Here is a 57,671-nt window from a genome sequence, read left to right on the forward strand (position 1 = left end):
CATCGCTGACCCGATTCCCTGACAAGACTCCCTAGGATGAGACCATGACTGACACTTGGCTGATAGTTGGCCTCGGCAACCCCGGCAGTGAGTACAGCAACAACCGGCACAACGTGGGCCAGATGGTGCTTGACGAGCTGGCATCGCGGATGGGCGGCAAGTTCAAGACCCACAAGGCCAGGGCCCAGGTAGTAGAGGGTCGGTTGGGGATAGGCGGACCCCGCGTAGTGCTGGCCAAGCCGATGACCTACATGAACGTTTCCGGTGGTCCTGTGGCGGGCTTGAGCAATTTCTTCGACATCGCGCCGGACCACGTTATTGCCGTCCATGATGAGATCGATATTCCCTTCAACACGGTCAAGCTCAAGATAGGTGGAGGTGAGGGTGGTCATAACGGCCTTCGCGATATCTCCAAGGCACTGGCAACAAAGGACTATTTGCGCGTGCGGGTAGGGGTGGGCAGGCCTCCGGGACGTATGGATACCGCTGATTTTGTGCTGCGGGATTTCGCAACGGCCGAGAAGAAGGAATTGCCGTTTCTGCTGGACGAGGCGGCTGACGCGGTGGAACTGCTGGTCAATGAGGGGCTGTTGGCGGCACAGCAGAAGCATCATGCCGCAAGAACTTGAGCAAATCTTGAGGAAAGCCTGAGGAAAGCCTGATGATTCGAGGCGCCCTTAGCCCTACCAAACTGTCGGCGCCCGGAGGTAGTGTGCATGGTACGCAGGTAAGCGGTGGGGGACTGTCGCGGATGTTGTAGCGAAGGATGCGAATGTCGGCGGAGTTGCTAAACAGAGGCGGTGGAGGCGCAGCGAGGGCTGCGGCTCCGGACCTTGTGGGCGGTCCATCCGATCGGCAAACATGGTCACTGCTGGCCAGGAGCCAGGATCTGTCCCGGGCCACCAAGCACCTTGAGTCCCCGGAATCGTACGGCGTAGTCCTCACGGGCGAACGGGGCATTGGCAAGTCGGGCTTGGCCCGGGCAGTAATTTCCTCCCTGGGTCCCAAGATCCACAGCCTGCAATTGCGCAACACGGTTGCCAATGGCCAGACTCCTTACGGGTGCCTCGGATTCCTCTTGGCGAGGCTGCCGTCCGAGGCCGTCAGTTCGCCCACGGGCATTCTCCACGCGATTACGTCCCTGATCCGTGCAGAAGCTGCGGGCCGCCAGACTGTCTTCATCGTGGACAATGCTGGCGGTATGGATCCCATGAGTACAGGCGTGCTGCTGAATCTGATGGCCACTGGAACGGCAAAGGTGATCGCCACTGTTCAACGCTCCAGCGATCTCCCCGCTGATTTCCATCGGCTGGTGCTTGAGGAGCAACTGGGCGAAGTCCACCTGAATACGCTCAGCGAAGAACAGACGAAGCAGGTTCTCGGTTCGGTACTGGGCCACTATGTCTCCTCCACGCTGGTGGGCTCACTCCACTCCGCCGTCGGTGGGAATCCGATGCTCCTGCACGCGCTGTTGGATGAGCAACGCCATTCCGGCAACCTCGTCCTGAACGATTCCGTGTGGACGCTCAGGGACCGTATCAAGCTTGAAGGCGCCACGGTTGTGGAGGACTTTGTCCGTTCCAGGTTGGCGCGCGAACCGCAGTCCAACCGGACCGTAGTCGAGGTCCTGGCCTGTGCGCAGCGCGCGACACTGGTGGATCTGGCTGCAATCTTTGGCACTGAAGTGCTTGTGGAGATGGAGGAATCCGGGCTGCTCACCGTTGATCGGAACGGCGAGCACTGGGTTTCCCTTCGCGATGCTTACGTCGGTGAGGTTGTTCGGGGCTGGCTGAGTACCCGGCGGCGTCGCGAGCTGAGGTTGATGCTTCTTGGACCCAAGGAGCCGGAGTTGGGTGGGTTGGCTCCACAGGATCTGCTGAGCCACGCCGCCTGGATGCATGCCTGTGAGGACGAACCGTCTCCGTCGCCAGCGCATGCTCTGGCAGCAGGACGGGCTGCCTTGGATGATTACGATCCCAACTTTGCCATCCAATGCACGCTGTCACTGGATCCGAAGGACCCCGAGTGGGTGGCGGGGCAGCGACTGAAGTCAGCTGCCTACCTCATGCTGGATCTGCCCCTGCACGCTGCCCAGGCCTTGGATGAGGTGTCAGAGGCGCACATTGCAGCTTTGGACCCCATGGAGTTTGCCGAAGTAACAGCTGCGAAATGCCAGGCCATGACATGGATTGACGGCCGCTCGGCAATGGTGCCCGGAGTGATCACGGCGGCAAGTGAAACCTTGGAGGCCATGGTTTCGAATCCGGAGGCCTACGCGCCGGAGCTGATCACGCGGGCCCGGAACAGGCTCCTTCTTTGCAACTACGAATACCAGGCGTATATGGGCGAGTACGCAGCTGTGGCCGAGGACCTGGAAAAGGAACTGGTCAAGGACCCGGCCGATGACCGGGAACACTGGCTGAAGTCCGCGTTCTGCCTCATGGAAACCCGATGCGTGATGGGCCGGGAACTGGAAGCGCAGCAACTGGCACGCACTGTGTCCCGGCAGCTGGGGAACAATGACAGGCCGGCGCAGTTGGAGGAGTCCTTCGCCCGGCATGCTTACGGAGTGCTGCTGCTGTCCGGACAATGGCGGAAATGCATCGAGCTCATGCGGCGGACTCCCTCCACACCTTCGCGCCTGCAGTATCGGGGTGCAATCACCGAACTGGGCGTGGGCCTTGCCTACGCTTACGCCGGGAAGCCCTCCAGCGCGATCGAACCGTTGCGCTCCGCCGCCGCCCAGCTTGAGCTTCGCCCGGCCATGAACATGGTCAAGGTTGCCTACGCTGCTACCGCCTTTGCCTATGCACAGCTGGGCAATTCACTCGAAGCCGGACGGTACCTTGACCTTTACCGCACTTGCCGGGGTGTCGGGACATATTTCTCCGAGTCCGTTGCCGAGTTCTGCGCTGAAATGGCAGGGCGATGGATGGGGGACCCGGACGTCAAGCCGCGTCTGCTGGCCAGGGTCCAGCAGGACATCGACAAGCGGCGCTTTACAACGGCCGGGATTTGCCTTTTTGGCGCCACAGTGGAGGGCACGGACGCCGAGTACAAATTGCTGGAGGAAATTGCCGAGAACCGTCAAGGCCCTTTGGCGCAGATCGCCCGCGACCTTGCCCGGGGATCCCTGAAACGGAGTTCGCGTTCTCTCCTGGCTGCCGCCGACGCCGCAGCTGCACTGGATTTGTTGGTGGTGGAAGCCAGGTGCGTGGCCATGGCCTTGGACTTTGCCCGCAATGCCGGTGAAACCACGGCTGCCCGGACCGCCCAGCTTAGGCTTGAGCGTCTGGAACAATCGGTCTCGGCGTTGCCCATCCAACCACGAAGCGACGCACCGGTGTTGACCGAGCGTGAACGGCAAATTGCCAAACTGGCCGGAAAGGGTGTCAGCAATCGTGAAATCGCTATGGATATTGGGGTGTCTGTGCGGACCGTTGAAGGACACCTGTACCAAGTATTTACCAAGCTCGGCGTCTCATCGCGAGGCGAGCTCAATGGTCTCCTGTGAGTTGAGGAGTGTAGTTTCCGTCAACCGGGTGCGTGCCCATGCAGGCTGAGTACCTTGTTGGCCGGGACGCGGAGTTGGACCTGGCGAGTGAAATATTGAGGCAGGAGGGGGCGGGCGCCGTCCTGCTCCTTGCCGATCCCGGCATCGGTAAAACGGCCATGGCCGAAGAGATCGCCGCCCGCTTGGCAGGCGAAATGGTGGTGATGCGGATCCATGGCAGCCCCGCCCTGTCCGCTGTTCCTTTCGGTGTCCTGGCGCCGTATCTCCTGGACCTGCCTGTGGAACAGGCCACGTCGCCAGTGGCTATCCTCCGCGAGTTTTGGTCCCAGTTCGAGAAAAGGCGCGGAAGCGAAGGTGCAAGGCTCCTTTTGGTAGTGGACGACGCCCATGACCTCGATGAGGCCAGCAGCCAGATTCTGGCCGAGTTGGTGACGGCTGGCTGGGCGCGGCTCGTGGCTACCAGCAGGCCACGGCCCGGACTGCCTCCTGCCCTGCTCCAGCTCTGGTACGACGGCTTGGCAGAGCGCTTCGAACTCCATCCCCTGGAAAAGGAAGAAGTGGCCGAGCTCGCCGGGAAAACCCTGGGTGGGTCGGTCATGGCAGGCACCACAGATGTTTTGCATTCTGTTTCGGAGGGCAACCCCCTGCTGCTCCGTTGCCTCCTGGAAGACTCAAAGGCTGACGGAAACCTGGTGCGCCGAAATGGCGTCTGGTTCCTCACGAGTGCCCTCTCCGGCGCCGGCGAGGGCCTCTCTGAAGTGGTTCGGAACAAAGTCCTGCGAACCAGCGAGGCTGAACGGGAGGCGATGTACATCATCGCCTTGTCCGAACCCGTGCCCGCCGCTGTACTCGACGCGCTTGTGGGCAGGGATACGCTGCGGTCGCTGATGGACAACAGGCTCGTGATTTCCAGTAATGGCGCTGGTAGTCCGGTGAAAATGTGGCACCCGATGTATGGTGAGGCGCTTCGCCACATCGTTTCGCCCGCCCGCAGCCTCCAGATCCGCCAGCGTATGGTCCAGCACCTGCCCGCGGAGCCCTCCACGGCGGAGGGTCTGCTTCGAATGGTGAGTTGGGCGCTGGACTGTGGTGCCGACGTCGAGGACGAACAGTTGCTGCGGGCGGCGTTCCTCGCCGCAAAACTCCTGCAGAATCCACTCGCGCTGCAGGCCGCTGCCAAGGTTCGCTCCGAAGCGCTGCGTCCCCGTGCCCGTGCCGTCATGGCAATGGTCAAATACAACGACGGCGACTACCGCAGTGCCGTGCAGCTGCTCGGGGAAGATGCAGGGTTCCTGGACGCCGATCCGTCCGGGCCCTTGGGTGCCGGACTGCTGTGGGGGGCCGCAAGGTCCGCAATGGGGGACAGCTCGGGTGACATCCTGGCGGACGCTCACTCGGCCGCTGACGCACTAGTGGCGGGCCGCAACGACCAGGACCCTGTGGTCCAGCAAATTCGACGGCATGCTGCAGCTTTGGAATTGGCGGCGCTGGCCCATGACGGCCGCTATGGGGAGCTGCGCGAGGGACTTGCCACGTTCCAGGCCGGTCTTGCCGTGGACGAGCCGGATTTCGTCATGAACAAGCTTTTCCTGCTGGCCATGCAGTGCGAGTTGCTGATGGTGGAGGGCCAGGCGGTGCAGGCATTGGAGATGGGCAGGGAAGCGCTGGTGTTGCTGGATGAACACCATGACGACCTCCTGTACTTCACCGACTTCATCCTTGTCCGCTACGCCTTGGCCGCGTTGGAATCCGGTGACTGGGCGGCAGCCGAAGCCGCGCTGAACCGCTATGCCGCCAGCTCCGCCATGGGGCTTATAACGTTCGGCGGCGACATCCAGGCGCTCAAAGGACTGTCCTTGCTCCGGCAGGGACGTTTGGAACAAGCCAGCGCTGTGCTGACGCCCGCGGTGGAGGCCCTCCGTGTGAAGGACCCGCAGAGGTTGCGCCGTCTGGGCAACGCGCTTGCGTTTTATGCTGCCGCCAGGTCAGGAAATAACGAACTGGCCCAACGCCTGTCCGTGGATAGGGTAGTGGACCAGGCAGCCGGTGGCGCCTATGTTGAAGCCCTGGCTGAGATCTTTACCCTGGCTGCCAAGGAGCATTTGAATAAAGGAACAGGGCTGGAGAAGCTGCGGAGCCTCCCTGATTCCACGCATCTGCATCAACTTCCGGGCCTCCTGCTCCAGAACCTGGTCCTCAGGGCAGAGCTGGGGGACCAGCACGTAATGGACCCGATCCGGGAGACTGCCTCGTCAATGGCTGGGGCATGGGCAGGCGGCTGGCACATGCTGGCGACCGCCCAGGTGGACGGCGCCGGCGATGCTTTCGTTAACGCGGGCAATCTGCTGGCCGCTGGAGGCATGCCAGGGCCAGCGGCCACAGCTTTCGACAAGGCCGCCATCGCCTTTGATGCCGAGGGCAAGCGCCCGGAGGCGCGGCAGGCGGCCGTGCTGCGCGACGTCAGCGAGGCCAGCCTTGGGGACACACAGCTCCACGACCCCCACACCGAGGTAGACCGGTCCGTGCCCCTGACCCGGCGGGAGCAGGATATTGTGGCGCTGGCCGTTTCCGGACTCACTGACCGTCAGATCGCAGAGAAACTCATGGTCTCCGTCCGCACGGTGGAGGGTCACTTGTACCGCAGCTATGCCAAGCTGGGCATCCGCCGGCGCGAGGACCTTGGGGCTGCTGTCCGCAATTGACGCACGGCAATTTGAGTAGCCTCCGACGCCCGCGAGCACCACGTGGACGCGGTATTGCACCTATTACCACCAATCAATGGAGTAACCTGGGCCCTATCCCCGACGGGACCAAGTAGTGCCCCTCCAAGGTACTGAGTACAACAGAGTATCGGGGCCTGGAAACCGCCCTACTAATCGAGTACCGATTACTGGTGTTCTGATTTCCAGCGCGCGGTTAACTGATCTTGGAAGGAAGGAAAGCCCCAAGCATCCCCCGAATTCCATATCGAAATACCGCATCGGTGGTCTCTTTTAGCCGGTGCTCCGGCCGTCGAGAGGCGGTCCGGCCCTGGACGAAGCCGGCGGCGACAGAGTCTTCTGAGACCGAGACTCTCCCCCCAGCCGTCGCCGGCTTCTAGGCCAGGGATCCCGCAAACTCGCGGAAGCCTAAATTCTCCCGGACCAAGGGACTGCTGCTATTGGAGTGCGCATGTTGCCGGACCCCTGGCTGGACCAAGACACTGTCACAGTCGGGCTGAGGCCGCCAACATTCCCGGACCGGAAGCAGATCCTGGATCTGATCCTTTCGGCAGTACCATCTCCGTCCAGCAACGGCATAGTTGTGACAGGCGACAGGGGATCTGGAAAGAGCCATTTGTTGCTCTCCATCAAAGCAGGACTCCCGGACTCCGTGGACGTTCGCACATTCGCCGGCAAACCGGAACTCCAGACAACCGTCTACGGTGCTTTGAGCGCACCAGTAGAGCCCTCCGGCGAACAAACGGCCCTCCCTGGCCTTCATGTCCTGCGGGCGCTCACCCAAAGCCTGGGTCCAGCGGAATACCTGTACACACCACCGTTTGCACGGCGTCGAGGCAAGCGTCACCCTGAGCCTAAACGGCCTCCACTGGTCCTCCTCGTGGACGACATCCACTTCGTTGATCCTGCATCCCTCGCGGTTTTGTTGCAGCTGATGCCGGGATTCGGAGCCACCTTGGTGGCGACGGCGGACAGCCGCCGCCCGCTTCCGCCAGATCTGTACCAGTTGTGGGAAGAAGGATTTCTCGAGCAGTACTTCCTGGCTCCCTTTACGTTCAGCGAGGCACAGGCACTGTCCGAGGACCTACTGGGCGGAAAGGTTCAAAGACGCGCCAGCAGTCTCCTGGCGGCGATGTGCGGATTCAACGTAGGACTCCTTTGCCTCGCCATCCAGGATGCACGCAGCGCCCACCTCCTGGTGGAGCGCGACGGTTACTGGACCATGGACGTACGGGCACATTGCCAATGGCCAGGGGTGGTTGAGCATGTCCGGGCCGACATCTCCCAGCATGCTGCGGAAGAACTGAAGGCGTTGGAGGTTATTGCGCTCGCCGAGCCCCTGGCCTTGGATGTTGTTGAGCACCACTTCGGCCAGAAAGCCGTGGAACACCTTCTTGACTCACACGACATCCGGGTGCTGCCTGGAAGGCCGCCGCTTGTCCGTACGAGTTCATGGCTGAGGGGCGAGGGCATCCGGCTGTCCGTTCCCCACTCGCGCAGCACGGCGCTCCGACTTGGCATCGAGGAGCCGGGACTCACGGCGGACTCCGCACCCGCAATGCTGAGGTGGATGACCTGGACGCTCGATTGCGGGCTGAGCCTCTCCGACGAACTCATCCTCGCCGCAGCGCCTGCGGCTGATAAACCGTCCACCGCTGAGTTGGCCATCCGGGCTTCCGTGGGCATCAACGGTTCAAGTCACCGGAATGAAGCCAGGATGCTCCGTGCCCGGGCACTCATTGCCGAAGGACAGCTCAAAGAAGCAGCACCGGAGTTGCGTGAGTTGGTGGGCGCAGGAGTGCAGGCGGAGGTGCAGGCCGAGGCTGCTTCCCGGTTGATGGGCCTCAGCCTTTTGGGAGCGGCCTCACCCATGCCGCCAAAGCCCGACGGCGGGGCGCAAGGGCTGGAGGAACCGTCGGATCCAGCCGCCCGGGTCATGTGGAATGTCCAGGAGGCCGAACAGCTCCTGCTGTCCGGTGACGCTCCACAGGCGTTGGAAAAGTCTTCCGCTGCCTTGGCCGCCATCAACGCCAATCCGGCGCTGGAAATGTTCCGGCCAGGGGTCCTCCTCCGCCACGTTTTGCACCTGCGGCACAACCTGTCATGGAGCCAGGTGGACGCCCTCCTGGATTGCCCGTGGGCCTACGCAGTACCAGCGCACTTGGCCTGGTGCCTGGAAGTAGCGCGGGGATATGCACAGCTCAGCCAGGGCCTTCCCCGGCCCGCCTTGCGAACGCTGGAACCCGTTGTGGCTGAACTGCACGACGCCGGCCTGCCGCCGGTTCTTCAGCTGGCATCGGCAATGCTGGCGTACTCCGCTGCGCTGTGCGGTGATTCGGAGCAGGCCATGGCAAGGGTGCAGCAGAGCTTGGTGGCGGGAAAGGACGCAGCCAGTGAAACCCCCGCCAGCCCAGCCCACAACAGTCCCGCCCACGCCGGCCCAACTCGTGAAGGCCTGTCTGATCAAGGTCCGTTGCCCCAGCTGAGCGCCCTGTTCGTGGCGGCTGCGCAGGACAAGGTTTCGCGCAAACCGAGCCACTTGTTTGCGGTGGCCGAGGCATTCCATGACCAGCAAAGTCCTTTGATGGAAGCCGAGGCGTTGACCTTCATGACGCTCAACGCAAGCAAGTCCGCCGTCGAGGACCTCGTGGTGCAGCGCCGCCTTGGTGAGCTTGCCGCCTCGTTGCGGGGGGCCCGCGCGGCGGCGATGGGAACCTTCGCATCGGCTTTGCTGGGCAATGATCCCAAGCTGCTTGAGTCCGCCGGCAAGAGTCTCTCTGCAGACCGGCAATTCGCAGAGGCGGCCCTCTGTTACGCGCGGGCGGCAAGCGGCTACGAAGCGAGGACCCGCAGTGCGGCTAGCCGCCGCGCCTGGACCTTGATGGAGCGGCTGCACGGGGCTTTCGACAGCGATGTTGCTCCGCCACTGGGATGGCTGCCCGGTACTGCAGGCCATTGACATACTGCAGGCCATTGAAGGACTGCTGGAGACTGAAATACTGCAGGATATTGACGTGCTGTACGGCACATCTCCGGGGACGTCGGGCCGTGGGATAATTGAGTGTCCCCGAAGGATTTCCAAGGAGTGCCCCTTGACAGTCGTATCAACTCCCGCCTCATTGCAGCAGTCCGTGGTTCCCGCCATGGACAATGCGGAGGTGTTGCGGATCCGGAACGACTTCCCCGTCCTGGACCAACTGGTCAACGGCAAGCCGTTGATCTATCTCGATTCCGGGGCTACGTCCCAGAACCCCTTGAGCGTGATCGAGGCCGAGCAGGAGTTCTACGAGCAACGCAACGCCGCAGTACACCGTGGTGCACACCAACTTGCGGTGAGCGCGACTGAGGCCTTTGAGGATGCCCGCCAGACGGTGGCGGACTTTATCGGCGCCCAATACGAGGAAACCGTGTGGACGTCCAATGCGACGGAGGGCCTGAACCTCATTAGCTACGCTCTGTCCAACGCCGCTTTGTGGGCTGCGCAGGGCCGTGGCAGCTCAGCGTTGAAGGAGCTGGGGATCGGCCCCGGCGACGAAATCGTGGTCACGGAGATGGAGCACCACGCCAACCTGATCCCCTGGCAGGAACTCGCCTTCCGGACCGGAGCCACACTCAAATACATTCCCATCACCGACGATGGCACCCTTCGCCTGGACGCCGCAGCAGAGATCGTGGGGGAGCGCACCCGCCTGCTGGCTTTCACCCACGCCTCCAACGTCCTGGGCACCATCAACCCCGTTGCCGAACTCGTGGCTCTCGCCCGACGCGCGGGGGCGTTGGTGGTCCTGGATGCTTGCCAGTCAGTGCCTCACATGCCCATTGACGTCAAGGACCTGGACGTTGACTTCGCGGTTTTCTCGGGCCATAAGATGTTGGCCCCCACGGGCGTCGGCGTCCTGTACGGCAAGCAGGAACTCCTGGATGTCCTTCCGCCGTTCCTCACAGGTGGTTCCATGATCACTACTGTCACCATGGAGCGCGCCGAATATTTGCCTGCCCCCCAGCGCTTCGAAGCCGGAACCCAGCGCATCTCCCAGGCGGTTGCCCTTGCCACTGCCATGAACTACTTGTCCGAAACCGGGATCGACCGCATCCATGCTTGGGAAGCCACGTTGGGTCAGCGCCTGGTCAAGGGACTTGAGGGCATCGACGGCATCCGCGTGGTGGGCCCTGCTTCTGGTGCGGAACGCATCGGACTGGCTGCTTTCGACGTCGCCGGTGTCCATGCGCACGACGTCGGCCAGTTCCTTGACGATCGCGGCATCGCCGTTCGCGTCGGCCACCATTGCGCCCAGCCACTGCACCGCCGCTTGGGGCTGACTGCTACTACCCGGGCAAGTACGTACCTTTACAACACCACGGACGACGTCGATGCCTTCCTTGACGCCGTGTCTGGCGTTCGGGCCTATTTCCAGGCCTGACCCACGCGGCCGAACTGCAGCCGCTTCCCACACACTTCCACGAACGGGTAACCAGCACCATGAGTCTTGACCAGCTGTACCAGCAGATCATCCTGGACCACTCCAAGCAGCGGCACGGCAGCGGGCTGGCGGGCACGGAAGTCCCAACGGGCACGTCAACCGGGCAATCCCACCAACTCAACCCGGTCTGCGGGGACGAGGTAACGCTCCGACTGGCTGTCGCCGATGGAACGGTCAAGCAGATCAGCTGGGACGGTGAAGGCTGTTCCATCTCCATGGCGTCGGCTTCAGTGTTGACCGACCTCGGCGAGGGAATGTCGGTAGAGGAATTGCACGCCGTGATCGATAACTTCCGTGAGGTGCTCCGCTCGCGTGGAAAGGTGCAGGCGGATCCAGAGATTCTGGGAGACGCTGCCGCGTTCGAAGGTGTGGCCCGCTACGCCGCCCGGGTTAAATGCGCCATGATTTCATGGGTTGCTGCGGAGGACGCGCTGAACCAGGCGACGGCCTAGCAGCCTATCGAGCAGCGGCGGAGCAGCCCCGCGCTAGGCGCGGCTGAAGACGTCAGGTACGCCGTCGCCGTCGTCGTCCCGTTGTTCTTCTGCCTGAACCTGGCGGTACCGCCGGTTCCGGGCCCTGAGCACGACGGCGGCCAGCAGCGCCGCGATCAGGGAACCTGCCAGGATGGCCACCTTGGCGTGGTCATTGTGTGCAGACCCCGCGCCGAAGCTCAGCTCGCCGATCAACAGGGAGACGGTGAACCCGATCCCGGCCAGCAGTGCCAACCCAAAGAGGTCGATCCACGCAATGCTGGAATCCAGGCTCGCACGGGTGGTTTTGGTCACCAGGAACGTGGTACCGAAGACGCCTACGGCCTTGCCTATTACCAACGCCGCAACAATTCCCACGGCCACCGGATCACTGAGCGCGGCCCGCATGCCATCGAACCCGCCCAGCGCCACCCCAGCGGAGAAAAACGCGAAGACAGGCACGGCGAATCCCGCGGAGAATGGGCGCAGCCGGTGCTCGAAGTGCTCAGCGAGCCCTTCCTCCGGCTCACCCTTTTTCCCGCTGTTGAAGACCGGAACCGCAAAGCCCAGCAGCACCCCGGCCACGGTGGCATGGATGCCGGAGGCATGGACGAAACCCCAGGTGGCCAGGGCCAAGGGGAGCAGGATGTACCAACTGCGGATCCGCTTCTGGACCAGGAACGTGAAAAGGGCCAGCGGCACCAGCGCGGCCAGGAGCATAAGGGGCTGGGTCCCGGTGGAGTAGAAGAAGGCGATGATGCCGATGGCGATGAGGTCGTCCACCACCGCGAGTGTCAGCAGGAAGGTCCGGAGCGCGGCGGGCAGGTGTGTGTTGATCACGGCTAGGACGGCCAGGGCAAAGGCGATGTCCGTAGCCGTGGGAATGGCCCAGCCTTTGAGTGTCTCCGAGGCGGAGCCGAGGTTGAAGAGGACGTAGATCAGGGCAGGAATAACAACTCCACCAACGGCGGCGGCCACCGGTACAACGGCGCGGGCCGGTTTCCGGAGTTCCCCCGCAACGAACTCCCGTTTGAGTTCAAGGCCTGCGAGGAAGAAGAACACAGCCAGCAGGCCGTCGGAGGCCCAATGCCCGACGCTGAGCTGCAGGTGCCAGGGTTCGTAGCCTATTTTGAGGTCGCGTAATGCAAAGTAACCGTCAGCGGCGGGGGAGTTTGCCCAAATCAGCGCAATGACGGTGGCGGCCAGAAGGAGGGCGCCGCCCACGGTCTCTGTTCGAAGGATCGAGAGGATCCGGCGGTACTCGGGGTAGCTGGAGCGGCTGAAAACAATGGTGGTCAGGGGTTGTTTGGCCACGGTGGCTCCTGTGGGTCGAGTAGTCCAGGGCAGGCATCGCAAAGACACCGCCGACCAGACTTCCCGGCACACCAAAGTCCATTCTACCCAAGTGAGTCGCAGCAGTGCGCGTTATGAGCTCTCAAAACGCGCACTGCTGCGACTTACTTGGGCGAAACTTAGGCGAGAAGCCCCGTGATCCCGATGACCGCCGTCGCTAGTCCCAGCACCATGGAAATGGACACCAGGATCACGTGGACGGTCAGGAACCTTGTGGCCTTCCCGGCAGCGTCGCGGGCCCGGGGGTCCTTCATGACGCGCTTCAGGAACTGCGGCCATACAACCAGGGACCATACGCCGGCAACGATCAGGACCCAGCCCAGAATGGCGGGGAGCTGCATGCTAGTGGCTTTCGAGCCAGGCCTGCGCCTGCTGGGACTGGATGTTCAGGGCCTTGCCAACCATCGGTTCAGCAGCATCGGCAATCTTGCCGCCGAGGAATGGAACCGACGAGGAAACGTTGCCCTCGAGCTCGATCCGGGTGTTCGCGCCTTCAGCCACGAGGCGCTGGACGGCCGTGACGTCAAGCGGAGCGCCGGAGACCTTCAAGGCAATCTTGCTGGCGCGGGAGCCGTCTGCTGCGGGCGCCTCCCACTGCTCGGTCTGCGTAACGGTCAGGCGCTCGCCCACGAACTTGCGGGCAATATCCGGCAGACGGGTAGTGGGCAGAGTACGAACCGTGGTGGTGCTGAAAGCGCCAGCAGGGTCGCCGTCGATCGTGAACGATTCCAGGGAGCCGCCCACCAGTTCGCTCGTGTGACGCAGAAAGTCTTCGTCGACAAAGACGGCCGCTACTCGGTCAACGCTGTGCGGCAGGGTGGTGGATGCACTCAGGGCCATGGGTCCTCCGTGGATATGTTGGTGGTGAAGCTCTTTTAGCTCCCAACATCCTACGGGGTGTCCGTGGCCACAGCGGAAATGTCCCAGCCATCAACGGGCCCTGAGGGAGGGGTAGGCTGGAATGACCCGGCATTCGTTCGAATTTCCGGGCATTTGTGTTGCCTGCCCTTGGACCCACCCTAGGAGTTTCAGCCATGAGCCTCAACGGTCTGCGCCGCGCACTGGCGGAGGACAAGACTTTTGCGCGCGTCCGAACTGAGGCTCAGCGGGCCTTTTCGGCCCGGAGCACCGACTACCAGATCAGCGCCCCTACCGGTATGCGGGCAGTTCTCCTTGCAGAAATGGCCGATGGCCTTGCTGCCCAAGGAGCCGACGCCGCGAACGCCCCTGTTGTGCTGGCAGTCACCGCCACCGGGCGTGAGGCCGAGGACCTGACAGCGGCACTCGCCTCCTATCTCCCCGCGGACTCGGTGGCTACTTTCCCCAGTTGGGAAACCCTCCCGCACGAGCGGCTCTCGCCGCGTTCGGACACCGTAGGTCGCAGGCTCTCCGTCCTGCGCCGCCTGACCCACCCTGAAACCTCGACGGCGGCACCCTTGCGTGTGGTGGTTACTCCGGTTCGCGCCGTGGTCCAGCCGATTGTTGCCGGTTTGGGCGACCTCGTTCCCGTAACGCTGCAGGTAGGGCAGGAACGCTCGTTCACCGATGTTGTCCGGGCCCTCTCCGACGCCGCCTATGCCCGGGTTGACATGGTGACGCACCGAGGTGAATTCGCGGTTCGCGGCGGCATCCTGGATGTTTTCCCTCCCACGGAGGACCATCCCATCCGTGTGGAGTTCTTCGGCGATGAAGTTGACCAAATGCGCTGGTTCGCTGTGGCCGACCAGCGTTCGCTGTCCGCTCCCGGGATCCACCACCCCACGGAACTGCACGCCCCGCCGTGCCGTGAAATCCTGATCACGCCCTCCGTCATGTCCCGCGCTGCCAAGCTCAAAGCCGATATGCCGGCGGCGGCTGACATGCTGGAGAAGATCGCCGGTGGGATCGCCGTTGAAGGTATGGAGTCCTTGGCTCCGGTCCTGGTGGATGCCATGGTCCCGTTCGTGGACCAGCTTCCGGCCGGGTCCTTGAGCGTGGTCATCGAACCGGAAAAGGTTCGCACCCGCGCGCACGACCTCGCTGCTACCAACGAAGAGTTCCTGGAAGCTGCTTGGTCAACGGCGTCCGACGGCGGTTCCGCGCCACTGGATCTGTCCTCCCAGGCATCCACTGACTTGCACGCCGCGAGCTTCCGTTCTCTGACAGACACCCGATCCGCCGCCTTGGAACACGGAGTGTCCTGGTGGTCCATCACTTCGCTCGCAACGGACGAGGACCTGGTGTTGGACATCGACGTCCTCAACCTGCATGCCCGGGAGCCGCGCGGTTACCAGGGCGAGGTCGCGGAAATGCTGGACTTCATCGGCTCACGTGTCCGCGAGCAGTGGCGCCTTGTGGTTGTTACGGACGGCCCGGGGCCGGCACAGCGCCTGGTTGAGCTGTTCCACGATGCCGACATCCCCTGTGCACGAGTGGACTCGCTGGATAAGGATCCGCAGCCGGGCATCATCGAGGTGACCACTGCCGCCGTCGGGCGTGGTTTTGTCCTGGACGGCCTCAAACTGGGCCTGTTGACCGAAGCTGACCTGCTGGGCCGCGCCACCGCCAGTTCCACCAAGGACATGCGGCGCATGCCGTCCAAGCGGCGGAATGCAGTGGACCCCTTGCAATTGCACGCAGGTGACTTTGTGGTTCATGAGCAGCACGGAATCGGGCGGTTCGTGGAGCTCATTCAGCGCAAGGTGACCGGAACGTCGTCCTCTGATGCGGGGCTGCGTGAATACTTGGTGCTGGAGTACGCAGCATCCAAGCGCGGTGCTCCGGGGGACCGTTTGTTTGTCCCCACGGACCAGCTGGATCAGGTCACGCGCTACGTCGGCGGGGACGCCCCTGCCTTGAGCAAGATGGGCGGCGCTGACTGGGCCAGCACCAAGTCCAAGGCCCGCAAGGCCGTCAAGGAGATCGCCGGAGAGCTCATCCGGCTGTACTCGGCCCGGATGGCCTCCCGCGGACACGCCTTCGCCCCGGACACTCCGTGGCAGCGCGAGCTCGAGGAAGCTTTCCCGTATGTGGAGACCCCCGACCAGCTGACCACCATCAACGAGGTCAAGGCGGACATGGAGCGGGAAATCCCCATGGACCGGCTCGTTTCCGGCGACGTTGGCTACGGCAAAACCGAGATCGCAGTCCGCGCCGCTTTCAAAGCTGTCCAGGACGGCAAGCAGGTGGCAGTCCTGGTGCCCACCACGCTGTTGGCCCAGCAGCACTACGAAACTTTCACCGAGCGTTTCTCCGGATTCCCGCTGCGGGTGAAACCCCTTTCGCGGTTCCAAAGCGGCAAGGAAGCAAAAGAAACCGCCGACGGCGTCAAGAGCGGCGCCGTCGATGTTGTGATCGGTACGCACCGGCTGCTGTCCAAGGACTTTGAGTTCAAGGACCTGGGGTTGGTGATCGTGGATGAAGAGCAGCGCTTCGGTGTGGAACACAAGGAAGCACTGAAGAAGATGCGCACCAACGTGGACGTGCTGGCCATGAGTGCCACGCCGATTCCGCGAACCTTGGAAATGTCCCTGACGGGTATCCGCGAGACGTCCACGCTGGCAACCCCGCCGGAGGAACGCCACCCGGTACTCACCTATGTGGGTCCGTTCACCAACAAGCAGACGTCAGCGGCCATTCGTCGTGAGCTGATGCGCGAAGGGCAGGTGTTCTTCGTGCATAACCGCGTGTCCTCGATTGAACGAATTGCCGCACAGATCCGCGAGCTGGTCCCCGAGGCCAGGGTGGAAGTGGCGCACGGCCAGATGTCCGAGAGCCGCCTTGAGAAGATCATTGTGGACTTCTGGGAGAAACGGTTCGACGTCCTGGTCTGCACCACCATCATTGAAACCGGGCTGGACATCTCCAACGCCAACACCCTGATTGTGGACGGCGCCGACAAGTACGGACTTTCGCAACTCCACCAGCTCCGTGGCCGTGTTGGTCGTGGCCGTGAACGTGCCTACGCCTACTTCCTCTATCCGTCGGAAAAGCCGCTGGGCGAGGTCGCCCTGGAGCGGCTCAAGGCTGTGGCGGCACACAACGAGCTCGGCGCCGGCATGCAGTTGGCCATGAAGGACCTCGAAATCCGTGGTGCGGGCAACCTGCTGGGCGGGGAGCAATCCGGCCATATCCAGGGAGTGGGCTTCGACCTTTATATCCGGCTCGTGGGCGAGGCTGTTGCCGAGTACCGCGGCGAGGCCGAGGAAAAGGCAGCCGAGATGAAGATCGAGCTGCCCGTCAACGCCCACTTGCCGCATGATTATGTGCCGGGTGAGAGGTTGCGCCTGGAGGCCTACCGGAAGCTGGCCGCGGCGGTGACCACCGAGGCCATTGATGAGGTCCTCGCCGAACTCGTGGACCGCTACGGTGAGCCGCCGCTGCCCGCGCAGAACCTCATCGCCGTTGCGCGCTTCCGGGTGGGGGCCCGCGAGGCCGGCCTGTCCGACGTCGCGCTCCAAGGCAACTTCATCCGCTTCTCGCCGGCGCAATTGCCCGAGTCCAAAACCATGCGGCTGAACCGCATGTACCCGGGTTCCCAGGTCAAGCCTGCGTTGGATGCTGTGCTGATCCCCAAGCCCAAAACAGCCAGGATCGGTGGCCGTGATCTGCAGGACGCCGAGATCCTCCAGTGGGCCAACAACGTGATCGAAGCGATCTTCTCAGATGTACCCGTAAAGGCAGGCTAAGCGAATGATGGGAGGACACCACGCCGCGTCGGGAGCCGCGGCGTGGATTGCCATTGCCTCGACCGGCCCCTACGCCTTGGGCTGGTATCCGCTGGACTCCACCGGCATCCTGATCGGAGCCATGGCGACGGCGGGCACCGCCTTGGTGTGCGACTGGGACCACCGGCACAGCACCATTGCGAATTCGCTGCCGCCGCTTTCGAATGTCATTGCAGTGGGAATCGAGAAAGCCAGCGGAGGGCACCGGCAAGGCACACACTCGCTGTTGGGAGCCTCGGCCTTTGTAGTGCTGGCAGCCATGGCAGCTCAATTTCAGATGATCACACCGGCAGGGAAGCTCTCTGTTGGCGCTGGTTTGCTGTGTATGTTCATGATCAACCTGGCAGCTAAGGCTTTGAACCTGTTTCCGAAGTCCGGCTGGATCACCAACTGGCTGTTCGCTGTGCTGATGGCTGGCCTGGTGACCTGGTTTGCACCGGATCAATGGGGTTGGTTGCCGCTGTCAATGCTGACGGGCGTCGTGGTCCACATTGTGGGGGACATGATTACGGTCGGCGGTGTGCCTTTGCTGTGGCCCATCGTGATCAAGCCCCCTAAATTCCTGCGGAAATCGCTGATCAGTGGCATCTGGCGGGCCAACGGTGCTTTCTCCATTCCCTTGCTGGGCAAGGCAGGCTCCCGGCGGGAGTGGCTGGTCCTGATACCCGTCAGTGGATACGCCATGGTGGGAATGGGGGCAGCGGGTTGGGCTCTGGCCCAGCAACATTGGCCCGGAGTGCTTGCGGCATTCGGCGGTGTGATCCAGGCCCCTTGATCGGGATGCCAAGTTGGCGTCATGTCTCGCGGCCTGTGCCCACTCCCTTTACGAGAAAACGAACTTTTGCGTTTTCACGTATACGGAGGTTCAGATGGCTGTGCTCCACTCACGCAGTATGCACATCGGCAGCAGGGGAGGCCTTCGGGCACTGCGACATGTGGATTCTCTGCGTCGCTCCCTGGTTGATCTTGAAGTCATAATTCCGGCCTACAATGAGGCCGGACGGATTCCCAATACCCTGCTGCAAGCCGTCGATTTCCTGGCAAGTCAGCCCTGGTCGTCTCGAATCGTGGTGGTGGATAACGGCAGCGTTGACGAGACCGGGGCTGTAGTCCGCCGTATTTCGCGCGAGACAGGAAGCCGTGAGACCGGGAGCACCGTCCCGATTTCCGTGATCGGGTGTTCCCGTCGCGGCAAGGGGGCAGCTGTCCGCCGGGGCCTCCTCAGCGGTACGTCACGTTTCACCGGATTCTTTGATGCCGATCTGGCCACACCCTTGGATACGCTGACTGCTGCCATGTCCCACCTCGAAGAGGGTGCTGCAGCAGTTATTGCCTCGCGCCACGCGCCGGGTTCCACCCTGGTCCGTCCGCAACAACTGGGACGCCGCGTCGGCGGTACTGCTTTCCGCGCACTAACTAAGTCCAAAGTGAAGGGCATCTTCGATACCCAGTGCGGCTTCAAATTTTTTGAGCGGTCCTCGCTGACGGCTGCCATGGTCCAATGCCGCGCGACGGGATTCGCCTTTGACGTGGAGCTGCTTCTGAGGCTGCAACACCAAGGGGCCCGAATCATCGAACTGCCTGTCGCCTGGACTGACGGAGAATCGTCAACCTTCCGGCCATTCCACGACGGAATCGCCAGTTTTGCCTCCGTGCTTCAACTAGAGAAATCGATCCTATGACCAGTGCTTTCCCAATGTCGCCGACACATCTTGCTGGAAAGCAGCTACTTATCCTGAACTGGCGCGACGTCGGCCATTCCCAGGCCGGGGGCGCCGAGCAATATATGCACGAGATTTCCCGCAGGTGGATAGAGGCCGGGGCTGAAGTCACGTGGTTTACCGGACGTGAAGCGAACCAGGCTGCGGAGGACGTCATCGACGGCATCCGGATACTTCGCGCTGGCGGTCCCTTGGCAATCTATGCCCACGCCGCGCTCAAGCTCGTGCGAACGGGCAGTCTTTACGATGCTGTGGTGGATTGCCAGAACGGAATCCCCTTCTTCTCGCCGCTCTTCATGCCGGGCAGGACGCCGATCATTCAACTGATCCATCACGTTCACCAAGAGCAATTCAGCAGCAGGTTCTCTCCGCCCTTGGCTGCCCTCGGTCGTTTCCTGGAAAGCCGCGGCGCAAAAGCTGTCTATGGCCAGCGTGCCATTGTTGCCGTATCACCCTCCACACGGTTGGAACTTCGCAGGCTCGGGTTTTCCGGTCCTATACACGTAGTACCCAATGGCACCATCGACGTCCCGGCCGAGGTTGGGCCCAGGGCGCCTGAGCCCACCATTACGGTGGTCAGCCGCTTGGTGCCGCACAAACGACTGGACTTGCTGCTGGGCCAGATTGCCGTTGCAGCCTCCCGTATCCCTAATCTGCGCCTGGAAATCGTGGGCGATGGGCCCGAAAGGGGCCGCCTTCAGCAACTCGCGATGGACCTGGGGCTGAGCCACGTTGTGACTTTCCACGGCTATCAGCCCAACGAGGTCCGCAACAGGCTGCTGAACCGGGCATGGCTTACTACTTCCACGTCGGCGTCCGAGGGCTGGGGATGTTCAGTCATCGAGGCAGCGGCTTGGGGCGTTCCCTGCCTTGCATTGCGTGTTCCAGGCATCCGCGATTCCGTAGTGGACGGCAGCACAGGATGGTTGGTGGATACAGCCAAGGAATTCGGGAGCGCCATGGTTGCCGCCTTGGAGGCGTTGGCTGCCCATGAGGCATCGCAGGAGTTCTCTGCACAATGCCAGGAGTGGGCACGTTGCTTTACGTGGGAGCGGAGTTCGGCGCTTCTGGCTGGTGTTGTCCTTGAAGAGACGCAAAGCCTGGAAGCCACCGGTGGACGCAGTTCCCGCTCCGATATGTCCACACTGGTTCGTTTCGAACTACCGCCAGGCACCGATCTCCGGGCCATACTGCGTCCCACCGATGAAGTGTGGGAGGGCGACGGCCAAGCCTCGGTACTGATGAAAGGCCGCGATGAGTTCGAAGCCTTCGCGGTTTTGAAGCAGATCGGAGTTGACTCGGCAGAGTTGCAACCGGCCGGACGAAGCGTCCTGCTGGCCGGACCCGCAAGCGCTGCTTCGCCTGCCCACGCCGTTGATGGCCTGTAGGGCGCATACGGCCGGAATCGGCCAGGAGTGTGGACATGGCTGACACTCTGCTTCAAACGGATCAGGAAGCCAAGCCCGGTGATGTGGAAAGGCTGTCGGGACGGAGAAACAAAAGAGGTGAAAACAGCAAAGTAGGGGAGAATAGCGTCTTCCTGGCCATGTCGGCCGGTGTAGTGGGTGCAGTCAGTTACGCCTGCAGTTTACTCATGGCCAACATGCTGCCGACCATCGACTACACGCATTTTGCGTCGGCCGCGATGCTGATGGGAATCGTGGGGATTGTCGCATCAGCGTTGGTACCTCTTCCCTTGTCCCATGTAGTCGCTGTCAATCCTGAAGGCTCCAAGGAACGCAAGGATGGCCTGGCCTTCTCGGTTTTTGTGTCATGCCTGGCGGGAGCAGCGGCAGCCGTAGTGACAGGAATGGTGACTCTGGCCTTTGCCACTCCAGCGCTGGCAGGAGCTGTAGCGCTGGGTTCGCTGGCTATCTTCATCGTGACGGCACCCTCGGGCTGGTTGCAGGGTGAATTGCGTTTCACTTGGGTTGCCCTGATTAACATCGGCGAAGTTGTCCTCAGGCTCGGGTTCAGTGTGTTGGTGATCTTCCTGGCATGGGGTGCCGGGGGAGCGGTCCTCGGATTTGCTGTGGGTTCAGTAGCTCCACTTGCCGTGCCACTTTCCTTCTATCGGGACCTGCATTGGCGTCCGCGTGTGCTTCTGGACAAATGGCGGTGGGCGGAGACCATCGAGATCGCGTCGGTGCTGTGCGTAGTTTCGGTACTGGTTGGCCTGGATGTTGTGCTGGTTGGATTTCTGGACGAAGGATCCTCCGCTGCAGCCGGATTCCAAGCTTTGGCGTCAATTGCCAAGGGGCCGGTGTATGTGGCGGCCGGTACTGCCTTGGTGGTTTTCCCTTTGCTACGCACCCCAGGCGCGGACGTGCGCAAGGTCCTTGGAGCCGCCTTCACCTCCTTTGGGCAATTGGCGGTAGTGGCCTTCGTCATTATCGCGACGGCACCGCACGCGCTGGCCGGGTTGATTGTGCCCCAGAAGTATCACGGCTCCCTGGAGCTGCTGCCATGGTTGGCAGTAGCTGGCCTTGGCTACGCGATGCTGATGGTACTGTCCACCATCCTTCTCGCGGTGAGGGCGTACCGGCGATGCCAGGTAGGCCTTGCCATCGCTTGCCTTCTGGTGGTGGGTGGGTTGTGGGCTGGCTGGTGTCTGAATGCTGTTGCCGGCATGGCAGTGGGCTCAGCGGCGGGTTCCGTGCTGGCATCCGTGGTTCTGGCCCTTATAGCTCGTCCCGTTCTTGCCGCCGCCAAGCGTCCCGGAGGCGTGGCCTGGCGGTGGTTTGCCTACCCAGCCGGACTGGCTGTCGTGCTGGGCGTGGCCAGCCAGTTTCAACCATTGCTGTGGCTGCTCCTGGCGTCCGGCGCAGGCTCTGCCATACTGGCACATCAGCGCGGTCTGTTGCCCGGCTGGAGCAAAGTTGCGCGGCGTGTTCAGAGACTCACGGGCATCTGGATGCCGTTCTTCGCCGTTGTTGCCGGAGCCTTCTGCGTTCGTGCCCTTGGTCTTGAACGGGGCTTCGAGCTCTGGGTGGATGAGTTGCTGTACGTGCGTTTAGGCGAGTCTGTCAGTACAGGCCACTTTCCCACGCTCCCTGACGGGCCCTTCTTCCTCCACCCGCCCGGCTATTTCATCCTTGAAGCCGGCATCATCAGGCTGTTTAACGTCTCTGGTGAAATTGTGGATGTCGTACTGCAGTTGCGATGGCTCAACGCCGCGCTCGGAGCACTGACAGTGGGTTTGGGGTTCCTCCTTGTCAAAAGGCTCACCAGTGCCGCGCCCGCGTGGCTCTGCGCTGTGCTACTTGCGTTCGAGCCTTTCATTCTGCGCAACAACAGCCATGCCTTCCTCGAGACCTCGGCCATGGCGGCTGTGCTTGCAGGGTTTTTGATATTGCTGCGAACGCCGAAGCGGGCAAAGGAAGCTGTCCCTTTCCTGCGATTGGCTGTAGCGGGATTGCTTCTGGGATACGGAGTTCTGTGCAAGGACTTCTTCATCATCTGCACCTTCGTTCCGGTGCTGGTTGCTGTGTTGTGGAAGCAGACCCTGCCCTGGCGAAAAGCTGCGGTGGTGGCGGCGGTGGCTGCCATTCCCTATGCCGCTTACCTCGCGGTGGTAGCGCTGCGGGGACAAATGCCGGATTGGGTGTGGGCCAAAAGCAATGGGCTGCTTCGGATGTCCGGGGTTGAGAAGAACACGGGTTTCACGGCGGAAGGCTCGCCGAGCATCGTGTCCCGGTTGATCGAGCAGAGCGGTCACTTTGGCACCAGTTATATTCTCCTGGCGCTGTGTCCCGTAGTGGGCCTCCTCTTGTGCTTCAGCCTTCATGCAGGGCGGCGGTTTGTTGGACTGGCGGGGCTGGCTCTGGGTGTCGCGGGCGCCTACAGCGCCATCTTCGGCACCTTCGAAGAGCAATATGGGTATGGCGTCATCGTGGCAGGGGTCCTGTGCTCCGTGCTGGCCGTGGTGGAGCTCATTGAGAGATATCCGAAGGGTCGAAGGGCCTTCGCGGCGATGTCCATCTGCTTCATTGCCTTGACCGTGCTTCTCGGGATGCGCACGGCACTCACTGTGGACAATGGCTTTGCCAGTGCGAGGCAGTGGGTCACAGCGAACCTGCCCGCTGATGCGCGCGTCAGCGTCACCAACAGCACCGGGGAGTTGGTATTCAGGGACGACGCCAGGTTCGGAATCTGGCCATCAGCACCCTTGATGAAAGAGCATGGCGTCAATTACATCCTGACCCAGTCGCTGCCCATCAGCCAGGGATACGGCTACGCGAATCCCACGATGCTCGCCTGGCTAAAGGAGCACGCAACTCCTGTTTTCACTTCCGAGGGACCCACCAATGGTGATACGACGCTCTGGTTCGTGCGGGAAGCGGATCTGGACGTTGCGGCATCGGCGAATATCGGGTTCCCGTCCAAAGACCATGGCACAGAACGGTAAAGATCATGAGGGTTTTACATCTCGGGTTCGAAGACCCAGGCATGCCCGGCGCCGGTGGGGGATCAGTGAGGACACACGAGGTCGATCGTCGGCTGGTTGCCAACGGCTTCCGAATGACGGTCCTGACCACCAGATACCCCGGGTGGTCTGAACGTGTGCAGGACGGCGTTCACTACGTGCCGATCGGAATAGGCCATGGGCGGAACAGATTAGCCCGGCTCCTGGGCTACGTGCTGATGCTGCCCTTTGAGGTTCGACGGCGTCGCGGAGCCGCTGATCTGGTGGTGGAGGACTTTTTCGCGCCGTTTTCCAGCATGGCTGCGCCGCTCTGGACAAAGCGCCCCACAGTTGGCCTGGTCCAGTGGCTGCATGCGCGAGAGAAAGCACGTGAATATGGGTTGCCCTTGCATTGGGTGGAACAGTGGGGTGTTAGGCGTTACCGGCGGATGATCGCAGTGTCGCAGGGCATCGCTGACCGCTTGACGGCCATAAACCCCCACGTTCGTGTGGAGGTGATCGGTAATGGTGTGGATCCCGCAGCCTGGAAACCCGAACCCAAACCCGGACAGGACATCCTATGCATTGGGCGTTTGGAGTTCGGTGGCAAAGGTCTCGATTTGCTGCTGGCAGCATGGGAAGAATGTGCGGGCCGCGTGGATGGCCATCTCCTGATTGCAGGTGCTGGCCCTGATGAAGGAAAGCTGCGCGCCGTCATTGAAGAGAGGGGCCTTTCCAGCCGGGTACGGCTCCTTGGGTGGCTCTCCGGGGAGCAGAAATTCCAGGCAATGAGTGATGCGCGGCTTGTGGTTGTTCCCTCCAGGCAGGAGACCTTTGGGTTGGTGGCCATCGAGTCATTGGCTGTTGGAACTCCGGTCATTGCCTTCGATATCCCGTGCTTGAGGGAGATTGTCCCCGACGCCGCCGGCTGGTTGGTTCCGGCGTTCGACGTAGATGCCCTTGCTGCTGAGATAACGCGCAGATACGCACAGGACGGACTGATGGAGGCGGGAGCCCAAGGCAGGGCGTTTGCTTCAGGCTTCAATTGGGACCGGCTCGCCGAAATGCAGGCCACATCCTTTCGCAATGCAGTTGCTGAAGCAGCTCCAACCGGGCCTCATCCACAGGAAGGGCCTCCGCATGGCAATTGAATCAAAAATCGACCGATCCTTGGCAGGCGACGCTCCCTGGCTGTTCCTGTCGCCCCACCTTGATGACGCGGTTTTGTCCTGTGGTGCGCTTATTGAGGCGCAGGCGCAGGAACGGGAGATCATCGTGGCAACTGTGTTCACGGAAGCCTCCCCTGCACCGCACACCCGGGCCGCCCGCTCTTTCGTGCGTCAGTCCACGCTTGAGGATGGTGTCCAACTATTCGAGGCCCGCAAAGCAGAGGACAAGGCTGTCCTTGCTGCCATGGGCGTACAGCTCATACATCTGGGTGCCGTGGATGCCTTGTTCCGTCGTCGCCAGTTACCGCGGCTCGCCAGAGGCGCGTGGAACAAGCTCCTGCCGGAACTGACGCACCGCTACTCGACGTATAGATTCGACATCGCGCTCGGACGAATAGCGCGGGGAGATAAAACGCTTATCCGGCAACTCCAGGACGATGTTGCCGAGCTAATGGCCGTGACCAAGGCCGAACTGCTCTTCGTTCCTGTAGGTGTGGGTAGCCATGTTGACCACCTCATCACCCGCAAGGCCGGGGAGGGCCACCCTGAAAACCTGGTCCTTTACTCGGACTTTCCCTACGATTTGGTCTCGCCGCCGGATACGGCAGGGTTAGCGCGCCTTGGGTATCAACCGTGGATTTGGGAAGAAGGCTTGTCATCCAAGCACCCGCGGATCAGGCAGTACTCCACACAAGCAAATGGGTTGTTCCCCAGCGGTGTAATTCCCATCAAAGCGGAAACCTACTTTGTCCCGCATCCTTCCCGAAGCTCAAGCAGTTAAGCCCGCCCCAAAAGCAATGGCCCAGGCGTTAGCCCGGGCCATTGAAAAACTGCGTGAACGTTTAGCTTTCGCCAGCTGAGTCCGAGCGGCCAAGGATGGTCTGCGGAATCCAGAATGCGAGGGCGAACAGGCCCAGGCAGACGGCCATCGGCCACGGGTTATCCAGGCTGAGGAAGGACAGGGAGTAGATAGCGCCCAGGAAGAGCACGATCATGACCACGAACAGGACAATGCTTGTGCCGAGGTTGTTCTCTTTTTCAATGGGGGCGCTTGTTGCGTTCTTGGACATTCATTCCTCCTCGGCCCCGCAGGGCTCAAAATCTGTGGCGGTTGCGGATGCCTCAGTAATCCGATGAACCCTGTTCACCTTTGACAATGGCTATTCCGGAACTCGCTCCGATACGTGTTGCACCAGCAGCAATCATAGCCTGTGCGTCAGCCAGGGACCGCACTCCGCCTGACGCCTTGACCCCAACATCAGGTCCGACGGTCTTGCGCATCAAGGCAACGTCTTCAAGGGTTGCTCCGCCGCCGTTGAAACCAGTGGAGGTCTTGACGAAGTCAGCCCCTGCCTCCACGGCTGATTCGCAGGCAATGACCTTCTGTTCATCGGTCAACATGGACGTCTCGATGATGACCTTCAGGATCGCTTCGCCGGCGTGGACAGCTTCGGCGACGGCGGTGATGTCATCCACCAAGGCACCCTTGTCATTCGCGCGGGCGGCCGCCATGTTGATCACCATGTCGATCTCATCGGCGCCATCCAACACTGCACCGCGGGCTTCGAATGCCTTGACGTCACTGGGTGTGGCGCCCAGCGGGAACCCAATAACGGAGCAGGTCAAGACTCCGGATCCTTTGAGGGCCTTGGTGACGGTCTTGACCCAGATCGGATTGACGCAGACGGACTTGAATTTGTACTCGACGGCCTCGGCGCAAACCTTCAAAACCTCGGCCTCGCTGGCCTCCGGCTTCAACAGTGTGTGGTCGATGTACGAGGCGATGCTTGCAGGCGCGACGGCTTCGTTGCTCATGGGATCCTTCCGTGCCGGGCGTGGCCGGCCCGATGGCCGCAGGGTTGTCACTGCCCGTCAAAGGACCATCTTGCCATATGGTCCGGGTGCCGGTTGGGGTTGTCCACAATGGCAAGAGAAGCAGCAGTCAGGCCGCCATCGCGGCCTGCTGGTTGCTGCCCCATGCGCCCAACAGCATCCCCGAGGCGCACAGCATCGCGGAGGACTCGGCAGAAAGGAGAAGACCCAGTCGGAGGCCGTCGCAGGAAGCCGCGTCGCCAATCGCCCAAATGCCGGGGACGGACGTGGTGAGGTCGCGCCCTACTGCGATCCCGCCGTCGGAGGCAATCAGGAGACCTGCGCTTTCGGCAAGCTCGCTGCGCGCGATACGTTCCTCGGCGAGGACCACGAGGTCGCCGTTCATGCTGCTGCCGTCTTCGAACAGGATGCCGGTCGCCGCTGGCGTGGAACCTGAGGTGGAACGAACGACGGCGGCTGGCCGGAGGGTGGTGCGGACGGGACGGACACCGCGGGCCCGGAGCACGGCCTCTGCCTGGCCCGCTGCGGGGCCATTGCCCACGAGGATTCCCAGCGGGCGCCGGCCGACGATCCTGGTGACGTCCTTGATTGCTTCACCGATGTCCGCGGCGTCATCGATGGTGGAGTAGCTCAGACCGTCTTCGGCCCCGGCGACCGGCGGAAGGCTTGGAGCTGAACCCGTGGCGATCACGAGTTGGTCGTAGGAGAACTCCATGCCGTCCACGGTGGTGACGATCTTTGCTGCCGCGTCAATGAAGCTTGCCGGCTGCCCGAACCGGACCGAGACCTGCGGCAGTTCTGCCAGTTCCAGGAGCGCCTCCGGGCATTCGTCGCGATTGCTGAGCACGGTGACGGTGCCATCGAAGGGGCGTTGCCGGGAAGCTGAACCGCTGCCGGCCAGCCGCCGCACCAAAGCCTGGGCTGCGGGACCTGCGCCTGCAATGACGATGTGAACGGGTGTGGAGGACATGTTTGGCCCTTTCGCTGGCGTGACCTGTTGATCATCAGCGTAGGGTGCCGGTTTTTCGCGGGTGTTTCCCCCTTGTTGCCATCTTTTGCAGATCGGTAGCGCGCTGTTTACCAGCCGGTAATAACGTGGATCACAGCGGAGTTAGCGATCACAGTGGAGTTCAGTACCGTGCGAGCAACTCCCGAAAACCGTTGGCGGCGAAGCTGGCCACGGCCTCTGCCCGGTCAACGAAGCCATGGGCACCCACTGGCTCCACCGAGGCCAGAAGTCCCGCGGCGTCGGCCAGGCTCATGGTCAGGCTTCCCGCCGGCAACCCGTCCACTTGCAATACTGCCTGGCGCGAGTCGGTCCAGGCATCCGGACCGGGATCGTCCCGCAAGGTGCGGGTCAGGGACACGTCCTGCCACCCGCCGTCGAGCCTGATCCGGGCACGGTACGTGACGTCGTGGCCTTCCGTTTCAACGCGCCCATCCGAGAAAAAGACGCGACCGTCGAAGAGCGGGTGCTCCAGGAATCCCGTGAACTGTGGGGGCACAGTGGACCCGGCCGTGGGCAGCATGACGGTGGCCTTGAACGTCAGGGGTGAGCCGTCCAAGTCTCCGCGCAAAGTGTCGTTGAAACGGACGCCGGCAGCCGGTTCTGTCATGGCGGTGCAATTGGCGTCCTTTGGAACGCCGGCTGGCGTCATGGTATCCAGGTACGCCCGGGCGTCCCGGTATCCCATGCCGATCAGGGTATCGGCGTCGATCCTTCCCAGATAGAACTCGGGATCGAGCGGGAGCGGATGCTCAGGACGCACCACATGCAGCACAAACTCGCGTCCAGCCGCGCTCGCAGCCTCGAAATCAGCAAGGAGGGCTCCCATGGCGCTCATTTCGATCATGTGCACGTACTGCTCCAAGGGCCCGTCACCCCAATAGGGCGAGTTGCCGATGCACCAAATCAGCCATACTTCCTCCGCTCCCCGACGCAGGGCTTCGGCTACATTGGCGTCGCGCATCCAGACGGCGTCCGTCCAGATCTTCCCGTCCCGGCGCAGCGGTGTCAGGAAGATGGGCAGAGACATTCCCGCGGCCATAAGCTCCGCGTCGATGGCGGTGGCATCGATGGCGTGGCAGCGCTTTTCAGTGAATTCCACGACGTTGAAGGAACCTTCGACGGCGCCCGGTTCCGCCGCGCGGCCCCGGATAGTCGCATCATTAATCCCGAGTGCGGGAAAGACCTTGTTCAGGATCCCGTCCGCATCCCCAATAGCTGGCAGCGCCCACGGGCCCTTGAGGTAGTCACCGATCGGCAGCGCCGAGCCGAAGTCCTTCACGTTCACGCTGGACCAGCGGGTGCACATTTCTTCCGGCGACACCCCGGACAGCAGCATCCCCGCCGTCAGGATCCCGCCGGAGCTGCCGTCAACATGGTGAAACTCCAGGCCTTCCTCGGCGAGCGCACGCATGACGCCGGCCTGCCAGGCCACGCGCATTCCGCCGCCGGCGAGCACCAGTGACCTTTTCACAGCGCGCTTCCTCCGGTCATGCCCCCACTGATCCTGCGCCAATAGACGAACAGGAGTACCGCCGTCGCGAGGTCAAAGAAGGCCACCAGCAGCGCGATGGGTGAGAAGACGCCGTTCAGTACCCCGATTCCGACGGCGCCGAATGCGCCGGCTTTCTGCAGTCCGGACCAGAGCACCACCTCGGGGGAGGGTGCGGCGTTGAGCAGGGTGTGGAGGAGCAGTCCGCCAACCACCACCATGAACATGCCCACTGTGCCGAACAGTTGCCGCATTCCAGGGGTGGGGTCGGCGCCGATCAAGGGCAATATTTGTCCGCCAAACGGGACCTGCACGGCACCGGTCAGGACCGTGATGATGGCGATCGCTGCGAGGATGGCGCGCAGTGGATCGGCGGTGGCCCAGGCCAGCAAGCCGGGGCGTCGCGCTTGGTGGTGAGGCTGGGAGTGGGGTGTGGGTTGTGCCGGCTGATGGGCGGTCATGCGAAGGACTCCAGCAGGCGTCCGCGGTCCACGAGCAGCCACACCATGGAGGCCCAGGTCAGCGTGGAGACGTAGAAGCGGATGTCGTTGAGCATCATCCAGCGCTTCAGCAGGGTGCGGAGTTCGGCGTCGTCCGCGAAGTCGCCGCCGCGGATGCGCTTGTTGATGGGGATGATGATGCCTTGGCCCACCCAGGTCAGGACGATGATTCCCAGCAGGCAGATGATGGCTGGGATGACACGGATGGTGCCCCACTCGGACCAGACCAGGATGCCGCCTGAAATGAACATAATGGGCACCACGACCGTGAAGAACTTGGTTGCTGCGCGCGTGGGGATGCCGAAGTGCATGTCGACGTTCTCACGGGCCAGCGAGCGCCATGTGGGGTACAGGAAGAATTTGAGGACCCACATGGTGCCCACATACATCGTGGCGCCGAACAGGAAGTAGAGCGCGTTGATGAGCAGTAGCCAGTTCATTGGAGGCTTCCCGGAGTAGCGCGGGGTACGGCGCCGGAGTCTCGTGCCGTGCCCATTGGCGCCGTCCCTGCGATCCTGCTCCGGTCCGGCGGGGTCAGCCATTCCTGGCCCTGGCCCAGGTTCACGACGCTGTCCAGCATGTCGCCTCCTCGAAGGGCTGCAGCAGCGGATTCGGTAGGTGCCGTGAGGAACCAGGCTTCGTAATGATCGTCAAGAACACCGTGGGCTTGCGGCAGCCAGGCGGTGAACACGGGTTTGCTTTCCACCTGCAGATTCTTCAAAGGCTCGACGCCGGGCGCGTCACCGAGGATGAGGCGTGCCTTGGCCTGTGCTCCGAGTGTGATGTCTCCGGTAGCTTCGAAGTAGATGTCCGATTTCCAGAGCATGTTCCGGAATACGCAGTAGTTCGACGCAGCAAGCTTCAGTGGCAGCCCAAGTGGGTCGGGACGCTCGATTTCGATGTAGCAACCGAGTTGGCCATCTTTGTCGTACTGTGCTGACACTGTGGAGTCAGTGACGACGAAGTCCAGGTTGGCCTGGTGCTTCGGCATGCCCCAGATTCCCTTGCCACCCTTGACGGAAACCTCCGAACTGACGGGCAGGTCCACCACGAACTGCCCCAGCTTGAAGGTTTTCTGGAAGATCAGCGGGAGGATGGGCGGGGCCGGCCTGCTGCCGTGGGTGATGGCGATGGCCAGTGAGTATTCGATGTACTTGCCGATGTCCGTGGACTTGTAATTGACCACGGTGACCACCAGCAGCCCTTTGCCGCCCAGGCTGAAGGGCCTCATCTCGGTGCCGGGGAGTGCGGCCGCTGCGGCTTTCTTGTTGATGGGGAAGGCCGCCATGAGCACCGGGGAGTCGTCGGAATTGACCGGCATGACGTACTTGATGCCGTCGGCCAGTGCGTGCTGGCCGCGGAGGCGTTCCTGGCGTCGGGGAACCGGGGACGGCATGAGCTTGAGCAGGGGGGTAACCAGTTCGGTGAGTGTTTTCATGACCTTGGCTCCTTGGTTTTGTTGAGCTCCTCCACGATGATCGGGAAGGTGTCCTGCCAGGCATGCTGACCGAAGAAGACGTCCAGATGTCCGTAGCCGGGGATGAGGTGGAGCGAGTCCTTCCCGGGCCGGTGCTTTTGGAAGAAGTCGAAGGTGCGTTGCTGGCTTTCGGGAAGGAAACAGAGGTTGTCCAGCCCGGCGATGAACGCGAACCGCGCATCGGTTTGGGGAGCCTCGGCCACAAAGTTCTCCGGCAGTTCCGGATGGTTTCCGGCAGCTACCATGTGCCCGGCTTTGATGCTGCGGCCCATCTCCTCGAAGAACGTCACCGGGACCTCGGCGAACTCGCCGCTGAGCCATTGATGAGTGGCGTCGTCGAGGTTTTCGTGGGCCCAGAGCGCCGGGCGGCCGCTGCCGTAGGTGAAGCTGACCATCTTGCAGACGATGTTGTCGCACTCGCGGTGGGTGGCCTTGACGAGGCCTCGGATGGCCCGCGTGAAGTAGCCCTGCGATTTATAGCCCCATGCCGGGGACAGGTAAGGGGTGAAGATCTTGACCACGGGCGTCAGGTAGTCGATCTTGAGCCGCGAGAACGCAGGCACCACGGGATGCAGGGACACCGCGTTGGAGACGATGGTGTCCACTTGGGGCAGGAGACCGGCCACGGCGGACATGGTGAACGACGTCGATCCCTGGCAGTGGATGACAGCCTTCATCGTGTCCGCTCCAGTCGCATTCAGCACATGCTCGACGGCGGCAGGGTGGTCGTACACGGCGGCGTCGGCGAGCGTCCAGGACAAGGGATCGAGATCGATGGATGCCCTCCAGTTCAGCATCCACACGTCCCATCCGTCTCCCAACAGGACGTCCACAATGGTGGTCCGGACCGGTGGCCTGAACAACTCCGCCCGCACGCCGGACCCATGGACCAGCATGACCGGCCCTTTCGTCACCTCCACCGCCGACGTCACATGGACAAGGCTCAAAGGGGTGTTGTCCCGGGCACGGAACGGGATGACCTCGGTCCGGTGCTCGGCACGGGTGATGATCATGGTGCGGTTCCTTTCCGCGTGATGGTGATGGGTTCTTCAAGCAGCCGTACGCCGGGCAGGCCGGGTTCCGGGACCAGCCGCGCGCCGTCGTCGTTCTGTACCAGCTGCCAATCGCGGCAGACTGTGTCCACCACAAGCGGGTAGACAGTGAGGTTGCCGTCAGCGGCGAGGTGGAGGCGGAGGAATCCTTTATGGTCTTCGATGGATTGCCCGGACATTTTCCAGGTAGAGACTTCACCGGTTGGCGTCGCCAGGATGAACAGCGCGAAGGCCTCACTGCCAAGCGCCCAGCCACCCAGATACACCACCGCGAGCGCCAGCAGCAGAATCACGACGTCGGGCCAGCCGGCCGGCCAGGGAAGCAGGATCACGACGGCGGCACTCACCGCAAGGGCGGACAGCTGGTAGAGCGCGCCGCGGGTGAAGACCACGATTCCTGCCTTCGCCAGCCCAAGCAGCCGTGCCGCTAGTGAGAGGACTGCGAGCAGGAGTGGCATCGCAAGGATCAAGATGACGATGAGGAGCAGGGTGTTTCCGTGGGTCAGGCTGCGGAGGCTGTCCACGAACGATTCCCCGCGGAATGCGCTGAAGACTGTCCAGAGCGTTAGTGCAGCGATGACGTGGACAATGCCCAGGGACAAACCGAAGCCAGGGTTGCGGATGGGAAGCCAGTATTGCGAGAAGGGGTTCGCAAGCCTCGGACCGAGCAACTGGGAGTCGGCCTGATCCGGGTAGAGGGTGGGCATGCGGGTGAAGTGCCGGGTAGGTGCTTCTTCGTGGTCGCCGTGAGGGTTTCCGGCTTGGGTGACGCTGGAGGACATGCCCGGTGCGTTTTCGTGGCAGGGAAGGGTGAGGTGTTCCGGGAGCCAATGGGCATCTGAAAGGTAGGCGCCGCCCAGGCCGCAGGTGATCATTTGCGTTCTCGTTGAGTCCGGTGGGAGGTTTTGGGCGCCCGGTCTGTCAGGGCCCGGTTCCTCCGTCGGCGTTCGTTCCTCGTAGCGGGAATAGTGGTGCAGGTCGCCGGTGAGCCACAGCCGGACGTTTGCGCCCGTGGCCTCGAACAGGCCGGTCTCGGGATTGAACCGACGACGAAGGTAGTCCTGCTCAAAAAAGTTGACCTGCCTGAACTCGTTCGGCCCCGGGTGCTCGGCGTCAACCCAAAAGGGAGCCGCCACGCACAGGATGATGGCGTCCCCTGGTTGGAGTTGGAGCGTGACGTTCCGGTAGAAGTAATCCAGTTGTGGTTCGTCGATGTACTGTCCCAGCTGGCTGTCCAGGCCCAGGAGCCACCAGCCCGGCGTACCGTCCTGTGATCCATCGGGACCCTGGGTGCCCGATTGTCCGGTGAGTCGGACCGCGAAGTAGCTGCGCGTCTGGATGGTCCGCCAGCCCCCGATGCTTCGTTGCCGGGTGAACATCCGGATGAACGAGGTCAGGCCGTCGTACCAGTCGTGGTTGCCGGGGAGTGCGAGCATGATGGGTGTGGGATTGTGCTTGGTGGGCAGCGCCATCCGGTATGGTCCTGCCATCCGGTTCTCGTAGGCAGCCGGTGAGGCGACGGGGTAGACCTCATCACCCCCGAGGACCAGCACGCTTCCGCGGGGGAGCTCATGGCCCTGAACGGTTACCTTGTCCTGGGCGAGCAGCATTGCGACGGAGTAGGTCGCGTCGAAGCCGTCGCCAAGATCTGCGGTGTAATCGAGCCACAGATCAGCGGGGCTCAAGGGCTCGTCGGGCTTTGTGGTGCGGGATGCCTCAAGCTCTCCGGGGGTTGGAAGCCCGCGGCTCGTGACCGGCGGCTGGGCTGGTTGGCCGGGGACCGGGAGTTTATCCAGGCGCAATTGATCGGCAGGGAAGCTCCCCTCGAGTTCCCTCTTGTCACCGAAGTCCGCGAACACAGTAGCCGCCATGACTTTCAATGCCGTCCGTGCCAGCGACATCGGCGAGAGCCAGCGAACCGCTGCCTGGGGAGTGAAGCCCAGGACAGTACGGTGCTTCGCAAGCTCCCAGCTCTTCATCTGCGTGGCCGTCGCAGTGGTCTCCGGACCGGGAACGGGACCCGTTTGAGGCCCCGCCCGTAGACCTCCCACAACTCACCGGCGAACAATTTCATGAAGGACGCCAAACCCGCGGCCGGTGCCGGGCCCTCGGCACGGAACGTGGTCAGTTGCTTGGCGAAGTCCAAGGGGCGGATGTACAGAATGCCGGCACCGAAGACATCCTCCTGGCCTGGCTCCTGCCCGCCTGGCTCATCAACGTCAACTGCTTCCGACGGCGGAACATGGCCTCGCAGGATCGTGGCGTACAGCGTGGTCGTGTCCTGCCAAATATCCAGCCCGGCCTCGTTATGGATCAGCTTGTACCCGGTGAACGTGAACGGCGTTCCGCCCGGGTCCCGCAGCCACAACCGGTAGAGCATGCGCCTGGCTGGCCTGCCGTCGTCGGAAACGTCCTCCACAAAGAGATTGAACCAGCCACGCTCCACCGGCATCCGGCCACCGAAATAGTCTGCGAGGACATACCCCTCGGCCTTCGCCGGGTGGCTCGGATCCTCAACGAACGCGTCCATGTCCTCGGCAGTAATCGTCAGCTCGAACATGATCCCGCGGCCCCGGTCCCTGCCCAGGCTTCGACCCTTCTCCGGATCACTGAGACCGGGACTGAACCAGCCGTGCATCTGCTCGGTGAAACGCACCGAGGTGGTGGCGTCTGTCGCAGCGGCTTCCGCGTCCAGGGTTGCCTGGTCCGGGTGTGACTGCAGCCCCAAACCACGAGTCCCTGCACCCGTCGTGGCAGGTGCGCCCTCGGTGGCGGCGCTCGCAGGCCGCTCCTCCCGCGCGCCCTTGCCCTTGGTAGCGTCAGGCGCCAATTCGCGCGGAGCCGAAGCGTCGAGGTCGTTGGCCCGGCTGTCAGCGCCAGCCGAGTCATCACTGGCCAGGTCGTCACTTCCAGCAGCGTCGGCGGGGGTAATTCCCCTGTGCCCGGCACCCTGGGCGTTCTCCAGGATGTGGTGGCACGCGCGTTCGGCAAAAGCGGAAATGGTCAGCGAAGGGTTGGCACCCACGGGGCCAGACATGGCTGCCCCATCCATCACGAACAGGCCGGGATAACCGAACACCTCGCCGTAGGAGTCGCACACCGCCTCGCCAGGGTGGCGGCCCGATGGTGCCCCGCCGATGGGGTGCACCGTGATGACACGTTTGGCCCACCACAGCGGGTTGTCTACGAAATCTCCGTCGAGGTCCTTGGCGATCTCGGACATTGTTCCGCGGACGCGTCCGAAGTAGTCCTTGGACGTGGCCATGGTCCATGCAATGGCGAGTCTTCCGTCGCGAAGGGTCATGACGCCGTCGGGGATGTCCCGGCCCATTCCCAGCAGCGGCACGGAACTGGAGGAGAGGCGCCCGTCACCCAGTGCGGCGGCGAGGTCGGCGGAGACGTTCGAGCGGCCGGCGTCGAACAGCCTGTCCATCAGCAGTTGGCGGGCAACTTTGGCCGTTCGTTTGACGGTGGTGCTGAGTTGGGCGGTCTCCATGAGCCAGTTCATGAAGGCGGGATACCCGGCGTCCTCCACGTAGTAGCCGCGACCATCGCCGTCGTCGTCGTTGGAATCGGGGATCCTGATCGCGGTGGTGATGACGGGTCCGCGGCTGCCGGTGAGTGTTCGCACTCCGGGTGGGGATCCGTTGGCGGCCGGTGTCTTGGCGTCCATGACGAACGTGAGGAGATCGCCGTTGCCGCTGAAGCGGGTGCCTAAGGCGTCGCTGAGGGCGGGCAGGGAGCTTCGGTTGCGCAGGAGCAGGAAGTTGGTGCCGAACGTGCCGGCGCCGAGGATGAGGCGGCGGCAGTGAATGATCCGCTCTTTCAGGAGTTCGCCTTGGCGCTCGGGATCGTGCACCACGTAACGGACCTCGTAGCCTCCCCTCGCAAGTGGCCTGATCCCGCGGACATCGTGGAATGTGCGGATGTCCGCGCCCTTGGCAGCCGCTGCGGAGATGTAGTTGTGGTCCAGCGTGTTCTTGGCGCCCGCGTTGCAGCCGATGTCGCATTCACCGCTGAGGGTACAGGTGGTCCGCACAGTGTCAGGGCCGTGGATGCTGCCGTAGTCGGGGAGGGGGAGCGGCCTGTTGGTTTGGGGATCTTTCTTAGGATCCGTGGAGAACGTGACGGCGATGGGCGGCCTGCTGATGGGCAGCCGCAGCGTTGCAGCCGTCTTCTCCATGGCCATGGTTTTCGGCGTGTCGTTGTACGGATAACGGACCGGTTTGAGCATGCCTTCTGCGGTTTTGTAGTACGGGTCAAGGTCCGCCCGTGTGAAAGGCCAATTCTCGTAACCGCCGCCGGGGATGGGGGATTCGTTGACGAACCATTTTTCGTCCTTGCGCAGGAGGACGTTGGCATAGATCAGTGAACCGCCGCCCAGGCCGCTGGATACCAACCCCTCCGTGCCCCGGAATGTCCACGCATCGAAGAGCCCGTACAGTCCGCGATCCGGGTCCCAGAAATTCCTGCCCATCTCGGCTGGCGAACGCGCGAAACTACCTGGAGGATAGGGCTTGCCACGTTCCATGAGCACCACGGATTGTCCGGCCTCGGCCAAGCGGAGGGCAGCCACCGAACCGCCGAATCCGGAACCGACCACTACGGCGTCAACTTTTTCGATGCCTGGACTGTGGCGCGCCGGATCGGGCGCCGGTTCCGCACCAGTATTCCCGCTGTTCCCGGTCCCCAGACGACCCATGGCCGTTCCTCTCAGAGGAAAGCTGACCTGAAGGCAGCCCCGGCGTGACCGGGCGATGCCTCCGGACTATCGCCCTTATGTTCCCACCGGGCCGGGGATCTGTCCATGAGGTGGAGTTATCCCGTTGATCCGGCTTGACTGGTTGGATGTCACGCGATGTTCCGTGTGTACACGAGGTCGAAGTCGTGCTCAAGCGGTCCGCCTGGGTAGGTTCCCCGCTCCCATCGGCCCGTGATGGTGTTCCCGTCCTCGCTGATGCGTCCGATGTAGCGTTGCGGCCAATCGGGTCCATCCCGGAAAAGGGTCCACACGTTCTCTTCCAGGGTCATGTCCAGGATGCGGGCGACGCCCCGGGAATCGAAGTAATGCTGCTGAAGTGCGCCGTCGGATCCAGTAGCGCCGATGGTGCAAATAGCATTCGGGAATTCCGGCCTCTCAACAGTGGAGCGCTGGATGAGGAATCCGCCACCGTGCAGCCATTCGAACGTTGTCCGACCCACCGCGTCCATGCCGGGGGCAGTGGTCTCCCATTGGCCGACCAGGATGTTGAGTCGCTCTATCAGCACGGATGTCATGTGGTCCTCCTGAGATGTGTAGCCCTAGTTTCCGCCGTAGGTGGCCGATTTGGCGAGGGCTGCCCTGGTTGGCGAAGGTTGCCCAGTGGCATGATGGGCGAATGAGCCAAGTGACGTGCGATTTGACCATCTCCCTGGACGGCTTCGTTGCCGGTCCGAACCAGCGGATGTCGGAGCCCTTGGGCGACGGCGGAGAGCTTCTGCACCGATGGATGTTTGAAGAGCCCGAAGCCAACGCGGCCCAGGTTGAGGAAATCCTCGCCGCCGGCGCCTTCATCATGGGGCGGAATATGTTTGCGGGACCGGGCCCAGACATGTGGGACAAGGAATGGCGTGGGTGGTGGGGTGAAGAACCGCCATATCACGCGCCGGTTTTCGTTCTGACACACCATCAGCATGAGCCGCTGGAGATGCAGGGCGGCACCACGTTCCATTTCGTGAACGACGGGATCGAATCCGCGCTTGCACAGGCGCGGGAGGCCGCAGGCAGCAAAGACGTGGCCATCGCTGGCGGAGCCCAGACGGCCCGGCAGTACATCCAAGCTGGGTTGATGGACGAGCTACGGCTCCACATTTCGCCCATGACTCTTGGTGGTGGCGAGCGGTTGCTGGACGGCGTGGGGAGTCTCAAGCTTGAGCCTACGGAAGTGGCCGGCACCAAGCTCGTCACCCACGTTCGGTACCACCTGCCCCGGTAAACGAACCTGCCGGTAAACGAACCTACCCCGCGCGCCTGACCGGGCCCGTGGAGTTGCGCACCACCAATTGCGGCATGAGGCGTTCGTCGGCGATGGGGGCGTCCGGATTATTGAGCCGTTCCAGGGCTACTGTCCCGGCGGTCCGACCCAATTCAACAGCATGCAAGTCCACGGACGTGAGGTCGATGCCGTGCAGGTGGGCGGTCCTTGTGTTGTCATAGCCCACAAGGGACAAATCTTCGGGAATCGAGAGTCCCAGTGCGTAGGCGGCTTCGCGAACGCCAAGCGCCAACTGGTCGTTGTGGGTGAAAATCGCAGTCGGCCGGTCGGAATTATTCAGCATCTGCGCGGCGGCGCGCTGTCCTGCATCCGGTGTGAAGTCCTCTGCTGCCACCGTCTGCGGTGAGAGCCCGGCGTCGCGCATTGTCTGCTCGTAACTCTGGCGGCGGACGACGTGGCCGTCGTAGACCGGGCCAGAGAGATGGGCGATGCGCGTATGGCCAAGTCCGAGGAGATGTTCAGTTGCCGCCCGCGCGCCCGCAAGGTCATCCGAGTACACGCTGTCCACGCCGTGCACCGGCCGCGTCACACTCACCAGGGGGACGATCCGGGCCATTTCTTGCACCCGTTCGTCTGAGTCCAGCAGCGTAGCCGCGATGATAATTCCAACACGGGCCTCAATCAGGGACTCCAGCGCACCCGGATCCACGCCGTCCACGGACCGCGAAACGCTTAAGATGAGCCGGTTACTGTCTTGGGGTAGCGCGGTGCGGACACCGCTGAGGACATCAGCGTAGATCTCGTTGCGGATGTCCAGCAGATAAAGCCCGACGGCGGAACGGTGCTTGCGTGCCAAATCGGCGGCCACGGCGTTTGGCCGGTACCCGAGACGCTTGGCTGCCTCGAAGATGGCCTGCTTTGTCTCGTGGCTGACACCGGGTGCGCCGCGGAAGGCGAAAGACACCAAGGTCCGGGAAACGCCCACTTCGCGCGCGACGTCGCTTTGCGTGGCGGGGCGGTGCTGAGAATCGGGAGCCATAGTTCATCCTCCCACGGGGAAAAGAATGAAAATTCGTCATTTGTTAGTTTGACCTTACATTTAAGCCTTTCGCGCGTTAGTCTGTACTTCAGGGCAGGCGACTATGGCCTGCAACACACCGACAAAGGAGTCCTGATGTCTGCTACGCAAACGCAGAGCAAAGGAACCGGCAATGCTGCCCTTCCGCCGCTAACCAATGGCCCGCATCGTAAGCGCTTGGGGCTTGTTGCCCTGGTGGCTACATTCGGCGGCCTGCTGTTCGGCTACGACACTGGTGTCATCAACGGCGCACTGAGGCCAATGACGGCCGACCTCGGACTGACACCGCTGACGGAAGGGATCGTCACCAGTTCACTGTTGTTTGGGGCAGCTGCCGGAGCAGTTGGCGGCGGGCGCCTCTCGGATAGCTGGGGCCGTAGGAAGACGATCATCCTCCTGGCCGTGCTGTTCCTCATGGGTACGCTGGCCTGTGTCTCGGCGCCAAGCTTCGAGGTAATGGTCATCGGGCGCGTCATCCTGGGCCTGGCCGTTGGCGGTGCTTCCACCGTGGTGCCCGTCTTCCTTGCTGAGCTGGCTCCGTACGAAATCCGTGGTTCCCTGGCCGGGCGGAACGAACTCATGATTGTCATCGGCCAGTTGGCTGCGTTCGTTGTCAACGCCATCATCGGCAATGTCTGGGGCGAAGTGGGGGGAGTCTGGCGCATCATGCTCGCCGTTGCCGCTCTTCCCGCCATCGCACTGTTCTTTGGCATGCTGCGGATGCCGGAATCTCCACGCTGGCTCATCTCCAAGGGCAGGAACCCGGAAGCCTTGGCCGTGCTCAAGACCATTCGCTCCGAGGATCGCGCCGAGGCAGAAATGGCAGACGTCAAGCACCTGGCGGACGAAGAAAGGGCATCGAGGGCTACCTCATGGGGCGCGCTGAAGGACAAGTGGATCCTGCGCATCATTCTTGTAGGCATTGGGCTGGGCGTTGCCCAGCAGCTGACGGGCATCAACTCGATCATGTACTACGGCCAGTCCGTACTCGTTGAGGCGGGATTCACTTCCAATGCCGCGCTCGTCGCCAACATCGCGCCCGGTGTGATCGCCGTCGTCGGTGGTGTCATTGCGCTGACGCTGATGCAGCGCGTCAACCGCCGCACAACGCTGCTCCTGGGTTTCACCTTGACTACGGTCTGCCACTTCCTCATCGGGATCGCGTCGATCGTCCTTCCGGTGGGCAATGCGGCCAGGCCGTTCGTGATCCTTTTCCTGGTGGTTGCGTTCGTAGGATCGATGCAGACGTTCCTGAACATTGCGGTGTGGGTGATGCTGTCTGAGATCTTCCCGCTGCACGTCCGTGGCTTCGCCATTGGCCTGTCAGTCTTCTGCCTGTGGATCGCCAACGCCCTGCTGGGTCTCTTCTTCCCCACACTTGTTGCCGGGATGGGGATCACGGGAACGTTCTTCCTCTTTGGTGTTGTGGGCATCTTCGCCTTGGTGTTTATCTACACCCAGGTCCCCGAAACCCGTGGGCGTACGCTGGAGGCTCTCGAAGAGGACGTGACCACCGGCGCCATCTACCTGGTGCACAAGAGCTAGTCACTTTCCCAAAAACGTCAGAAGGGAGCGACGCTCAAGGCGTCGCTCCCTTCTGATGGTAGGGAACCTAAGCCCGCAGCCGGTACCCGCGCTTCACGACGGTTTCCACGAGCTTGCCGTCCGGAAGCGAGGAACGCAGCCGGCTGACGGTCATGTCCAGGGCGTGTACGGAACCACGCAGGTCCAGGAGATCCGAGAGCGCTTCACGGGACAGCACCGCACCACCGGCGCCGAGCAGGGCCCGGAGCAGCAGGAGCGGGGCTGGCGCAAGATCAATCACTTCGCCGTTGATCCGCAGGCAGCGCCCGCGAAGTTCGATGGTGGCGCTCTTGGTTTCCAGGCGGCGCACGTGGTTCAAGGACAGGTGCTCCGTCACCAGGCGAATCAGTGCGCCCATGCGGTAACGGTCGGGAATGAGTGGCGTCAGCCCGGCGTCGACCAGTGGCTGTGCGGTGACGGGCCCAACGGCGGCTACCGTCACGGGACCTTTGAGCGCTTCAATAAGCTGGCGGTACAGGCCCATCTCGTGCGCGGTGCTCCACATTGCGTCCACGGCCGGGGCGCTGGTGAAGGTCAGGACATCAAGGTTGCCGTTGCAGACGGCCTCGATCAGGCGCGGCAGCTTGTCCTCGCCGTCGGGCTTGACCCAGCGGTAGGGCGTCACCGTCAGGACCCTGGCGCCGGACATCCGCAGCCGCTCCAGTTGGCGCACGTCGGTGTAGCCGTGCAGCTGCACAGCAACGGTCTTGCCCCGGACGCCTTCCACCAGGAGCATGTCGACGAGCGTCGCTGTGGTTTCGTCACTGCTGATTCCGACGTCGGCAAGGCCGGCCGCGCGGACGGCACCGCGGGCTTTGGGTCCCCGAACGAACATGCGGCAGGCCGAGAGTGTTTCCAGGAGTTGCTCGCCGATGCCGAAGGAGTCTGCTGCCTCGCACCAGCGGCGCATGCCGTAGGCCGTGGTGGCGATGCAGATATCAGGCTTGGCGGCGATGATGGTGCGGGTGTCCTCGATGAGGACCATGTCCTCCTGCACGGGCGCGATCTTCAAGGCCGGAGCATGGAGCACGCTCGCACCACGGCGTTCCAGGGCCTCGATGAGGTCCCTGGAACGGCGATGCGAGGTGACGCCGATGCGGAACCCGTCCAGCGGCGCTTCGGTAGCTTCTGAAACGTCCGTGGCGGTTGTGACGTCTTGGATTTCAAAGGCACGTGCAACAGTCATTGATTTACTTTCAGGCTTCAAGGAGCGAAGCCGCGAGTCGGCTCAGTTCAGCGGATGCTTCGGCATGATTACGGTTGGCTTCAGCCACCCGGACCACCTCGCCTATGACCAGCACGGCCGGGTTGCTGCAGCCGGTGGCTGCCGTTTCGATCGTACCCAGATCGGCGATGGTAGTGCGCTGGCCCGGGCGGTAGCCCCGCTCCACCACGGCCATCGGCATGTCGGATTCCATGCCCGCGCGGCGCAGGCCGGCGGCAAGCTGCGGGAGGGTTCCGATGCCCATGAGGACAACGATCGTGCCGCCGAGTCCTGCCAGGTGCGTGTGTTCCTTCTCCGTCAGGGGAGCGTGTCCGGAAACCACGGTGAACATGTGGCTGACCTCGCGGTGCGTTACCGGAATCCCGGCTGCGGCCGGAACGGAGATAGCGCTGGTGACGCCGGAAATCACGCGGACCGGAACGCCGGCGGCAACACAGGCGGCCACTTCTTCGCCGCCGCGGCCGAAGACGTAAGGGTCGCCGCCCTTGAGCCGGACCACATTCTTGCCCAGGAGGGCGGCTTCCACCATGAGTTTTTCGATGTCACGCTGGGTGACCTTGTGGTGCCCGGGCTGCTTTCCAACGTCCACCAACTCGCCGGACGTCAAGTCGGCCAGCTCCTGGTACGGGGCGAGGCGATCGTAAAACACGACGTCGGCATCGCGCAGGGCGTCCACCGCACCAACCGTGAGGAGATCCAAGGCGCCAGGTCCGCCTCCCACCAGGGTTACATGGCCCTCGTTGCCTGGTGCGGGCTCGAAGGCAACCGGAATCCCGGCGCCGCCGCAGCGTTCCACCAACGGCTCCCAGCCCGTGTCGCCGTCGTCCACCACTGCTACCAGGAACGGACGTTCCGGCAGCGGACCGTCGCCGGGTGCGCCGGCAGGCGTGCTGAGACGGAACACCTTGGCCCCGGCAGCCTGGTAGCGTCGAACCGCTTGGCGGGCGGCCTTTTCGGATCCCGTGACGAGGACCTCGCGGCCTGTGAGATCAATGGTGAGCTGCATGGGTACCCCTAGTTCTCTGCGCCGACGCGTTCTGCGCCGACAGTTTCGCGGCGGACCGGGATGGTGGAGGCGATGAGCACGCCGCCCTTTTCCTCGTTCGTCGCGGGACGGATCTGGCCGCGCTCCGGAACGAAGGAGATGGACTCGTCCTTCTGGTTGGGGGCGTTGACGAAGGAACGGAAACGGCGAAGGCGCTCCGGGTCCTTCAGGGTCTCAGCCCACTCGTCCTCGTAGGTGTCGATGTGCTTGGCCATGGCGGCTTCAAGCTCTTCGGCGATGCCCAGGGAGTCGTGTACCACTACTTCCTCAACGTGCTTGATGCCGCCGTCGAGCTCTTCCTGCCAGCGCGCCGTGCGCTGCAGGCGGTCGGCGGTACGGATGTAGTACATGAGGTAGCGGTCGATGTACTTCAGGAGTGTTTCGTCATCCAGATCCTTGGCGAGCAACTGGGCGTGTGCCGGGGTGGCACCGCCGTTGCCGCCCACGTACAGGTTCCAGCCATCAGCGGTGGCAATGACGCCGACGTCCTTGCCGCGGGCTTCTGCACACTCACGGGCGCAACCGGAAACACCCATCTTCAGCTTGTGAGGGCTGCGGAGGCCGCGGTAGCGCAGCTCCAGGGCGATGGCCATGGCTACGGAATCCTGGACGCCGAAACGGCACCACGTTGATCCGACGCAGGACTTCACCGTGCGCAGGCTCTTGCCGTACGCCTGGCCGGACTCGAAGCCGGCGTCAACCAGTTCCTTCCAGATGTCCGGCAGCTGCTCCAGGCGGGCACCGAACATATCGATGCGCTGGCCACCGGTGATCTTGGTGTACAGGTTGTACTTTTCGGCGACCGCTGCAATGACACCGAGTCCCTTGGGGGTGATTTCACCACCGGCGATACGCGGAACCACCGAGTACGTGCCGTCCTTCTGCATGTTCGCCAAGGCACGGTCGTTGGTGTCCTGCAGGGAACCACGGCCGGCATCCAGGACGTAAGCGGAATGCTGGCTGGCCAGGATGGAGGCGATGGTCGGCTTGCAGATATCGCAACCGGCACCAGTGCCGTACTTGGCCATGATCTCCTCGAAGGAGGTGAGTTCCAGGACGCGGATAGCGTCGAACAACTCCTGGCGGGACAGGCTGATGTGCTCGCAGAGGGCCTTGGAAACCTCGATGCCGGACTTCTTCAGTTCGCCTTCGAGGAGCTTCTTCAACATGGGGACACAGGAACCACACTGGGTGCCGGCACGCGTGCAGCCCTTGAGCTCGCCGAGTTCCTGGACCGGAGCGTTGCCCTCGCAGGCACCGCAACCGTTGACGGTGTCGCGAATGGTTCCGGCGGACACGTTGTTGCAGGAGCACAGGATTGCATCATCCGGAAGCTCGGTTTCCGGAGCCTCGCCGCCACCGGCAGCGCTCAGGAAGGCGCCGGGTTCGGCAGGCAGTTCACGTCCCAGCAGCGGGCGCAGGCTCATGTAAGGGGAAGCGTCGCCGACGAAGATGCCGCCCAGGAGGGTCTTGGCATCGTCAGTGGTGACGATCTTCTGGTAGACGCCACGGGCGGGGTCGGCATAGACGATTTCGAGGGAGTGCTCGGTGCGGGCGAAGGCGTCACCGAAGCTCGCAACATCCACGCCGGACAACTTCAGCTTGGTGGCCGTATCGAATCCCGGGAACGTTGCCTCGCCACCGTTAAGGCGGTCTGCAACGATCTCGGCCATAGTGTTGGCGGGGGCAACGAGGCCCAGGCACATGCCTCCGAAGTTGGCCACTTCACCGATGGCCCAAATACCGTCCACCTCGGTGGCACAGAAATCGTTGATCACCACGCCCCCGCGCTGGCCAAGCGAGAAGAGCTGCTCTTCACCCTCTGCGGCGCGGAAGAGTTCATCCCGGGGCCGTACGCCGATGGCGACGATCACCATATCTGCGTCGATGGTGCGGCCGTCGGCCATGAGGACTCCGGTGACCTGGCCGTCGTCGTCGGACAACACCTCGGAAGGGAAGACGCCGCTGTGCACTTCGAAGCCCTTGGCCTTGATCAGGCGGCCCATCGCCTGGCCGGCGCCTTCATCCAGCTGGGTGGCCATAAGCCACTGCGAGCCGTCGATGACGATCGGGTTGGCGCCCAGCTGCTCCGTGCCGGCCGCGGACTCAAGGCCGAGGAGGCCTCCACCAATCGTGACCGCGTTGACCTTGCGGCCAAGCTTTTCCGTGAGGTCGGCGATGGCCTTGTTAATGGCCCAGACGTCTTCAAGCGTGCGGTAAACGTGAGTGAGCTCGTTGCCGGGAATGGGCAGGCGGGCAGCGTTTGAACCAGAAGCCACCACCAGGTGGTCGTATTCGTACTTGTTCCCTGCGGCCGTGAGGACGCTCTTGGCTGCGACATCGATCTTGACGGCGCGCTCGCCGGTCTTCAGCGTCAATGCCTCGTGGTCCCACATGGACGCCTCGCCCAACGTGAGGTCAACGTCCATTTCCGTCAATGCCTTGCTCAACGCAACGCGGTCGTAGGGGAGGTGGGCTTCTTCGGTGAGCACCGTAACCTGCCAGCCTTCAAGACCGCGGTTGTACATTGCGTCGGCGAAACGGTGGGCCGCAGGGCCGCCTCCGACGACAACGATGCGGCGCGGGTTCTCTGTACTTGAAGTGTGTCCGGTCACTGGTGGGCCTTTCGCAGATGTTGCAGACGGATCTCCGCAACTTGTGCTTCCAGCCTAGGGACGGGCAGTTTCGCTTCAGTTTCCCTTTTGTTTCGTGATCTTAACTTCTGCATCACGAACGCATTTCGCGGGGTGTGAGGTCTCTTTTACGCACCGGACACAAATGCGGACCCCCGATGAAACACCCGCGCCCTAGCTTTGAAGAGTGGCCGCAAGCGTGGCCCGGTCCGGGGGAGTGAAGGTGGAAATTGCCAGCGCCCGGACACAGTGAGAGGGGCTGAAATGACCGTAATTCTGGACCGTGCCGACGAACTGACTACTACCGCCGTTGGCGAATGGCACCGTGTGTGCCCGGTGGACGAACTCGAAGTGGCCTGGGGCGAAGCGGCACTCATCGAGGGCCGGCAGGTAGCGTTGTTCCGCATCGCACCCGGCGAAGTCTTCGCCGTCGCACAGCAGGACCCGGCCACCCTGGCCAACGTCATGGCCCGCGGCATCATCGGGTCCCGCGGCAGCCGGCCGACCATTGCGTCGCCGCTGCACAAAGAGGTTTACGACCTCGAAACCGGTGAGTGCTTCACCGATCCAGACCTCAAACTCGCAACCTTTGCCACCCGCCTTGTGGATGGCTACATCGAGGTCGAACTCTAAGAACCCGCCAGACTCCGGCGGCTATAAGCCCAACGCTTCGCGGACATCCCGAAGGACATCGTCCAGGGATGTCCGCGCTGCTTGGCGGGCAGCTGGAAGCTCTGCTGCCGACTCCACAGCCTGGATGACCTCCAGGTAACACTTGAGCTTTGGTTCCGTGCCGCTGGGCCGGATGATGACGCGGCTCTGATCCCGCGTGAGGTACAAAAGCCCGTCCGTGGGCGGCAAGGATTCGCTGCCTTCGGCAAGATCGGTGAAAATCTCGACGGCGGAGCCTCCGAACGCTTCCGGCGGGTTGACCCGCAAGCGGTTCATCATGGCGTCCAGGAGCCCCAGGTCAGCCACTCGGATGCTCAACTGGTCACTGGCGTGAAGCCCGTGCACCAGGTACAGCTCATCCAAGGTGTCGAAGATCGTCTTGCCCTCGGCCTTGGCGGTTGCCGCCAATTCCGCGATCAGCACGGCCGCTGAAATGCCATCCTTGTCCCGGACCAGATCCGGCGCCACGCAGTATCCCAGCGCTTCCTCGTACCCATAGGTGAGTCCCGGAACGCGCGAAATCCACTTGAAGCCCGTGAGTGTTTCCTCATGGGCATAGCCCGCCGCAGCCGCAATGCGGGAGAGCAGCCGTGAGGACACGATCGAGTTGGCGAAGACGCCTGCACGTGGTTCTTCGCTTGCGCCGGCGGCCATGCGCGCAACGATATGTGCACCCAGCAGCGCACCAACTTCGTCCCCACGAAGCATCCGCCAGGCTCCCGTTGCGGGGTCAACCGCAGCAACCGCGGCCCGATCGGCGTCGGGATCGTTGGCCAGGACGATGTCGGCACCCAGGTCTGCTGCAGCCGCAAGCGCCAAGTCCAAGGCGCCGGGCTCTTCCGGATTGGGAAATGCGACGGTGGGGAAATCGGGGTCAGGTTCTGCCTGCTCAGCGACGAGGGTGACGTCCGTGAAGCCCGCTGCGTTCAGCACGGATACGGCCGTTTCGCCGCCCACGCCATGCATGGGGGTGAGGACGATCTTCAGGTCCCGCGAGGGGAAGTGCTCTGCATCCACCAGACCTGCCATCGCCGCTTCATAATCCGTGGCGATGGAGCTGGGAAGTACTGTCCAGCCAGCCGCGGCCAGTTCGATCGACGCCAGGGTTCCCACGGCCTCAATCTTTTCCGCAATCTGAGCATCGTACGGGGCCACTATCTGTGAACCCTTGCCACTCTCAGTCACGGCGTGCCGGCCAAGATAAACCTTGTAGCCGTTGTCCTGCGGCGGATTGTGGCTCGCGGTGACCATCACGCCGCCGTCGCAATCCAGCGCCCTGACCGCATAGGCGAGCAACGGCGTCGGGAGCGCTGCCGGCATCAGGAAGGTCTCGATCCCCGTCGCCGTGAAGATCGCGGCCGTCTCTTCCGCGAAAATGTCCGAGTTATACCTGGCGTCAAAGCCAACGACGGCGCGCGGCCGGGTACCCGGCGCAGCTGCGGCCACCGCTTCGGTCAGGAACGCAGCCAAGCCAGCCGCTGCCCGACGCACCACCACCCTGTTCATCCGGTTGGGGCCTGGGCCGAGAGCCGCTCGAAGGCCCGCGGTGCCAAACTGCAGCGTGCCGTTAAAGCTGTCGACCAATTCCTGGACTGCTCCTGCGTCACCGCCGCTGGCGAGGTCGGTGAGCTCAAGGAGAGCGGCCGACGTCGTGGGGTCCGGATCGTGGGAAGCCCATTCGCGGGCGTCGGTGAGCAGCTGGTTAAGGGCGGCATCGCTTGATGTCATAGGGACAAAACTATCCTCATTGCCCACACCATAGGCAACGCGGGGTCAGATATGGCCCATAAATCCAGTCGCAATGGGCCATATCTGACCCCGCGTTGCTTTAGAGGGGGCGGGATCGGACGGTGAAGTCCGTGTTCCCATCCATGCTGAACACAGAGGATCCCGTGATGTCCCAGTCCGGGAAGAAGATGTCCGAAATGACTGCCGCCCCATCCTGGGCGAAGACCTCCACGGACGAGGAATCCAGGAGGATGCGGAGGCGGACCTTGCTGTCGCTGCCGGAGGAGGGCAGGGCAACCTCGTGATAGGGGCTGAATTTCTCGGAGAAGTTGCTGGTCCCGGCGTTGGAACGGTCAACCCTTACGGTGCGCTTTTCCTTGTTGTAGGAGATACGCAGGCTAGCGCTGCCGTCAGCGGATCGACGAAGGAGAATTCCTGCCTCGCGCGCAGAGGTAAGGTCCATTTCAAGCTCAATGAGCTGCGTACGACTGGCGAAATCACTGCCAAGATCCTGCACGTCCGGGCCGACGGTGAGGTTTTTGCTCTTCACCTCACCTCCGGCGTTTTCGAGTGATTCCCTCGCCACGCCGGCAATGGCCGATCGCAGTTCGAGCCGCTTCTGGCCCCGCACCAGGGTGAGCTCGCGGGGGATTGCCATGGATCCGCGCCAGGGCGTGGTGGGAACGTGTTGGGCGTAGTCCCAATTGCCCATCCAGCCAAGGAGCACGGGCTTGCCGCCGGGTGCTCCGGAGATGGAGTTTGCCGCGTAGTAGTCGGCGCCATGGTCCAGCCACTGGGATTCGGTGAGCGGGGCATCGGCGGGCGCGGCGTTCTCGGCCGTGAAACGGGTGCCGTCGAAGTCGCCGACGAAGTACTGCATGCCCGAGCCACCCGCGATGCCACCGGGGTTGATGCTCAGCAGCATGACCCACTTCTTCGCGGTGGAGTCCTCTACGTCCATCTGGACGAGTTCCGGCACCTCCCAGAGTCCGCCCTGGGCGCCGACTCCGGAGAAATCACTGAGGAAGTCCCAGTGGAGAAGGTCCGTGGACTTGAACATCTTCACTACCTGCGCGTCCGCCACGACAGTGGTCATCACCCAGTATCGGCCGGGCTCGTACCAGGTGATCTTGGGGTCGCGGAAGTTGTTGTTGGTGGGCGCCAGGTTCAGGACAGGGTTGCCCTTGTACTTCTGCCAGGTGCTTCCGTTGTCCAGGCTGAAGGCCACTGATTGCGCCTGCGCACCTTGTGGGAGCACGCCGTTCTTTCCATAGGCACTGGTGTAGAGGGCCACCATGGGTGGGTTCTGGGCGGACCCCAGTCCGGACGCGTTGTTCTTATCCATCACGATCGAACCGGAGAAGATTTCCTCCTCCGGGCTCGCCTCCATGGCAACAGGCTGCTGTTCCCAGTGCACCAGGTCCTTGCTGGTGGAGTGGCCCCAGGACATGTTGCCCCACGAGTTCCCGCGCGGGTTGTACTGGTAGAAGGCGTGGTAGGTCCCGTCGTGGTAGACGAGGCCGTTGGGATCGTTGAGCCAGTTCTTTTCAGCAGTCAGGTGGGCTGCGGGCCGCCACGGATCCGAAGCGGATGGCCGGTGCCCGCCCGGGGTGGGGGCCGACGTCGGGTTTTCCGTTGCCGGAGCAGTGCTTTCCGGTGCTGGAGCAGTGCAGGCGGCAGCAGAAAAGGCGACGACGACGGCGGCACTTGCGGCCAGCAGGTGGCGGCGGGAAAGGCGGGGATTGGGGTAAGTCATGGGGAGAGATCCTGGGGTTGGGGAGTGGCAGGGGTGAAGGCCCTTGTGGAGCCCCCACCCCTGCCGTGGCCTAACGGCCGGGGGTGTTGCGGCCTACTTGTAGAGGCCTTCGCCGCCAACGCGGAGGTTGGTGGGCAGGTAGCCGAACGGACCGAGGCCGTTCTTGCCGAAGCTGCGGTCAACCTGCGTCACGCCACCCTGGAAGTTCATCTTCACGGTGGGGGACAGGGAGCCGCCGCGGACGCCGCCCACGTTGTCGATGAACGACTGCACGAGGCCGCCCGGCTGTACGTAGTGCGAGTAAGCCTGGAACTGACGGCCGTTCTGGCGCGGGTCCGGACCCTCCGGCGCGTTGGCCGGCATGTTCAGGTCCGTGGGGGAGCCAAGGGCCAGGCCGCTGTTGTTCACCGGCTGGAAGTCGGAGCGAACGCCGTTGCCCACGAAGCCGTAGACGCCGTCCGGGCCGCGCATGCCGTCCGCGTAGGTGAACTGGTGGCTGATGGTGAACAGGTAGTACTTGTTCTTGCCGTTTTCGTTCTGGATGAAGATCTGCGGACGCTCAGTTTGGTCGTTGACGCAGTTGGCGGACAGGATCGGGGGCAGGAAGCTCCACTTGGTGAGGTCCTTGTTGTCGGCCACAGCCAGGCCCACGTTGGCGGTCTGGTACCAGGCACCTGTGGTGGTGTTGACCTGGTTCAGGCTCTCGGCGTGGGGATCGCCCGCTTGGTAGCCGAGGTCTTCCTGCTTGCACTTGTAATCGCCGCGCGTGCCGCCGGTGTTGCCTTCGAAGACCATGAAGGTCTTGCCCGGGTGGGCGGGGTCCGCGAAGGTGTACGGGTCACGGAATGCGAAGCCCGGGTTCTGGGCCTTGTTCTGGTACATCTTTCCGTCCGGCTCCAGCAGCTTGGTGTGCTCGAAGCCGTCGAAGGTCACGCCGTCCTGGTTGGCGTGGATGTTGCCCAGTGCCTTGGCGATGACAGCATCCGGAGCGATGCCGCCGCCGCCTGCGTTGCGCTCAGCAACGTCGTAGAACGTGGTGGCCGTGTAGAAGACGTTGATCTTGTTGCCCTGCATGAGGCGCGTGGAGCCGGACCATTCCGTGTTGCCGATGGACGTGTTGTCCAGGAACAGGTGTCCGCCGTAGTTCCACTTGTCCTTGGCAGGATCAGCGTTGGTCTTGCGGAAGAAGTACCCGATCCGGGCGTTCCAGTGGCGCTGGTCGAAGCCGTAGCCGGCGTGCCGGTCAGCTACCAGGGAGAAGATGACGTCCCAGCCCTTGTAGCTGATCTGGTTCGCGTTCTCGTCCGTCAGGGACCAGGTGTCCCAAACCCAGACGTCGTCGTTCATGGCGGGGAAGTCCTTGGGGATTTCCGGCATGGTGACGTCGGGGCTCATTGAGTTCTGGCCCGGAGCAACGTTGGTGTTGCTCTGTGCCATGATCTGCTTGGCGTCCGCACGGGTCCATTTGGACGTGAAGTTGGCTGCCGGGTCGTACGCCTCTTGCGTGTGGAGGCTGGGCAGCGGGAAGCCGGGCGTGGGTGCCGGCATGGTGCTCGACGGCGGGTCAGCCGGCAGGTTGGCCTGCGCAGCCGGCGTCACCAGCAGGATGCTGCCGGCCACGCTGGCTGCGGCTGCGAGGGCGGCTGCCTGTCGCAGCCGGCGGCGCGGCCGTTGAAGGGTTGAGTGCGTGTTCATGCTTGCTCTTCTCGCGGAGTGTTGGACTTCGTGGAGTGGGGCGCATGCCCTGATCCCCCGGGAGGGGGCTCGCTACTACAGCGTCCGCTCGATCCGCTGATGGCGTCTTCGAGGGACGCCATCGTTTCGAGGTGCGGCGAACCCCTTGCAGGGTTCTCGCCGCGGCGGCTCCGGCACGTCGACTTACCGGAACGACTCCCACGCTAGACGGGCTTCGCGGGACAAATCAAAGCACGTTTCAGAGGCCAAAACGGGTTGTCAGACATCTGTGTGCAAGCGCTTACATTTCTCAACGCGTGCGCGTGCCACAACTCCCCGACGGAATCAAATATTTCGTTATAAATCAGATTTAATCTGAGAATTTGCTGTGTGCTTACTTTTGAAATGGTTCAAGTCACACAGACGATGGAGGCCTACTGGTGTGGATGGCGTGTCCAGCAACGGCGTGGTGGTCAGCGTTGGTCCAATGTTCCCCACCCAAGGGCCGGTAAAGGGCTAGTTGGCCTTCAGAGTTTGGCGATGATCTCCGCAAGCAGTTTGGAGATACGCTTGCCTGCCGCTTGGCCGGCCTCGAGGACTTCGGCGTGGCTCAGCGGAACCGGGCTGATACCCGCGGCAAGGTTGGTGACCAACGAAATGCCGAAGACCTCCATGCCTGCATGGCGTCCGGCGATGGCTTCCAACGCCGTGGACATTCCCACGAGGTCCGCTCCGATCCGCTTGGCGTACTGGACCTCAGCCGGCGTCTCGTAGTGAGGACCGCTGAACTGGGCGTAGACACCTTCCTGCAGTGACGGATCCACTTCGCGGGCCAATTGCCGGACACGTGAGGAGTAGAGGTCCGTGAGGTCCACGAACGTTGCGCCCTCAAGCGGGGACGTGGCGGTCAGGTTGATGTGGTCGCTGATGAGTACAGGCGTGCCCGGGGTCCAATCCTCATTAAGGCCACCGCAGCCATTGGTGAGGACCAGCGTCTTGCAACCTGCGGCTGCGGCGGTGCGAACGCCGTGGACCACCGAGCGGACACCTTTGCCTTCGTAGTAGTGAGTCCTGGCTCCGAGGACCAGGGCCCGCTTGCCTTCCTTGGTCAGGACGGAGCGAATGGTTCCCACATGGCCCACAACTGAAGGTTGGTGGAAGCCGGGAACCTCGGAGGCATTCAGCGTGGCCGTAGTTTCACCAATGAGATCCGCAGCTTCGGCCCAACCGGAACCGAGTACCAAGGCAACGTCGTGGGACTCAACGCCAGTCTCTGCGGCAATGAAGTCCGCGGCGGCCCGGGCAGCTTCGAAAGGGTCTGTGTTCATCAGCTCAGTGTTACTCACTGGTACAAGCTACCTTGGGTGTGCGGCAATTTGGTAGGGACGCCTTTTCGACACCCGGGGGTGAGGCTTGGCTGACTGGCAGCCTGCGCTGCAATGAGCGAGAATTGAGGATTGTGACCACCCAAGTTGACTTCAGTTCCCCCCGTATCGCGATTCTGGGAGGTGGTCCCGGAGGATATGAAGCCGCCATGGTGGCCGCTTCCCTTGGCGCAAAAGTCACCATCATCGAGCGGGCAGGCCTTGGCGGCTCCGCCGTGCTGACCGACGTCGTGCCTTCCAAAACCCTTATTGCCACCGCCGACCTCATGACCCGCGTCGGTGAGGCGGACGAGTTGGGCGTCAAGTTCGACGGCGACGGCGGCGGCTCCAAGCCCCGCGCCGACCTGAAGCACATCAACAACCGCGTCCTGGAGCTGGCCCGTGGACAGTCCCACGACATCCGCGCGGGCCTGGAGCGCCTCGGCGTGGAGATCGTGATCGGTTCCGGCAAACTGCTGGACAACAACACGATTGAGGTCCTGACCCTTGAAGGCGTCCGCACCATCGACGCCGATGCCATCCTGCTGGCGGTGGGCGCGCACCCTCGCGAGCTCCCCACTGCCAAGCCCGACGGCGAACGCATCCTCAACTGGGCCCAGATCTACAACCTGGACGAGCTGCCTGAGGAACTGATCGTGGTGGGCTCGGGTGTCACCGGCGCCGAATTCGCCTCCGCCTACAACGGCCTCGGCTCCAAGGTCACTCTGATTTCCAGCCGCGACCAGGTCCTCCCCGGTGAGGACACGGACGCCGCCAAACTGCTGGAAGGCGTGTTCGAGCGCCGCGGCGTGCGCGTGTTGTCCCGGTCGCGTGCCAACGCGGTTGAGCGGACGGACGACGGAGTGAAGGTCACCTTGGGCGATGGATCGGTGGTCACCGGCTCGCATTGCCTGGTGTGCGTTGGTTCCATCCCCAACACGGCCGGAATCGGGCTTGAGGAAGCAGGGGTGACCTTGACGGAGTCCGGGCACATCAAGGTGGATGGTGTCTCGCGCACCACTGCCCCCAACATTTACGCAGCCGGCGACTGCACGGGAGTGTTCGCGCTGGCGTCCGTGGCCGCCATGCAGGGCCGGATCGCGGTTGCACACTTCATGGGTGATGGCGTTAAGCCGCTCAAGCTCAACCAGGTGGCGTCGAACATCTTCACGTCCCCGGAAATCGCCTCCGTGGGTGTTTCCGAGGCCGATCTCGCCTCCGGCAAGTACCAGGGCGACGTCGTGATGCTCTCGCTGCTGAGCAATGCCCGCGCCAAGATGCGCAACACCAAGGATGGCTTCGTCAAGATCATCGCCCGCAAGGGATCCGGCACCGTGATTGGGGGCGTGGTGGTCGGACCGAACGCTTCCGAACTCATCTTCCCGATCTCCGTGGCCGTCACGCAGAAGCTGCACGTTGACGACGTCGCCAGTGCTTTCACGGTGTACCCGTCACTGACTGGGTCCATCTCTGAGGCAGCCCGGCGCTTGCACGTGCACATGTAACTTCTTGCTCCTGTGGCGCCCGTTTCGATGGCTTGCTGCGGATTCGATGGTTGGAAACGTCGAATGCGCAGCGAGCCATCGAAACGGGCGTTTCCTACGTTTGGAGGCTCGCGATGGCTTCGGCGAGGGGCATGTGCAACGCAGGACCGTGGCCCGGCAGGATCACGTTGGCTTGGACGCTGCTCAAGGAGCGTGCCGCTGCGAGGGCGCCCTCTGGATCCGAGTGGTACATCCGGTGCAGCATCTGGGGCCCGGATTTTGTGCTGATCGGGTGGCTACTGGCAAATGTGTCGCCTACGGCGATGGCCAGCGCCCCCGGGAACAGCAAAGCAACGTTGCCTGGAGTGTGACCGGGCAAGAGGATGGCTTCCGGCTGGCCCGGCAGGCTCCGGAGCCTGTTCTCGTCCCACGGCTCGGCGCGGGTTGCGGGCTCCGCCTGGAGGGCCTTCGCTTTGATGACGTGGAGCAGCCAGCGGAAAACGCGGGGACGCCAAGCCCTCACCAGCACCTGGCCGAACGTGACCTGGTGCTTCTCCTTGCCCTGAACGTGGGCAAGTTCCTCGGGGGAACACAGGATGGGCGTGCCGAACGTCCGCGAGAAGTACGCCGCGGAGCCCGTGTGGTCCACATGGCCATGGGTGATGAGCATGGCTTTGGCATCGGCGGGATCCAGCCCCAGTTGGCGGATGGATTCGAGGATCAGGTCACGGTCGGCGGGGTATCCGCCGTCGATCAGTAGGAAGGCAGGCCCGTCCGCGGAGGCCGGGGCATCCCGGAGAATGACCCAGTTGGACGCAGGTCCTTCAACAAAGTGGACGCCGGGCGCGGGTTCGGAGATCTTCACCCCGAAAGTCTAGAAGCCCCGGCAACGAATACGCGGGAAGCGTGCGAGCACGCAGGGAAACTTCCCACGAACCCGCAGCTTTCCCGCGAACCGGGCGAACTACCACTCAGGCAGCAGCCGCTTGGAAGTGCTTCTCGATGAGCCCCTTGATGTCCTCGTGGCATCCGCCGCACCCTGTTCCGGCACGGGTGGCCTTGGAGACCTCGCCAACAGTGCTGCAACCTTCCAATACGGAGTCCTCAATGCTTGCCGCGCTGACGCCTGCACAGCGGCAGACTGTGCGTTGGGGATCGTTGCTGGTAGCGCCGGAATCCAACTGGTCCGGGCCGTCCAGGCGAAGCAGCAAGGAACGGTCCGCGGGCAACTCCGAGGAACGTTCGAAAAGGACCACGAGTTCAGCAGCAGTCCTGGGCATGCCTACAGCCACCAAACCCTCCAGCACTCCGCCGCGCGTTGTCATCTTGACGTAGCGGCCGTGCTCGGGATCGGCCCACTGGGAGATCTGGCGGCGTGCCCGGCCAGCAGTGGCCCCGGCTTCCAGAAGCTCTTCGTCCCAGGGATCGGCTTGGTTGTCGCCGGCAACGGCCAGGTTGATGCCCCGTGCTTTCAGGACCACGACACCGGGCTTTTCCGTGGGCAGGGCTTCCAGCGCATCCGCGGCTTCCTGGCCGTCCCGTGCCAGGACCACCAAATATTCAGCCAGCCATTCGGCCTGACGCCAGCCGGGGCCTACCAAGCCGGAGGGGGCGGTGGCGGTCCGGCAATCGAGGCAGGAAGCGTCAGGGCAGCGAACCTCGGCACAATCGCCGATCGCGAACATGTGTGGCTCGTGGTACGTCCGGAGATGGTGGTCCACCAGTATTCCGGCCGCAACAGGAAGGCCACAGCCTTCGGCCAGCTCGATCCTCGGGCGAACGCCGCAGGACAGGACCAGCAGGTCGCCGTCGATCGCCGATCCGTCCTCCAGCAGGAGAGCAGAGAAAGATCCGCCGGGACCAGCGGTTTCCACGCCAGTAGACCTCGCGTTGCCGGCCATTCGGACGCCGCCCGCACGGAGGCTGCTCGTCAGAACGGATCCGCTGCCGCGGTCAATGCTGCGCCCCAAGGGGAAGGGTCCGTTGTGTACCACCGTTGCCTGGGCGCCTTCCTCCGCGGCGGCGAGGGCGGTTTCCAGGCCAAGCACGCCACCGCCCAGGACCACCACGCGTTTGCCGCCGGCTACGGCTTCACGGAGCACGGCAGCATCGCGAAGATCGCGCAGGGCGGTGACTCCGGCCGGGAGAACGGGGCCCGCCGGATCAGGGTTCAAGCCGGTGAGATTGGGGATGACCGGCCGGGAGCCGGTGGCAAACACCAAGCGGTCGTAGTGTTCGTTGGTGCCGTCGGAGAGAATCACGTGCTGGCGTGCGCGGTCAATCCTCTTGACCTTGACACCCAACCGGACGTCGACGCCGTCGGCCTCCAGTTCAGCAGCATCAGCCATGGCCAAAGCTTCAGGAGTGGTCCGTCCGACGCCCAGTTCTGCAACCATGACGCGGTTGTAGGCGGCCTCAGCTTCCTGGCCGACCACCAGCAGTTGCACGAGTCCTGTGCGGACCGCGGGAAGCAGTTCGTCCACCAGTCGCGCAGCCACCGGGCCGAATCCAACAACAACAATGCGCTCGCTCATGATGCCTCCTTGGCGTGCAGGGGCAGCCCGGATCCGACAGGCACCGCGACTGGCGCCGCTGACACTGCGGTGGACGCTGCCCGCCGGACCCATACCCGGCTGGTCTTGAACTCCGGCATGCCGGAGATGGGATCGGTGACCGCCTCAGTGAGGCGGTTGGCGTTTTCCTGGCCCGGGAAGTGGAACGGGAGGAAGACAGTGTCAGGGCGGACCGAGTTGCTGAGTTCCGCCCGGCAGAGGACCTCACCGCGCTGATTGGTCACGGTGGCGTAATCGCCGTCGGCAATGCCACGCGCTGCGGCCGTGCCAGGGTGGATCAGGAGCTTAGCCTGAGGTTGGGACGCCAGCAGCTCGCTCACGCGGCGCGTCTGGGCACCGGACTGATAGTGCTCCAGGAGACGGCCAGTGGCGAGGGCCAGGGAGTCGTCCGCAAACGAACGTACAGCCCGCTTGGAAGGGGTAACTGGAACCATGACGGCGCGGCCATCAGCATGCGCGAACCCATCAGCGAAGAGGCGCGGCGTTCCCTGGCTGCCCACGGGGTACGGCCAGTAGGCAGCTTCGCCACGATCCAGCATGGCGTAGTCGATTCCGGAGTAGTCAGCCAGGCCACCGGCGGAGGCAAGCCTGAGTTCTCCGAACACTGTCTCGGGGTCATCGCTGAACATGGAGGGAGCCTCGAGCATTTCCGCGAGCCGTGCCATCAGCCACAATTCGCTGCGGACGCCCGGGGGAGGGGTGATTGCCTTGCGACGCCGGATCACGCGTCCCTCCAGATTGGTCAGCGTGCCTTCTTCCTCGGCCCACTGCGTCACAGGAAGTACAAGGTCGGCCTCGGCTGCGGTCTCGGACATGAAGAAGTCGCAGACCACCAGGAAGTCCAGGCTGCGAAGTCCCTGGGTTACAGCGTTCGTGTCCGGCGCCGAAACCACCACATTGGCGCCGTGCACGAAGAGGCAACGGACGCCGTCGGGCTTTCCGAGTGACTTGAGGAGTTCGACGGCGGGAAGGCCGGCTCCG

General features: G+C 63.0%; 42 protein-coding genes (1 of these 42 cut by a window edge). 17 read left to right on the forward strand and 25 right to left on the reverse strand.

The annotated features are described in order from the left end of the window. The first annotated feature begins 44 nt into the window (after positions 1 to 44). From pth to VUN82_07035, 6 genes are all read left to right on the forward strand, one after another. Positions 45 to 629 (forward strand): aminoacyl-tRNA hydrolase, encoded by a 585-nt coding sequence (gene pth / locus VUN82_07010; protein XAS73575.1) that lies wholly within the window; start codon positions 45 to 47, stop codon positions 627 to 629. A gap of 143 nt (positions 630 to 772) precedes the next feature. Then, the gene (locus VUN82_07015; protein XAS73576.1) at positions 773 to 3,514 is read left to right on the forward strand and encodes a LuxR C-terminal-related transcriptional regulator; all 2,742 of its coding nucleotides are present in this window, start codon (positions 773 to 775) and stop codon (positions 3,512 to 3,514) included. 38 nt (positions 3,515 to 3,552) lie between these two features. Further along, positions 3,553 to 6,216 (forward strand): AAA family ATPase, encoded by a 2,664-nt coding sequence (locus VUN82_07020; GenBank protein XAS73577.1) that lies wholly within the window; start codon positions 3,553 to 3,555, stop codon positions 6,214 to 6,216. A gap of 469 nt (positions 6,217 to 6,685) precedes the next feature. Then, a complete protein-coding gene (locus VUN82_07025; GenBank protein ID XAS73578.1) occupies positions 6,686 to 9,193 on the forward strand; it encodes an ATP-binding protein in 2,508 nt (835 codons plus the stop codon). 133 nt (positions 9,194 to 9,326) lie between these two features. Then, on the forward strand, positions 9,327 to 10,655 hold the full coding sequence (locus VUN82_07030) for a cysteine desulfurase (protein ID XAS73579.1): 1,329 nt from the start codon (positions 9,327 to 9,329) through the stop codon (positions 10,653 to 10,655). 59 nt (positions 10,656 to 10,714) lie between these two features. Then, on the forward strand, positions 10,715 to 11,167 hold the full coding sequence (locus tag VUN82_07035; protein XAS73580.1) for an SUF system NifU family Fe-S cluster assembly protein: 453 nt from the start codon (positions 10,715 to 10,717) through the stop codon (positions 11,165 to 11,167). Positions 11,168 to 11,200: 33 nt separating this feature from the next. Here the strand turns inward: VUN82_07035 and nhaA are convergent, their stop codons facing one another. From nhaA to VUN82_07050, 3 genes are all read right to left on the reverse strand, one after another. After that, positions 11,201 to 12,499, reverse strand: coding sequence for a Na+/H+ antiporter NhaA (gene nhaA / locus VUN82_07040; GenBank protein XAS73581.1), 1,299 nt, complete (start codon positions 12,497 to 12,499; stop codon positions 11,201 to 11,203). 158 nt (positions 12,500 to 12,657) lie between these two features. Then, complete coding sequence (locus VUN82_07045) at positions 12,658 to 12,879, reverse strand: hypothetical protein (GenBank protein XAS73582.1); 222 nt, start codon at positions 12,877 to 12,879, stop codon at positions 12,658 to 12,660. 1 nt (position 12,880) lies between these two features. Continuing rightward, positions 12,881 to 13,378 (reverse strand): DUF2505 domain-containing protein, encoded by a 498-nt coding sequence (locus VUN82_07050; GenBank protein ID XAS73583.1) that lies wholly within the window; start codon positions 13,376 to 13,378, stop codon positions 12,881 to 12,883. A gap of 194 nt (positions 13,379 to 13,572) precedes the next feature. Here VUN82_07050 and mfd point away from each other — a divergent pair, with 194 nt between their 5' ends. The 7 genes from mfd (at position 13,573) to VUN82_07085 (ending at position 25,320) form a co-directional block, all read left to right on the forward strand. Beyond that, positions 13,573 to 17,205: a transcription-repair coupling factor gene (mfd, locus tag VUN82_07055; protein ID XAS73584.1), complete on the forward strand. Its 3,633-nt coding sequence runs from the start codon at positions 13,573 to 13,575 to the stop codon at positions 17,203 to 17,205. Between the two features lie 4 nt (positions 17,206 to 17,209). Continuing rightward, positions 17,210 to 18,019: a metal-dependent hydrolase gene (locus tag VUN82_07060; GenBank protein ID XAS73585.1), complete on the forward strand. Its 810-nt coding sequence runs from the start codon at positions 17,210 to 17,212 to the stop codon at positions 18,017 to 18,019. Between the two features lie 94 nt (positions 18,020 to 18,113). Then, positions 18,114 to 18,926, forward strand: coding sequence for a glycosyltransferase (locus tag VUN82_07065; protein XAS73586.1), 813 nt, complete (start codon positions 18,114 to 18,116; stop codon positions 18,924 to 18,926). Beyond that, positions 18,923 to 20,353 (forward strand): glycosyltransferase family 4 protein, encoded by a 1,431-nt coding sequence (locus VUN82_07070; GenBank protein XAS73587.1) that lies wholly within the window; start codon positions 18,923 to 18,925, stop codon positions 20,351 to 20,353. Before VUN82_07065 ends, VUN82_07070 begins: the two co-directional genes overlap by 4 nt. Positions 20,354 to 20,388: 35 nt before the next feature. Further along, complete coding sequence (locus tag VUN82_07075; GenBank protein XAS73588.1) at positions 20,389 to 23,373, forward strand: hypothetical protein; 2,985 nt, start codon at positions 20,389 to 20,391, stop codon at positions 23,371 to 23,373. Between the two features lie 5 nt (positions 23,374 to 23,378). Continuing rightward, a complete protein-coding gene (locus VUN82_07080) occupies positions 23,379 to 24,521 on the forward strand; it encodes a glycosyltransferase family 4 protein (protein ID XAS73589.1) in 1,143 nt (380 codons plus the stop codon). Next, positions 24,511 to 25,320: a PIG-L family deacetylase gene (locus tag VUN82_07085; protein XAS73590.1), complete on the forward strand. Its 810-nt coding sequence runs from the start codon at positions 24,511 to 24,513 to the stop codon at positions 25,318 to 25,320. Before VUN82_07080 ends, VUN82_07085 begins: the two co-directional genes overlap by 11 nt. A 61-nt stretch (positions 25,321 to 25,381) precedes the next feature. Here the strand turns inward: VUN82_07085 and VUN82_07090 are convergent, their stop codons facing one another. The 11 genes from VUN82_07090 to VUN82_07140 form a co-directional block, all read right to left on the reverse strand. After that, on the reverse strand, positions 25,382 to 25,609 hold the full coding sequence (locus VUN82_07090; protein ID XAS73591.1) for a hypothetical protein: 228 nt from the start codon (positions 25,607 to 25,609) through the stop codon (positions 25,382 to 25,384). A 52-nt stretch (positions 25,610 to 25,661) separates the two neighbouring features. Then, positions 25,662 to 26,354, reverse strand: a complete 693-nt coding sequence (deoC, locus tag VUN82_07095) for a deoxyribose-phosphate aldolase (GenBank protein ID XAS73592.1) — start codon at positions 26,352 to 26,354, stop codon at positions 25,662 to 25,664. Positions 26,355 to 26,481: 127 nt separating this feature from the next. Then, a complete protein-coding gene (locus VUN82_07100) occupies positions 26,482 to 27,342 on the reverse strand; it encodes an FAD-dependent oxidoreductase (protein XAS73593.1) in 861 nt (286 codons plus the stop codon). Positions 27,343 to 27,502: 160 nt separating this feature from the next. After that, positions 27,503 to 28,852, reverse strand: a complete 1,350-nt coding sequence (locus VUN82_07105) for a patatin-like phospholipase family protein (GenBank protein ID XAS73594.1) — start codon at positions 28,850 to 28,852, stop codon at positions 27,503 to 27,505. Next, positions 28,849 to 29,331: a hypothetical protein gene (locus tag VUN82_07110; protein XAS73595.1), complete on the reverse strand. Its 483-nt coding sequence runs from the start codon at positions 29,329 to 29,331 to the stop codon at positions 28,849 to 28,851. The genes VUN82_07105 and VUN82_07110 overlap by 4 nt, the downstream gene beginning before the upstream one ends. Further along, positions 29,328 to 29,810: a hypothetical protein gene (locus VUN82_07115; GenBank protein ID XAS73596.1), complete on the reverse strand. Its 483-nt coding sequence runs from the start codon at positions 29,808 to 29,810 to the stop codon at positions 29,328 to 29,330. Before VUN82_07115 ends, VUN82_07110 begins: the two co-directional genes overlap by 4 nt. Then, complete coding sequence (locus VUN82_07120) at positions 29,807 to 30,808, reverse strand: acetoacetate decarboxylase family protein (GenBank protein XAS73597.1); 1,002 nt, start codon at positions 30,806 to 30,808, stop codon at positions 29,807 to 29,809. Before VUN82_07120 ends, VUN82_07115 begins: the two co-directional genes overlap by 4 nt. Continuing rightward, positions 30,805 to 31,860, reverse strand: coding sequence for an esterase (locus VUN82_07125; GenBank protein XAS73598.1), 1,056 nt, complete (start codon positions 31,858 to 31,860; stop codon positions 30,805 to 30,807). The genes VUN82_07120 and VUN82_07125 overlap by 4 nt, the downstream gene beginning before the upstream one ends. Then, positions 31,857 to 33,878, reverse strand: a complete 2,022-nt coding sequence (locus tag VUN82_07130) for a hypothetical protein (GenBank protein XAS73599.1) — start codon at positions 33,876 to 33,878, stop codon at positions 31,857 to 31,859. Before VUN82_07130 ends, VUN82_07125 begins: the two co-directional genes overlap by 4 nt. Further along, positions 33,875 to 36,601 carry a GMC oxidoreductase gene (locus tag VUN82_07135; protein XAS73600.1) on the reverse strand — a complete coding sequence of 909 codons (2,727 nt, stop codon included), beginning with the start codon at positions 36,599 to 36,601 and terminating at the stop codon, positions 33,875 to 33,877. The genes VUN82_07130 and VUN82_07135 overlap by 4 nt, the downstream gene beginning before the upstream one ends. A gap of 149 nt (positions 36,602 to 36,750) precedes the next feature. Continuing rightward, positions 36,751 to 37,176, reverse strand: coding sequence for a hypothetical protein (locus VUN82_07140; GenBank protein XAS73601.1), 426 nt, complete (start codon positions 37,174 to 37,176; stop codon positions 36,751 to 36,753). A 101-nt stretch (positions 37,177 to 37,277) separates the two neighbouring features. Between VUN82_07140 and VUN82_07145 the strand changes: the two genes are divergently transcribed. Continuing rightward, on the forward strand, positions 37,278 to 37,874 hold the full coding sequence (locus VUN82_07145; protein ID XAS73602.1) for a dihydrofolate reductase family protein: 597 nt from the start codon (positions 37,278 to 37,280) through the stop codon (positions 37,872 to 37,874). Positions 37,875 to 37,896: 22 nt separating this feature from the next. Here VUN82_07145 and VUN82_07150 read toward each other — a convergent pair whose 3' ends face one another. Beyond that, a complete protein-coding gene (locus VUN82_07150; protein XAS73603.1) occupies positions 37,897 to 38,913 on the reverse strand; it encodes a LacI family DNA-binding transcriptional regulator in 1,017 nt (338 codons plus the stop codon). 135 nt (positions 38,914 to 39,048) lie between these two features. On the opposite strand from VUN82_07150, the gene VUN82_07155 reads away from it, so the two are divergent. Continuing rightward, complete coding sequence (locus VUN82_07155; protein ID XAS73604.1) at positions 39,049 to 40,497, forward strand: sugar porter family MFS transporter; 1,449 nt, start codon at positions 39,049 to 39,051, stop codon at positions 40,495 to 40,497. Positions 40,498 to 40,564: 67 nt separating this feature from the next. On the opposite strand, the gene VUN82_07160 is transcribed toward VUN82_07155, so the two are convergent. From VUN82_07160 to nirB, 3 genes are read right to left on the reverse strand one after another with little or no spacing between them, the layout of a single operon-like run. Further along, positions 40,565 to 41,722, reverse strand: a complete 1,158-nt coding sequence (locus tag VUN82_07160) for a uroporphyrinogen-III synthase (GenBank protein XAS73605.1) — start codon at positions 41,720 to 41,722, stop codon at positions 40,565 to 40,567. Positions 41,723 to 41,732: 10 nt separating this feature from the next. Then, complete coding sequence (gene cobA / locus VUN82_07165) at positions 41,733 to 42,767, reverse strand: uroporphyrinogen-III C-methyltransferase (GenBank protein ID XAS73606.1); 1,035 nt, start codon at positions 42,765 to 42,767, stop codon at positions 41,733 to 41,735. A gap of 8 nt (positions 42,768 to 42,775) precedes the next feature. Next, complete coding sequence (gene nirB / locus VUN82_07170) at positions 42,776 to 45,421, reverse strand: nitrite reductase large subunit NirB (protein XAS73607.1); 2,646 nt, start codon at positions 45,419 to 45,421, stop codon at positions 42,776 to 42,778. Between the two features lie 282 nt (positions 45,422 to 45,703). Here nirB and nirD point away from each other — a divergent pair, with 282 nt between their 5' ends. Continuing rightward, positions 45,704 to 46,072: a nitrite reductase small subunit NirD gene (nirD, locus tag VUN82_07175; GenBank protein ID XAS73608.1), complete on the forward strand. Its 369-nt coding sequence runs from the start codon at positions 45,704 to 45,706 to the stop codon at positions 46,070 to 46,072. A 21-nt stretch (positions 46,073 to 46,093) separates the two neighbouring features. On the opposite strand, the gene VUN82_07180 is transcribed toward nirD, so the two are convergent. From VUN82_07180 to VUN82_07195, 4 genes are all read right to left on the reverse strand, one after another. Beyond that, positions 46,094 to 47,839, reverse strand: coding sequence for a phospho-sugar mutase (locus VUN82_07180; protein ID XAS73609.1), 1,746 nt, complete (start codon positions 47,837 to 47,839; stop codon positions 46,094 to 46,096). Positions 47,840 to 47,939: 100 nt separating this feature from the next. Then, complete coding sequence (locus tag VUN82_07185) at positions 47,940 to 49,595, reverse strand: glycoside hydrolase family 32 protein (GenBank protein ID XAS73610.1); 1,656 nt, start codon at positions 49,593 to 49,595, stop codon at positions 47,940 to 47,942. A 93-nt stretch (positions 49,596 to 49,688) separates the two neighbouring features. Next, on the reverse strand, positions 49,689 to 51,290 hold the full coding sequence (locus VUN82_07190; GenBank protein XAS73611.1) for a glycoside hydrolase family 68 protein: 1,602 nt from the start codon (positions 51,288 to 51,290) through the stop codon (positions 49,689 to 49,691). 506 nt (positions 51,291 to 51,796) lie between these two features. Next, entirely contained in the window at positions 51,797 to 52,597 is an 801-nt protein-coding gene (locus VUN82_07195) for a purine-nucleoside phosphorylase (GenBank protein ID XAS73612.1), read from the reverse strand. A 131-nt stretch (positions 52,598 to 52,728) separates the two neighbouring features. On the opposite strand from VUN82_07195, the gene VUN82_07200 reads away from it, so the two are divergent. After that, the gene (locus VUN82_07200) at positions 52,729 to 54,138 is read left to right on the forward strand and encodes an NAD(P)H-quinone dehydrogenase (protein XAS73613.1); all 1,410 of its coding nucleotides are present in this window, start codon (positions 52,729 to 52,731) and stop codon (positions 54,136 to 54,138) included. Between the two features lie 94 nt (positions 54,139 to 54,232). On the opposite strand, the gene VUN82_07205 is transcribed toward VUN82_07200, so the two are convergent. The 3 genes from VUN82_07205 to VUN82_07215 all read right to left on the reverse strand — a co-directional run. Continuing rightward, entirely contained in the window at positions 54,233 to 54,982 is a 750-nt protein-coding gene (locus tag VUN82_07205) for an MBL fold metallo-hydrolase (GenBank protein ID XAS73614.1), read from the reverse strand. A gap of 106 nt (positions 54,983 to 55,088) precedes the next feature. Further along, a complete protein-coding gene (locus tag VUN82_07210) occupies positions 55,089 to 56,651 on the reverse strand; it encodes an FAD-dependent oxidoreductase (GenBank protein ID XAS73615.1) in 1,563 nt (520 codons plus the stop codon). Further along, positions 56,648 to 57,671: the final stretch of a molybdopterin oxidoreductase family protein gene (locus VUN82_07215; protein ID XAS73616.1), read on the reverse strand. It continues 1,220 nt past the right edge of the window; 1,024 of the gene's 2,244 nt are visible here — the last part of the coding sequence; its start codon lies off the right edge, out of view; the stop codon is at positions 56,648 to 56,650. The genes VUN82_07210 and VUN82_07215 overlap by 4 nt, the downstream gene beginning before the upstream one ends.

It is taken from the genome of Micrococcaceae bacterium Sec5.1 (assembly GCA_039636795.1).
Lineage (GTDB): Bacteria > Actinomycetota > Actinomycetes > Actinomycetales > Micrococcaceae > Arthrobacter.

What these genes read in the sequence shown, in the direction of transcription:
- VUN82_07155 (XAS73604.1), top strand. Translation starts at nt 39,049, where the DNA reads ATGTCTGCTACGCAAACGCAGAGCAAAGGAACCGGCAATGCTGCCCTT.
- VUN82_07135 (XAS73600.1), bottom strand. Translation starts at nt 36,601, where the DNA reads ATGGGTCGTCTGGGGACCGGGAACAGCGGGAATACTGGTGCGGAACCG.
- VUN82_07130 (XAS73599.1), bottom strand. Translation starts at nt 33,878, where the DNA reads ATGAAGAGCTGGGAGCTTGCGAAGCACCGTACTGTCCTGGGCTTCACT.
- nirD (XAS73608.1), top strand. Translation starts at nt 45,704, where the DNA reads ATGACCGTAATTCTGGACCGTGCCGACGAACTGACTACTACCGCCGTT.
- VUN82_07120 (XAS73597.1), bottom strand. Translation starts at nt 30,808, where the DNA reads ATGAAAACACTCACCGAACTGGTTACCCCCCTGCTCAAGCTCATGCCG.
- VUN82_07160 (XAS73605.1), bottom strand. Translation starts at nt 41,722, where the DNA reads ATGACTGTTGCACGTGCCTTTGAAATCCAAGACGTCACAACCGCCACG.
- VUN82_07140 (XAS73601.1), bottom strand. Translation starts at nt 37,176, where the DNA reads ATGACATCCGTGCTGATAGAGCGACTCAACATCCTGGTCGGCCAATGG.
- VUN82_07085 (XAS73590.1), top strand. Translation starts at nt 24,511, where the DNA reads ATGGCAATTGAATCAAAAATCGACCGATCCTTGGCAGGCGACGCTCCC.
- VUN82_07035 (XAS73580.1), top strand. Translation starts at nt 10,715, where the DNA reads ATGAGTCTTGACCAGCTGTACCAGCAGATCATCCTGGACCACTCCAAG.
- VUN82_07115 (XAS73596.1), bottom strand. Translation starts at nt 29,810, where the DNA reads ATGAACTGGCTACTGCTCATCAACGCGCTCTACTTCCTGTTCGGCGCC.
- VUN82_07080 (XAS73589.1), top strand. Translation starts at nt 23,379, where the DNA reads ATGAGGGTTTTACATCTCGGGTTCGAAGACCCAGGCATGCCCGGCGCC.
- VUN82_07210 (XAS73615.1), bottom strand. Translation starts at nt 56,651, where the DNA reads ATGAGCGAGCGCATTGTTGTTGTTGGATTCGGCCCGGTGGCTGCGCGA.
- VUN82_07025 (XAS73578.1), top strand. Translation starts at nt 6,686, where the DNA reads ATGTTGCCGGACCCCTGGCTGGACCAAGACACTGTCACAGTCGGGCTG.
- cobA (XAS73606.1), bottom strand. Translation starts at nt 42,767, where the DNA reads ATGCAGCTCACCATTGATCTCACAGGCCGCGAGGTCCTCGTCACGGGA.
- VUN82_07045 (XAS73582.1), bottom strand. Translation starts at nt 12,879, where the DNA reads ATGCAGCTCCCCGCCATTCTGGGCTGGGTCCTGATCGTTGCCGGCGTA.
- VUN82_07090 (XAS73591.1), bottom strand. Translation starts at nt 25,609, where the DNA reads ATGTCCAAGAACGCAACAAGCGCCCCCATTGAAAAAGAGAACAACCTC.
- VUN82_07070 (XAS73587.1), top strand. Translation starts at nt 18,923, where the DNA reads ATGACCAGTGCTTTCCCAATGTCGCCGACACATCTTGCTGGAAAGCAG.
- deoC (XAS73592.1), bottom strand. Translation starts at nt 26,354, where the DNA reads ATGAGCAACGAAGCCGTCGCGCCTGCAAGCATCGCCTCGTACATCGAC.
- VUN82_07150 (XAS73603.1), bottom strand. Translation starts at nt 38,913, where the DNA reads ATGGCTCCCGATTCTCAGCACCGCCCCGCCACGCAAAGCGACGTCGCG.
- VUN82_07015 (XAS73576.1), top strand. Translation starts at nt 773, where the DNA reads ATGTCGGCGGAGTTGCTAAACAGAGGCGGTGGAGGCGCAGCGAGGGCT.
- VUN82_07060 (XAS73585.1), top strand. Translation starts at nt 17,210, where the DNA reads ATGATGGGAGGACACCACGCCGCGTCGGGAGCCGCGGCGTGGATTGCC.
- VUN82_07050 (XAS73583.1), bottom strand. Translation starts at nt 13,378, where the DNA reads ATGGCCCTGAGTGCATCCACCACCCTGCCGCACAGCGTTGACCGAGTA.
- VUN82_07190 (XAS73611.1), bottom strand. Translation starts at nt 51,290, where the DNA reads ATGAACACGCACTCAACCCTTCAACGGCCGCGCCGCCGGCTGCGACAG.
- VUN82_07185 (XAS73610.1), bottom strand. Translation starts at nt 49,595, where the DNA reads ATGACTTACCCCAATCCCCGCCTTTCCCGCCGCCACCTGCTGGCCGCA.
- VUN82_07075 (XAS73588.1), top strand. Translation starts at nt 20,389, where the DNA reads ATGGCTGACACTCTGCTTCAAACGGATCAGGAAGCCAAGCCCGGTGAT.
- VUN82_07180 (XAS73609.1), bottom strand. Translation starts at nt 47,839, where the DNA reads ATGACATCAAGCGATGCCGCCCTTAACCAGCTGCTCACCGACGCCCGC.
- VUN82_07100 (XAS73593.1), bottom strand. Translation starts at nt 27,342, where the DNA reads ATGTCCTCCACACCCGTTCACATCGTCATTGCAGGCGCAGGTCCCGCA.
- VUN82_07145 (XAS73602.1), top strand. Translation starts at nt 37,278, where the DNA reads ATGAGCCAAGTGACGTGCGATTTGACCATCTCCCTGGACGGCTTCGTT.
- VUN82_07195 (XAS73612.1), bottom strand. Translation starts at nt 52,597, where the DNA reads ATGAACACAGACCCTTTCGAAGCTGCCCGGGCCGCCGCGGACTTCATT.
- VUN82_07065 (XAS73586.1), top strand. Translation starts at nt 18,114, where the DNA reads ATGGCTGTGCTCCACTCACGCAGTATGCACATCGGCAGCAGGGGAGGC.
- VUN82_07110 (XAS73595.1), bottom strand. Translation starts at nt 29,331, where the DNA reads ATGACCGCCCATCAGCCGGCACAACCCACACCCCACTCCCAGCCTCAC.
- VUN82_07125 (XAS73598.1), bottom strand. Translation starts at nt 31,860, where the DNA reads ATGATCATCACCCGTGCCGAGCACCGGACCGAGGTCATCCCGTTCCGT.
- VUN82_07020 (XAS73577.1), top strand. Translation starts at nt 3,553, where the DNA reads ATGCAGGCTGAGTACCTTGTTGGCCGGGACGCGGAGTTGGACCTGGCG.
- pth (XAS73575.1), top strand. Translation starts at nt 45, where the DNA reads ATGACTGACACTTGGCTGATAGTTGGCCTCGGCAACCCCGGCAGTGAG.
- mfd (XAS73584.1), top strand. Translation starts at nt 13,573, where the DNA reads ATGAGCCTCAACGGTCTGCGCCGCGCACTGGCGGAGGACAAGACTTTT.